We start from the raw sequence: 55,927 nt of genomic DNA on the forward strand, positions 1-55,927 counted from the left end.
AAAACTGGAGCGGGCGAAGGGATTCGAACCCTCGACCCCAACCTTGGCAAGGTTGTGCTCTACCCCTGAGCTACGCCCGCTCTGGCGCCGGGCCCGGGACGTACCGGGCGGGTGAGCGAGCGCAGTTAGCACCCGTCCCCACCCTTGCCAAGCCCCCACCCAAGGCCCTTGGCTTACCGGCCCGCCCGGCCCACATGACCCCCCACGCAAGCACACGGAGAAGACAGCCTTGGCCACCACCCTGGGGATGAGCGCCGCCGACAAGACCGCCGTCGAGGATTTCCGCCGCGACGTCGTCGAGCCGTCGATGACCAAGCTCGTCATCATCGATTTCTGGGCGGAATGGTGCGGCCCCTGCAAGGCGCTGACCCCGCTCCTCGAAAAGGTCGCGGCCGCCTATGCCGACAAGGGCGTCGTGCTCGCGAAGGTCGACACCGACAAGAACAAGTTCATCGCGTCGCAATTCCAGATCCGCACCATCCCGACGGTGTACGCGATGCATGGCGGCCAGCTCGTCGCCGACATGACCAGCGCGCGCACCGAATCGCAGCTGCGCACCGTCCTCGACCAGCTCCTGAAGCAACTGCCGATCGACTCGGAGGCGGCGGACGCCGAAGCCGAGCTCGAACCGCTGATCGCGATGGCCGAGGACGTGCTGGCCGAGGGCGACGCCCCCCGCGCGCTGTCGATCTTCGACCAGCTCGCCGAGATGGCCCCCGACCACCCCGCCGTCCTGTCCGGGCGCCTACGCGCGCTCGTCGCGGCGGGCGAGCATGACGAGGCGGAGGCGCTGATCGCCGCGCTCCCGCCCGAGCTCGCCAAGGATCCCGGCGTCGCGCGCGCCCAGGCCGCGCTCGCGCTCGCCCGCACCGCGCCGCCGGTCGACGATCTCGGCCCGCTCGTCGCGGCGGTGAACGCGGACCCGAACGATCTCGAAGCCCGGTACACGCTCGCCAACGCCCAGATGGCGGCGGGCGACCGCGACGCCGCCGCCGACGGCCTGCTCCACATCGTCGCGACCGACCGCGACTGGAACGAGGGTGCGGCGCGCACGCAGCTTCTCCAGATTTTCGAGGTGGTCGGGCTCGTCGATCCTTGGGTGTCGGCCCAACGTCGCCGCCTGTCCGCGGTCCTGTTCGGATGACCCGCGACCTCGCCACCACGCGCCTGTCGATCTTCCCGTTGCCCGGCGCGATCCTGTTTCCCGGCATGCACCTGCCGCTCCATTTGTTCGAGCCGCGCTACCGAGCGCTCGTCTCCGACGCGATGGCGCGCGACCGCCGCATCGGCATGATTCAGCCGAAAGGCTCGGGCGACCGCCCCGAACTGTTCGATCTGGGCTGCGTCGGCCGCATCGCCGAGGTCGAGGCGCTCGATGACGGCCGCTACAATTTGATCCTGGAGGGCGTGGCGTTGTTCCGCGTCGTGCGCGAGCTCGACGTGTCGACGCTCTTCCGCCAGGTCGAGGCCGAACTGCTCGAGACCGCCCCCGACGAGACGCTCTCGCTCGGCCGTCGCGCCTCGCTGGAAGCCGAGTCGCGCCGCTTCGCCGAGGCTGCGGGCTATGCGGTCGATTGGGATCAGGTCGGCAAGCTCGACGACCAGACGCTCACCAACGGCATCGCCCAGATCGCCCCCTTCGACGCCGCCGCCAAACAGGCGCTGCTGGAGGCGGGCGGCATCGAGGAGCGCGCCGAGCTGCTCATCCAGTTGATGCAGTTCTTCGGCCGCCACGACGGCGAGAACCGGGTCACGCTGCAATAGCGTGGACGTCCTACGAGGAAATCCCCTCCGTTCGCCCTGAGCTTGTCGAAGGGTCTTTGTTCTACACGACAGTGGCGAGAAGGACGACCCTTCGACAAGCTCAGGGCGAACGGTTACTTCCACGGCATGATCGACCCCTGGCTCCTCGAACGCCTCTGCTGCCCCGTCACCCGCACCCCGCTCCGCTACGACCAGGAAGCGGGCGAGCTGGTGTCGGAGGCGGCAGGGTTGGCCTACCCGGTCCGCGTCGGCGTCCCCGTGATGCTCGTCGAGGAAGCGCGGCGGCTCCCGTGAACCGGGCCGACGACCTGACCGGCGACTGGCGCGGCATCTTCAACTATCCCGCCGCCCAGCCCCCGACCGAGTTCACCGCGATGCTCCATGACGCGGGCGGCACCCTGTCGGGCCACACCGTCGAGCCCTCCTTGCGCGGCGACACCGTCACCGCGCGCATCGACGGGCGACGCGCGGGGGCGGCCGTCACCTTCGTGAAGCTCTATGACGACGAGGAAAACGAGGATTACGACATCGTCGCCTATGAAGGCGCGCTCGACGCCGAGGGCGCCGAGATCACCGGCCGCTGGACGATCCCGGGCGTCTGGGCGGGAACCTTCATCATGGTGCGGACACGCGGCGTCGAGGCGGAAGCCGTGCTGACCGCGACCGATGAGGTTCGCTAGACCAACGCGCCCCGCAGCAACGCGGGCAGCTCCCCCGCCTCGCCCCGCGCCTCGGCCATGAAGGCGCGCTTCAGCGGATCGACCGCGTTCACCGCCGCAAGCCCCAAGCGCCTGACCGCGCTCGCCGTCCGTCCCGGTATCCCGAACAGCCGCGCGAGGCCGTCGGTCGCCGCCGCGATCGCGCCCGTATCCAGCGCGCGCCACCGCTGGTACCGCGCCAGCAGCGCCGCGTCGCCCAGGTCTAGCCCGGTGCGCTTGCCCTCGACCAGCACCTCCGTCAGCGCGGCCACGTCGCGCAGGCCCAGGTTCAGCCCCTGCCCCGCGATCGGGTGGATGCCGTGCGCGGCGTCGCCCACCAGCGCCAGCCGCTCGGCCGTGATCCGCGATGCCAGGTGGAAGCCGAGCGGCCAGCTCACCCTTGGCGACGCCCCCGACAGCGCGCCGAGCAACCCGCCCATCCGCTTTTCCGCCTCATGCAGGAACGCCCGGTCCGACAGCTTGAGCATCCCCGCCGCGTCGCGCGCCGCGACCGTCCACACGATCGCCGATCGGTGCCCATCGGCGTCGCCGACCAGCGGCAGCAGCGCGAACGGCCCCGCCGGATAGAAGATCTCGTACGCGACGCCCTCATGCGGCCGCGCGTGATGGAACGCCCCCACGATCGCCGCGTCGTCATACTTCCACCGCGCGACGTTGATCCCCGCCGCCGCCCGCGTGGGCGAGTTCCGCCCCTCCGCCGCGACCAGCAACGGCGCGCGCACGACCGCCCCGTCATCGAGAGTCGCGGTCACGCCGTGCTCCCCGCGCTCGACCGCGACCGCCGCCGTCCGCATCCGGAGGTCGACCCCCGCCTCCCCCATCGCGGCGTGGATCGCCCGGCGGAGCGCCCGGTTCTCGTACATGACGCCGAGCGCCCCGTCGTCCGCATCCGGCGTGAAATCGAGCCGCCCCGGCGCCAGCCCGTCCGACACGCGGATCGACGCGATCGGCTGCCCCAGCCCCGCTAGCCGCGCGCCCAATCCGATCGCCTCCAGCATCCGGCCGCTCGCGCTCGCGATCGCCGACGCCCGCCCGTCGAAACCGGGGGCCAGCGTCACCGCCGGATCGGCCGGATCGACGACCACCCCCGTCAGGCCATGTTTCGCCAGCGCCAGCGCCAAGGTCGCGCCGACCAGCCCTCCGCCAAGGATCAGGACGTCGGCGTGGGTGGTGGTGCTCATAAGCCACGCCCTTACCCGCGCCGGCCGCGCGCGCCAACGGCCGCCTTGACGCCGCCCGCCGCCCCCGCGATGCTTTCCGCCGATTTAAGGGGGATACGGGGATGGCGAGCCGCGCGCAGCTCGGACGGTCGGGGCAGGGTCTCTGGCGCGAGACGGTCAGGGCGGGCGCGGTCCGCTCGGGGGCGCTCGTCGCCGGCGTCGCGCTGTTCCTCCTAGCGGTCCTCGCCGCGCTGGCGCTGGCGAGCTATCATCCCGGCGATCCCGCGATCAACACCGCAGGCGGCGGCCCCGCGCGTAACCTGGTCGGGCTCCCCGGCGCGTGGTTCGCCGACCTCGCGCTCACCGTCTTTGGCCCCGCCGTCGCGCTTCTCCTTCCCATGGTCCCGATCGTGGCGCTCCGCCTGTGGAAAGGGCTGCCCCCCGGCGAATGGCTTCGCATGCTGCGCGGCTCCGCGCTTGGCGTCGCGCTGATGGCGACCGCGTTGGCGACCGTGTCCGATGCATCGGTCCTGGCGCTCCCCGCCGGCTGGGGCGGCGTGGTCGGGCTCGGCGTGACGGGCGCGGCGCAGTGGGCGACGGGCTTCATCGGCGAGCCCCAGGCCGAATGGTGGGCCCTGCTCGCGTTCGGTGTCCTCGCCGGGGTCGCCGGCGCGCTCGTCTGGGGTCGCGCGGTCGAGATCGACTGGGCCGAACTCGCCCGCCGCTCACGCCCCAGGCAACGCTCCAAGATCGCCGGGGCCTATGACGATGCCCTGGGCGACGAGCCCCTCGAACTGACCCGCCGCCCACTCGCCGACCGCGCGCCCAAGCCCGACCGCCCCGCGCCCAATAACGCCATCAGCATCGCCGAGCGCGGCTCCTCCCCCGCCGCGATGCCCGCCGCCCCCAAGCGCGCGCCCGTCGACACCAACGCCACCTTCAAGCTTCCGAGCCTGGACCTGCTCACCCCCGCGCCCCCCGCCCCCAAGGGCGCGATCGACCGCCCCGCGCTCGAGCGCAACGCCCGCCTGCTCGAGTCCGTCCTCGACGACTTCCATGTCCGCGGCCAGATCACCGAGGTCTGCCCCGGCCCCGTCGTCACCATGTACGAGCTCGAACCCGCCCCCGGCATCAAGGCCAGCCGCGTGATCCAGCTCGCCGACGACATCGCGCGCAACATGTCCGCCATCTCCGCGCGCGTCGCCACCATCCCCGGCCGCACCGTGATCGGCATCGAGCTTCCCAACCCGACCCGCGAGATGGTGTCCTTGCACGAACTCGTCGGCTCCCAGGCCTTCGAGGACCAGGCCGCGCAGCTCCCCATCATCCTTGGCAAGAACATCGCCGGCGATCCCGTCGTCGCCGACCTCGCCCCCATGCCCCATCTGCTCGTCGCGGGCACCACCGGCTCGGGCAAGTCGGTCGGCCTGAACGCCATGATCCTGTCGCTCCTCTACCGGCTCACCCCCGACCAGTGCCGCATGATCATGATCGACCCCAAGATGCTCGAACTGTCGGCGTACGACGACATCCCGCACCTCTTGTCGCCCGTCGTCACCGACCCCGCCAAGGCCGTCCGCGCGCTGAAATGGGCGGTCGAGCAGATGGAGGACCGCTACCGCCAGATGTCGTCGGTCGGCGTCCGGTCGCTCGCCAGCTTCAACGACAAGGTCCGCGCCGCCGCCGTGAAGGGCCAGCCGCTCGGCCGCCGTGTCCAGACCGGCTACGACCCCGACACCGGCCGGCCGATCTACGAGGAGGAGAAGCTCGAATACGACGTTCTCCCCCAGATCGTCGTGATCGTCGACGAGCTCGCCGACCTGATGATGACGGCGGGCAAGGAGGTCGAGTTCCTGATCCAGCGCCTCGCGCAAAAGGCGCGCGCGGCGGGCATCCACCTCATCATGGCGACGCAGCGGCCGTCGGTCGACGTCATCACCGGCGTCATCAAGGCGAACCTGCCGACCCGCATCTCGTTCCACGTGACCTCGAAGATCGACAGCCGCACCATCCTGGGCGAACAGGGGGCCGAGCAGCTGCTGGGCAAGGGCGACATGCTCTACATGCCCGGCGGCCGCGGCGTGGTGCGCGTCCACGGCCCCTTCGTCTCGGACGAGGAGGTCCACGCGGTCGCCGACTTCTGGCGCGCGCAAGGGAGCCCCGACTACATCTCGTCGGTCACCGAGGAGCCCGAGGAGAGCTACCAGCTCGAAGGCGCCCCCACCGGCGAGGACTCCGCCGAGGACCAGCAATACCGCGCCGCGATCCAGCTGGTCTGCGAAAGCCGCAAGGCGTCCACCTCCTGGCTCCAACGCCAGCTCCGCATCGGCTACAACTCGGCGGCCCGCCTGATCGAGCGCATGGAGAAGGACGGCGTGGTCGGCCGGCCGGACCATGTGGGCCGGCGAGAGGTGTTGCGCGACGCCGAGGGACACGCCGTCTAGCGGACCAGGTCCGCTCGACCGCCGGCGTATGGGAACGGCGCGGAGACGCGCCATGCGTCGCGCTCAGCCCGCGCCCGATCGCTGAACAGCCGCGCGAAGTTCGACGGCCCCGCTATCCGGGCACCCGGCACGCGCATGATTGTTACGGTTTTCTTGCGGGCGAAACCGCGCGATGTCGGCTTTCGACATGAAATTTCAAGTAAATATCAAGACTTAACTTAGGTGTACGATTACCCGGCGCAAGAAACGTATAAGGTTGTCAACGTCGGAGGTCGTGGCCGACGTCGTTGTTCGATGGGAATGAAGCCGTTGTAGTTGAACACAGAGGGAGAAAAATCATGAAGAAGCTTTTGGCTCTATTGACGACCGCTGCGGCGGTGACGATGGCAGTCGCCCCGGCGCAAGCAACCGTGATCGTTCCCGGCAGCATGGGGTTGATATTCGACCCGTTCATTCCGGCCACGCAAGGTTCGCAGATCGCTTTCACGTCGGTACCGGGAACCGCGCGGACCTTCGCGGCGACGTTGCGGTCGGCGGTCTACCGCAATACCCTGGGCACCCTGGACTTCTATTATCAGGTGGCCCGCACGGGACCCGGTTCGCTGGCCGATCAACAGATCGACATCCTTACCGCCTCCAATTTCGCCGGCTTCAGCGTGGACGGCTTCGTCAGCGCGGCCGATCCCGACGGCGGGGGCGCGTTCACGGCGGTGAACAACCCGGGCACGTCCACGACCACGGTCGGCCGCAGTCCCGATGGTCAGGTCCTCCAGACGTTCTTCTCGCCCAACGGGCTGATCGGTACCGAGAACAGCGCGACATACATATTCCGCACCAACGCGACCCTGTTCACGACCGGGACCTTCGGCCTCATCAACGGCTCCACCTTCGACGGACTGGCGTTCGCGCCCACGGTGCCCGAGCCCGCGACCTGGGGCATGATGATCCTGGGCTTCGGCCTGGTCGGCGGCGTCCTGCGCCGCCGCAAGGAAGTCGTCGCCTACGCCTGACCCCGGCGCGCCGGTCGCCTTCGCCGGCCTTCGTGGCCGCGCCTCGGGCGAACTGGCCGGCGTCCGCTTGTTAAGTCCCGTGGCCGCGCCCTCATCCCGGGATGAGGGCGCGGCCATGCTCCTCAAGCCGCGTCACGCAACGCGGCCGCCAGATCGCGCAGGCGTTCGGCGCGTATCGCCGCGCGCCAGGTGAGCAACCCATGCTCCAGCGCGCCGGCGTGGTCGCCGAGCCGCGCCTCGCCGAACATCCCGGCGGTCCCCGCGAGCTTGTGCAGGAGCTCCGCCACCTCGGCGACGGCCGCTCCCTCGAACGCGCCCGAGCGCACGAGCTCGTCGACCTTGCGCAGCGTTTCGTCCCGTCGCAGCCGATAGCGTTCATGGATAGCGCCGCCGGGACGCGGCTCGGGACGCCCGGGCTCCGGCGCGGACGGCGTCGCCGACGGTATCGCCCAACGCCTGAGCGCGGTCTCCAGGTCGCGCAGCGCGAGCGGCTTGGCGAGGTGCGATTGCATTCCCGACGCCAGGCACGCCGCCACGTCGTCGGCATAGGCGTTGGCGGTCAGCGCCACGATCGGCAACCGGTTCGCGTCGTGACCGGACGCGCGCAGGCGGTGGGTGGCCTCCAGGCCTCCGAGCCGCGGCATCTGCATATCCATGAGGACGATCGAATAGGGACGGCCTTCCCGGTCGGCCGATGCGATCATGGCCGGCGCCTCCTCGCCGTCGGCGGCGATCTCCGCCGCGCAGCCGAGCCGCTTCAGCATCTCCGCGATGAGAAGCTGGTTCACGTCGTGATCCTCCGCGACCAGCACGCGCATCGAACGGTCGAACGACGCGACCGGATCCTCCCCATCCCCGGTCGCGCGCCCGGTCGCGTCCCCGGTCGCCTCCCCGATCGGTCGCGTCGCCGCGGGGACCGCCGCGGCTCCGTCGACGGGTGTGAGCGGCAGCGTCACGATGAAACGCGATCCTCGGCCGAGCTCGCTTTCAAGCGCGATGTCGCCGCCCATCAGCCGCGCGAGTTCCACGCTGATCGGCAGGCCCAGCCCGGTGCCGCCATGACGCGGCGCGACGTCCGCGTCGGCCTGGACGAAGCGTTCGAAGATCGCCGCCTGGCGGTCGGGCGCGATGCCCGCGCCGCTATCCTCCACCTCGATGACGACGCGGCCGCCGTCCGCCTGGTGCGTCAGGCGCGCGCGCAGCAGCACCCGGCCCTCCGCAGTGAACTTGGCCGCGTTGCCCAGCAGGTTCAGGATGATCTGGCGCAGACGCAATCCATCGCCCAAGATCATCTGCGGCAACGCGGTCGATATGTCCGATTCCAGTCGCACGCCCTTCTGCTCGATCGCGGGTTTGACCAGCTTGACGCAGGCGCGCAGCGCGTGGACCAGGTCGAACGGCTCGGAAGCCACGCTCATCTGACCCGCCTCGATCTTCGACAGGTCGAGGATGTCGTTGAGCAGCCGGACCATGCTGCGCCCGGAATCCGCGATCAGCTCGGCGCGGCGGCGCTGTTCGACGGTGAGCTCGTTCGCCAGCAACAGTTCCGTGAAGCCGACCACCCCGTTCATGGGCGTCCGGATCTCATGGCTCATGTTGGCCAGGAAACTGGATTTGGCGCGCGCGGCCGCCTCGGCGGTCTCCCGCGCCGCGACCAGTTCCGCTTCCAGCGCCTTGCGCGCCTCGATGTCGCGGATCGCCGAGATCACGCCGGCGGGTATGTCGTCGGGCCCCAGCCAGCCCCTCATGTGCGACTCGAGCCAGCGCCAGCCGCCGCTCTTCTGCCGCAATCGATATCGGACGGTGACCGCGTCCCGGGCTCCGGTGATGATCGCCAGGTGGGCGGCGTGGACGGACTCCTGCGCGTCCTCGTGGATGAACTCCGCGCAGTGCCGCCCGATCAATTCGTCCGGGGTGAAGCCGGACAACTCGACGCAGGACGGCGACGCGTACAGGACCGACCCGTCGTCCGCGGTGCGCAGCACGACATCCGTGGCGTTGTCCGCCAACAGCCGGTATTGCCGCTCGCTGTCGCGCAGCGCCTCCTGCGCCGCCACCTGCGCGCTGATGTCCTGCACCACGCCGATGATGCCGACGACGGCGCCGTCCGGGGCTCGCTCCGCTTGGCCCTGCACCGCGGCGGACTTGGACGATCCGTCGTCGAGCAACAGCGTCGCCGAGAAGGCGAACGGCTCCCCGTGCGCCATGGCCCGTTCGACAAGGCCGCGCACCCGCTCCCGATCGTCCGGGTGGTAAGCTTCGATGGCGTTGTCGAGCGTGGGGACGTGATCGGGTCCGACCCCGTGTATCCGGTACACCTCGTCCGACCAGACGACCTCGCCGCGCACGAGGTCGACCCGCCAGTGACCGACCCGCGCCAGCGATGCGGCCATGCTGAACAGCCGGTGGCTTTCCTGCAGGTCGGCGGCGGCCTCGGCGGCGGCGATCTCGGCGGTCTGCCGACGCTTGATGTCGCGCACGCTGGCGACGAACTCCACCGGTTCGCCGTTCCGGTCATGGATCAACCGGTATGTCGCCTCCAGCCAGACATAGCGGCCGTCCCGGTGCTCCTGCCGATAGCTGCAGATGGGATGGTCCACGCCGGTCAGCAGCGACCGGCAGACGTCCATGACGCGCGCCCGGTCGTCCGGGTGGATCGCGGCGACGGGCGCGCCGCCCGTCATCTCCTCGGGGGAATAGCCGAGCAGCGCTTGGCAGGCGGGTGACACGTAACGCCGGATGCCGTCCAGGCCGATGCGGACGATCATGTCGTTCGAATGATCGGCCAGCAGACGATATTGCTCATACTGCTCCCGCCGCTGGGCCTCGGCGGCGACCTGCTGGCTCACATCCTGCACGATGCCGAACAATCCCGCGGGCGCGCCGGCGGCGTCCAGCTCGATCTCGGCGCGCGTCAGGATGTGGACGACCGCGCCGTCCGGCCGCACGACGCGCGCCTGGGACTCGTACCCCTCGCGATCCGCCAAAGCCTTTCGCAGCGTTTCGCGGACCCTGGCCACGTCGTCTGGATGATAGACGGCCAGCGCGTTCTCGACCGTCGCCGGCGTTCCCGGAGCGAACCCGAAGATGCGCAGGACCTCGTCCGACCAGATCATGGTGCCGTCGCCGGTGTTCAGGCACCAGTGCCCCAGCTTGCCCATGGACTGGGCCAGGTTCAGCAGCCGCTCGTTCTTGGCGATCGCCGCGGCCGTGCGGTCGGCCGCCGCCCGCGCGCGCAGCACCGCCGCGATCGCGCATCCGATCGCGAACAGCAGCGCGCCGTCGAGCACCGGGACGATCCGTCCCAATCGCTCGCTGCGGGCGGCGGCCTCGGCGCTGCGCGCCTCCCGCAACCCCAACAGACTCCGTTCCTCGGCCTTGATCTCGTCGAGGGTCGCCGTCGCGTTCTCCAGGCTCTCGCGCTCGCGGCCCGTGCGGACCACCGCCAGGGCCCGGTCGGCCTGGCCCGACTTCATGAGCTCCATGGCGGACAGCGACGTCGCCGCGAACGCCGCGACCCGCCGGTCGAGCTCGGCCAAGCGGCGCTGCTGCGAGGCGTTGTCGCGCGTCAATCGGCGCAGGCGGTCCGCGAGGCGACGATAGTCGGCGAGTCCCCGCTCGAAGGTCGCCAGCGCTCCGGGACGCGCGGTCAGGACGTAGCCTCGCTCGCCGCGCAAGGCCTTGTTGAGCGCGGTGTCGACCGCCTCCGCGTCGATCAGGACGTCCAGCGTGTGGGTTCGCCACCACTGCGCGTCGAGCTGCGTGTCGCGCGCCGCGTCCGCGCGCGCCGCGACCGCGAAGGTGAGCGTGGCCAGCGCGGCGAAGGCGCCGACGAGCACGACCCAGGTCCATGAAAGGACGGATCGCCGCGGCGCGGGCCGCTTGTCGCGGGCCGCCGACCGCTGCTCCACCGCCGCTCGTTCGCGCCACCACATCCTTCGTGCGGTTAGCGTGGAAAGGTAAACGACTTGGGTCCGCCGACGGCATGCGGCGCGATGCGGGCCGTGCATCGACCCCTTCCAATGTTGGAGTTCTTCTGCTCCAAGCTGGCGGGTGACGATCCGATCCGCCCCGACCATCCGGGCGTACCGCCCGGCAGGTCCGGGCCGCGCGCGGGAGCCGTTTCGCCGTGCGCCGACACCGCCCGCCATTCACTCCAAGGCGTTCTTGGCGTGAACTTTAGTGAACTTCCGCGCCTCCGCACCCCTGCCTTGCGTGAAGTCGAGACCGCGCCGGGGTTTCGACTTGTTCATCTTGGCCCACGCGTTTCCGCGGTTCACGGCCGGTTCAATCCCACGGGCCCACCCACGCCGCCGCCACCAAGGAGCTCGTCCGCTGATCCGTCCGCCCGTCCCAGCCGCCGTCCCAGCCGCCGTCCTCGCCGCCGCGCTCACCCTCGCCGCGCCTGCCGTGCCGGTCCTCGCGGCCGCGCCGGCGACCGACATCGCCGTCGTCCAGCGCCATATCCGGTCGCTCTCCACGCTCACCGCGAACTTCTCGCAGACCGATCGCGACGGGCGCGTGTTGACGGGGGTGCTGACCTTGAAGCAGCCCGGCCGCATCCGTTTCCAGTACGGGAAGGGCGTGCCGCTGCTCATCGTCGCGGAGGGCGGAGCGCTGACCTTCATCGACTATTCGGTGCGCCAGGTGCAGCGCTGGCCGATCCGCAACTCGCCGCTGGGCGTGCTGCTCGATCCTTCCCGCGACCTGTCCCGCTACGCCCGGATCGTCCCCGGCGCGGCGCGGGTGATCTCGGTCGAGGCGCGCGATCCCGAGCATCCGGAATACGGCCGCATCACCCTGATCTTCGCGCGCGACGCCGCCGCGCCCGCGGGGTTGACGCTCCAGGGCTGGGTCGCGCTCGACAGCCAGAACAACCGCACCACCGTGCGCCTGTCGAACCAGCGCCACGGCGTGCCCGTCGGCGACGGGACGTTCCGCTGGAACGACCCGCGGCGGGCGGGTCCCCGTTCCTGACGATCCATTCATCGCAGCGACAGGTTAACGCCGCTATGGGGCGTATCGCGGATTTGCGGTCGGGGTCCGGGATTTTCCCCCTGTTGCTCGGGCCTTGGCTTCTTATCCCGCCTGCGTGACTACGCCAGGTCGGCCCTTGTTCCATGCCCCCGGAGCAAGGGCCTTTGGCTTCAGGCGGCCAGCGGCGTGCCGCCGCCGGACTCGCCGGAAGCCCGGCCGGCGGGGCGAAGCCCCGACCGACGCCGCGGCTTTGCCGCGGCGCGCAAACCCCCTAGACCGCCCCCGTGAAGATCGCCTCCTGGAACATCAACTCGGTCCGTTTCCGGATCGACCTCGTCCTGCGCTTCCTCCGCGAGCGGGAACCCGACATCCTCTGCCTCCAGGAGACCAAGGTCGTCGACGCCGACTTCCCCGCCGACGCCTTCCGGGAACTGGGCTACAAGCACATCGTCCTCCACGGCCAGCCCTCCTATCACGGCGTCGCGGTCGTCTCCCGCGTTCCCGTCACGAAGGACGACCGCCTCGACTGGCAGGCCAACCGCGAGGCCCGCCATCTCGGCGTCCGCCTGCCGAACGGCGTCCGGCTCGAGAATGTCTACATCCCCGCCGGCGGCGATCTCCCCGACCGCGCGCTGAACCCGAAGTTCGGCCAGAAGCTCGACTTCCTCGATCGCATGACGCGCTGGTCCGACGCGCTCGACGTCCCGACCGTCCTGGTCGGCGACTTCAACATCGCCCCCTTGCCAAGCGACGTCTGGAGCCACCGCCAGCTGTTGGGCACCGTCAGCCACACCCCCATCGAGGTCGAGGCGCTGGACCGCCTCCAGGCCGCGAACGACTGGGTCGATCTCGGCCGCCGCTTCCAGCCCCCGCCCGAACCCGTCTTCACCTGGTGGAGTTACCGGAACAAGGATTGGGCCGCCTCCAATCGCGGCCGCCGCCTCGACCATCAATGGGCCACCCCCGACGTCGCCGCCATCGCCCGGGCGCACCACGTCGTCATCGAGCCCCGCGACTGGCCCAAGCCCTCCGACCATGTCCCCCTCGTCACCGAGTTCGATTGGTGAGCGACCCACGCGCGGCGGCCAAGGCGATCGACGCGCTCCGCCGAGGCTGGCCGATCGCCGTGAACGGCCTGGGCCTGCTCGCGGTCGAGACCGCCGATCCCGACCGTCTCCACGCCTTCGAGGACGCTGACCTCCTGATCTCCGCCGGCAGAGCCGCCACGCTCAAGCTCGCCAACCAACGCGAAGCCGCGACCCCCGACGCCCCCGTCCTCGTCGAGCGCGCCGCGTGGATCGACCTCGCCGCCGCCACCGCGCTCGCCGACCCGCAATTCGACCTCGCCACCCCCCTCAAGGGCCCATACCGAGCGCTGCCCCTGTCCGATCCCACCCCCGCCGCCGCCGCGCTCCGCCTGGCGCGCATCGCCGGCCTGCTCCCCGCCTTCTTCACCGGCGACCCAGCGCGCGCGGAGGTCACCCTGACCCCCGCCGACATCGACGCGCACGAGGACCCCGACCGCCTCCGGCTCGCCGTCCGCGCCCGCCTTCCCGTCACCTACGCGGAGGACGCCGAGATCGCCGCCTTCCGCTCGCCCGAGTCCGCCGACGAGCACATCGCCCTCCTCATCGGCCGCCCGACCGGCGAGCCTCCGCTGGTGCGCCTCCATAGCGAGTGCCTGACCGGCGACGTGCTCGGCAGCCTCAAATGCGACTGCGGCCCCCAACTCGCCCAGGCCATCCGCGCGATCGCCGCCGAAGGCTGGGGCGTCCTCCTCTATCTCCGCCAGGAGGGCCGCGGCATCGGCCTCGTCAACAAGCTGCGCGCCTACGCCCTCCAGGATCAAGGCTTCGATACCGTCGACGCCAACACCCGCCTCGGCTTCGCGGTCGACGCACGCGATTTCGGCGTGGCGGCGCGGATGCTTCGGCTGCTCGGGCAGGACCGGGTGCGGCTGCTGACGAACAACCCCGCCAAGGTGTCAGGGCTGCAGGCGAAGGGCGTGACAGTCATCGAGCGCGTGCCGCACTTCCTGCCGCCCAACCCGCACAACGAGCGGTACCTCGCCACCAAGCGCGACCGGACGGGACATCAGCTGTAGGCGGCCTGCGATGCCCCATCGCAGGACTCGCCGGAAGCCGGCCGGCGTTGCGAAGCTACGACCGACGACGCGGCTTTGCCGCGGCGCTCCAGGGACCTACTGCAGCAAAGCCTCGACCGCCCCGAAATCCCCCGCCACCGCGTCCACCCCGATCGCCCGCAGGCGCTCGCCGTGATCGGCCGCGCAGTGCGTCCCCGCGCACAGCCCGATCACGTAGCCCCCGCTCGCCACCGCCCCCGTCGCCCCGACGGGCGAGTCCTCGATGATCGCGCACCGCTCGATAGGCACGCGCAGTTCGGCGGCGGCGTGAAGATAAAGGTCGGGCGCGGGCTTGCCGCGGGTCACATGCTCGGCCCCGCTATATACATGCCGGCCGAACGCGCTCCCCAGGCCGATATGCTCCAGGTGGCGCCGGATCCACCGCGTCGAGCTCGACGACACCACCGCCCTGGGAAGTCCGTGGGGCAGCGCCTCGACGAACGCGACCGCGCCCGCGACCGCGTCGATCCCGTCGCGCATCACCCGCTCATCCTCCGCCCGGCGCGCGACGTCGAACTCGGGCGGCAGCGCCCGGCCCATGTGCCGCTCCAGCCGCGCCCGGAAATCCGCCCCCGAATAACCCATGAAGTTGGCCATCGAGTCCTCGGCCGTCGTCGGATGCCCGTTGGCCGTCAGCCACTCCGCGATCTGCCGGTTGCCCAGATACTCGCTCTCGATCAGCACCCCGTCGAAATCGAACAGCACGGCCCCGAATCTCAAGCGCGCTCTCCGAACAAGGCGGACCCGATCCGCGCATGCGTCGCGCCGATCATCACGGCCGTCTCGAAATCGTCCGACATCCCCATGCTCAACCCTGTCACTCCCTCCTCGCGCGCCAGCTTGGCGAGCAGCGCGAAATAGGGCGCGGGCTCCACCCCGGCGGGCGGCAGGCACATCAGCCCCGCGACCGGCAGATCGGCCCCGCGCGCCTGGGCCAGCAGCGCGGGCACGTCGGCGATCGCGCACCCGCCCTTCTGCGCCTCGCCCCCGATGTTGACCTGCACGAAACAGTCCGGCCGACGCCCTGCCCGGTCCATAGCCTTGGCCAGCGCGCTCACCAACGAAGGCCGGTCGACCGAATGAATCGCGTCGAACAGCGCCGTCGCCTCGTCGGCCTTGTTCGATTGCAGCTGCCCGACCAGATGCAGCCGCGTGTCTGGATATTCCTCGCGCAACGCGGGCCATTTCTCCGCCGTCTCTGCCACCCGGTTCTCGCCGAACGCGCGCTGCCCCGCCTCCAGCAGCGGCCTGATCGCGTCGGCCGCATGCGTCTTCGACACCGCGACCAATGTCACCCGGTCCCCCGGCCGCCCGACGGACGCCGCCGCCCTGGCGATCCGCTCGGTGATCGCGCGTAACCTGGTGTCGGCCGTCATCCCGCGCCCTATAGGAGCCCCGATGCGCCCCCGATACCCCGCCCGCTGGCTCATGACCGACGAGCGCATGGGCGACGCGCTCCTTCCGACGCTCCGACGCCTTCCGCCCGGGTCGGGCGTGGTGTTCCGGCACTATCTACTTGGCGACCGAGACCGCCGCGCGCTGTTCGGGCGGGTACGCCGGATCGCCCGCGCACGTCGGCTGGTGCTGGTGGTCGCGCGGCCGGACCGGGTCGGGCGTTCCGACGGGGTTCATGGGACGGCGAAAGGCACGGGCGTGCGGACATGGCCCGCGCATGATCGCCGGGAGGCGATCGCGGGGGCGCGCGCGGGCGCGGACCTGCTGTTCGTTTCGCCGATCTTCCCGACGCGCTCGCATCCGGAGGCGAGGGCGATCGGCCCGGCGCGCGCTGCTGTGATCGGGCGAGGATCGGGGATCGGGATGGTCGCGCTGGGCGGAATGACGGAGCGACGGTTCCGACAACTACGTGGGCTTGGCTTCGTGGGATGGGCGGCGATCGACGCGCTCACTAACCCTCTCCCGCCTTCGCGGGAGAGCGCGTCAGGTAGATAGTCCCCCGGACTATTTAGGTTATGCCGGGGGCATAGCCGACCTGACGCGGGCGCGAAGCGCCAGGGTGAGGGGCGGGCCCTCAGTGCGGAATAGGGCGACGGCCGGCACTCAAGCCGCGGCAAAGCCGCGTCTCCCGAAGACTTCGCCTGCATGGGCGGGCGGAACCAGCCCTCGCCATCCCCGCATCTTCTTGGCGCCTTCGCGCCTTCGCGTGAACAAATTCAGCCAGTCGAGTAAAACTGAACGATGAAAGGTAAAGAGCCGCGGCAAAGCCGCGCCGTCGGTCGCAGCTACGCTACGCCGGCCGAGCTTGCGCGAGTCTTGCGCCAGCGTGGCGCAAGACTCGCCGCGCTAAAAGCGAAAAGCCGTCCCCAGATACACCGCCTGGCTATCCCGCCGATCGTCCAGCCGCGCGATCCGCTCGCGGTCCGTCCGGTACCGGACCCCCGCCGTCACATCCAGGTTACGCGTCAGCGAGTACGAGCTGCCCACATCGAGCGAATAGCTCCGCTCGCCCGCCACCAGCTGCGGGCCCTCGCCGGTCGCGCGGTCCGCGCCCGCCTTCACCCGCGTGGTCAGGCGCGGCAGCGAATAACTCACGCCGACCTCCGCCGACTCGCGCCCGCCCGACTGCCCGGGCAAATCGACCTTGGCGACGTCGCCCGACAACGCGAACCGCCGCCAGCCGACCGCGAGCCCCAGATTATACGCGATCGGCGCCAGGCCCACCGCGGGCGACGCGGCGGCGATGCGATCGGCATCCGGACGGTTCGTCCGCGCGCGCACCGCGACGGTCACCGCGCGGCTGTTCTTCGCCTCGGCGGGGGTGAAGCGGAAGCCGCGCGTCTCCAGCCCGCCCCGCGCGAACAACGCCGCCAGTCGCGGGTCGGCCGAGGACGGCGTGAACGATCCTACCCCGCGCGCGGGCGCGCCGGTGCGCTTCGTCGTCGCCTTGCGGGTCTGCTCGGTCGCGGCGCTCGCGGGCGCGACGACGACCCCGGCGGCGACAAGCGCTCCGGCGACGATGCCCGCGACGATGCGGCCCTTGCTGCTCCCGATCTTCACGGGAAAATACCTGTTGCCCCGCTTCGCCGAATCCAAGCGGCAATCCGCCTACGCCGTCGCTTCGGACCGTTTTTTCACCGGAGTGTTGCCATCGGCACACAATATGCAGGGTCTCGGGCCTTGCCTTGCGGCACCGGAACCACGCTTGTAGAGCGGGACGCGACCGAGTTCCCGTTTTCAGGACGATCGCCCATGACCCCCCCATCCCGTTTCCTGCTCGCGCCGCTGCTGCTTGGGCTGGTGCTCCCGCTCGCGGCCTGCGGGGGCAAGCGCGGGGGCGTCACCGCCGATCTCGCCGCGTCCAGGGTCACGACGATCGGTGTCAATTCCTATCTGTGGCGCGCCAGCCTCGATACGCTGTCCTTCATGCCGCTCGTCCAGACCGACTCGAACGGCGGCGTCATCGTCACCGACTGGTACGCCAACCCGCAGACCCCGACCGAGCGGATGAAGGTCACCGTCACCATCCTCGACCAGGATCTGCGCGCCGATGCGCTTCGCGTCGCCGCGATCCGTCAGGTGGCCCAGGGCGGTCAATGGGTCGCCGCCCCCGTCCAGGCCGCGACCGTCCAGAAGCTGGAGGAGATCATCCTCACCCGCGCCCGCGACCTGCGCCGCGGCGCGATGGCGGGCTGAACCCGACCCGTGACGTCACGCTTCAACGCGCTCAAGGCGGACGCGGCTTGGCAGAGGACCTGGGAGGAGCGCGGCACCTTCCGCGCCGACGACGGTAGCTCCAAGCCGCACCGTTACGTCTTGGAGATGTTTCCCTATCCGTCGGGGCACATCCATGTCGGACACGGCCGCAACTACGTCATGGGCGATGTCCTTGCGCGCTTCTGGCGGATGACGGGGCATGAAGTTCTGCACCCCATGGGCTGGGACGCGTTCGGCATGCCCGCCGAGAACGCCGCCATGGAGCGGGGCGTCCACCCCGGCGATTGGACGCGCGCCAACATCTCCAAGATGAAGGCGCAGCTGAAGCGGTTCGGCCTGGCGCTCGACTGGAGCCGCGAGCTCGCCACCTGCGAGCCCGACTATTACGGCCACGAGCAGGCGCTGTTCCTCGATCTCTACGCGGCCGGCCTCGTCTACCGCAAGGAATCGGCGGTCAATTGGGACCCGGTCGACATGACCGTGCTCGCCAACGAGCAGGTGATCGACGGCCGCGGCTGGCGCTCGGGCGCGCTCGTCGAGCGGCGCAAGCTCTCGCAATGGTTTCTGCGTATCACCGACTTCGCCGACGAGCTGATCGAGGGCTTGCGCGACCTCAAGGACTGGCCCGACAAGGTCCGCCTGATGCAGGAAAACTGGATCGGCCGCAGCCAGGGCCTACGCTTCCGCTTCGCCCTTTCTTCTCCCCTCCCGCCAGCGGGAGGGGCTGGGGGAGGGCAGGACCCGGCCCCCGAAACAACCCCTCCCCCGACCCCTCCCGCAAGCGGGAGGGGAGAAGTGGAGGTCTTCACCACCCGCCCCGACACCATCTTCGGCGCGAGCTTCGTCGCGGTCGCCCCCGACCACCCGATCGCCCAAGCGGCCGCCGCGAATAATCCCGAAGCAGCCGCCTTCATCGAGCTGTGCAAGCGCGGCGGCACCACCGCCGCCGAACTCGACACGCAGGAGAAGCTGGGCTTCGACACCGGCCTGACCGCCGCGCACCCCTTCGACCCCGAATGGCGGTTGCCCGTCCACATCGCCAACTTCGTGTTGATGGAATACGGCACCGGCGCGGTCTTCGGCGTCCCCGCCCACGACCAGCGCGACCTCGACTTCGCGCGCAAATACGGCCTGCCCGTCCGCCGCGTCGTCGCGGAGGGCGACGACACCGCGCCCGATTTCACAGGGAACACCGCATACACCGGCCCCGGCCTCCTCGTGAACTCCGGCCCCCTCGACGGCATGGACGTCGAGACTGCCAAGCGTGCCGTGATCGCGCGGGCCGAGGCGGAGGGCTGGGGCGACGGCACCACCGTGTATCGCCTGCGCGACTGGGGCGTCTCGCGCCAGCGTTACTGGGGCACCCCCATCCCGATCATCCACTGCGACGCCTGCGGCCCCGTCGGCGTCCCGCACGACCAACTCCCTGTCATCCTTCCCGAGGATGTGACGTTCGACGTCCCCGGCAACCCGCTCGACCGCCACCCGACCTGGAAGCATGTCGCCTGCCCGACCTGCGGCGGCCCCGCCCGGCGTGAGACCGACACGCTCGACACCTTCGTCAACTCCTCCTGGTACTTCATCCGCTTCGCCAGCCAACCGACGACCGAGCCCTTCGACAAGGCGGCGGCCGAACGCTGGCTCCCCGTCGGCCAGTATATCGGCGGGGTCGAGCACGCGATCCTCCATCTCCTTTACGCCCGCTTCTGGACCCGCGCCCTTCGCCGCATCGGCCGCCTCGACGTCGCCGAACCCTTCGCCGGCCTGTTCACCCAAGGCATGGTGACGCACGAGACCTACCGATCCGCCGACGGCCGCTGGCTCTCGCCCGAGGAGGTGGACAATGGCGTCGAACGCGCGACCGGCTTGACCGTCGAGATCGGTCGCATCGAGAAGATGTCCAAATCCAAGAAGAACACCGTCGACCCCGAACCCATCGTCGACCAGTACGGCGCGGACGCGGTGCGCTGGTTCATGCTCTCCGACAGCCCGCCCGAGCGCGACCTCCCCTGGTCCGAGGCCGGGATCGAAGGCGCCTGGCGCTTCGTCCAACGCCTCTGGCGCCTGTTCGCCGATACCAAGGACGGGGAGGGCCAGGACAAGGACCTGGCCCGCAAGCTCCACCAGACGATCGCGGGCGTCGCCGCCGACATCGAGGCGCTCGCCTTCAACAAGGCCGTCGCCAAGCTGTACGAACTCGTGAACGCGATCGAGAAGTCCCCGCCCTCCGCCACCCGCGCCGAGGCGGTCCGCACCGCGATGCTCCTCGTCGCCCCCATGACGCCGCACCTCGCCGAGGAGGCCTGGGCCGCCGCGGGCAACGACGGCCTGGTCGCCGACGCCGCGTGGCCGCCCGTCGACCCCGCGCTCCTCGTCGCCGACGAGGTGACGATCGCCGTCCAGGTCAACGGCAAGCTCCGCGACACGCTCGTCCTGCCCAAGGGCCTGCCCCGCGAGGAGGTCGAGACCGCCGCGCTCGCCTCCGACAAGGTGGTCCAGTTCCTTGGCGGCCAGACCCCGCGCAAGGTCATCGTCGTTCCCGACCGCCTAGTGAACCTCGTCGCATGAAGCGGGTCCCGAAAATCTTGGTTGCCCTCCTCGCGCTCGCGCTCCCCGCCTGCGGGCTCAAGCCGCTCTACGCCGGCGGCGCGAACGGCCCCGTCGCTTCCTCGCTTGGTCAGGTGGAGATCGCCGCGATCGAGGGCCGCGCGGGCTGGCTGATGGCCAACGCCCTCCGTGACCGCCTCGGCGAGGGCGGGACCGGCCCCCGCTACCGCCTCGATGTCCGCCTCGACGACAGCATCACCGGGCTGGGCATCCGCCGCGACGACGCCGTCACGCGCGAACGCCGCTCGGTCCGTGCTCGCTACCAGCTCGTCGATCTCGCCGACGGATCGGTCGTGCTCGACGCGACCGCGGGCTCCGACGCCGGGATCGACGTGGTGCAATCCGAATACGCCACCATCGCCGCCGAGAACACCGCGCTCGAACGGCTGTCGCTGATCGTCGCCGACGAGATCGTCGCCCGCCTGGCGCTCTACGCCCGCGCCAACCCCCGGTGAAGGCCAACGCGGGCCAGGTCAGGGCCGCGCTCGACCATCCCCGCCACCGCCTGATCCTCCTTCACGGCCCCGACGCCGGCCTCGCCGCCGAACTAGCCGCCCGCCTCGGCAAGGCGATGGGCGACGGGGCCGAGCGCGTCGACCTCGACGGCCCCGCGCTGAAGGTCGACCCCGCCCGCCTCGCCGACGAGGCCGCGTCCCTGTCGCTGTTCGGCGACAAGCGCTGGATCCGCGTCGCCGGGGTCGGCGAGGAGTCCGTCCCCGCCATCGCCGCGCTGCTCGAGGCCGAACGGGCGGGCAACCCCGTCCTCGCCGTCGCGCCCACCGCCAAGGCGACCTCCAAGCTCGTCAAGCTCGCGCTCGACGCCAAGGACGCCCTCGCTTTCGCCTGCTATCCGCCCAGCCCCGCCGACCTCGAACGCCAGCTGGCGGGCACCGCGCGCGAGCTCGGCCTTCGCGTCGATCCGCTCCTGCTCCGCCGCCTCGTCGCGGCCAGCGGCGGCGAGTCCGCCATCGCCGTGCGCGAGCTGGAAAAGTTCGCGCTTTATCTCGACGCCGACCCCGACCGCCCCGCCGACCTCACGCCGCAAGCCTTCGACGACCTCGCCGCCGACCTCGGCGAGGCGGAGGCCGGCCGCCTCGTCGAATCGGTCCTGGCCGGCGACCCCGCCTTGCTCGGGAACGAGCTCACCCGCCTGCGCGAGTCGGGCGTCTCCCCCATCCCCTGGCTCCGCCAGCTCCAGCGCCGCCTGCTGAGCCTCGCCGCGATGCGCGCCGACCTGGACGGGGGCGAGCCCGTCGATGCCGTCATGAAGCGCCACCGCGTCTTCTTCCGCGAGGAACAGGCCACCGCCCGCGCCCTCCGCGCTTGGGGTCCCGACCAGCTCGCCCGCGCGCTCACCCGCATCCGCGCCGCCGAACGCGCGATCATGGCCCCGGGCAATGCGGGGCCCGTCCTCGCCGAACAGGCGGTCGAGACGATCGCCCGCGCCCAGGCCCGGCGGCGCTGACATGTGCAACCGCTACCGCATGACCGCCGATCCGTCCGAGCTCGCGGCCCGCTACGGGTTCGACCTGCCGCCCAAGGTGCTCGACATCCCGCCCCCCGAACTCTTCCCCGACCGGCCCGCCTCGGTCATCCGCGAAGAGGACGGCGCGCGCCTGCTCGACGTCATGAGTTGGGGCTTCCCCTTCCGGACCGCCGGCAAGACCAAGATGCTGGAAAAGCGCGTCACCAACGTCCGCAACCTGGAGAGCGGTTTCTGGCGCAGCGCCCTCGCCGACCCCGCCCGCCGCTGCCTCGTCCCCTTCACCGCCTTCAGCGAGTACGGACCGAACCGCGGCCCGGACGGCAAGCTCCCGCTCCATTGGTTCGCGGTCCCCTCGCGCCCGATCACCAGCTTCGCCGGCATCTGGCGCCCGCTCAACGAGGGCAAGCGCGCCTTCGCCTTCCTCACCTGCGAACCCAACGGGCTCGTCGCCCCGATCCACCCCAAGGCGATGCCCGTCCTCCTCCACCAGGAAGACGAGGAACGCTGGCTGGCGGGCGAACTGGGCGAGTTGGTCGCGCCGTTCCCGTCACAGCTCATGACGGTCGACGCCCCCTAGCTCCTCCCCCGCTTCAGCGGGGGAGGGAGGAACCCGCGCACCGGCTTCGGCGATGACATACCGAACCACCGCATCCAGATCTCGCAATACGGCCGAGGCAGGCACCCGCAACACATCCACTCCCCTCGCCCGCAACCAGGCATCGCGAACCGCATCCCGCTCCGGCCGATCGCCGCGCCCATGCGCCTCGCCATCCACCTCGATCACCAGCCGGGCCGGCGCGCAGAAGAAGTCTAGCGTGTACGGCCCCGCCGGATGCTGTTTGCGAAACCGAAGCTCATGTCTGCGAAGCTCCCGCCACAACAGGATCTCCGGCAAGCTCATTTCCCGCCGCAACCGCCGCGCCCGACGCTTGCCGGCCTCATCGCTACTCAGCCGCATCCGCTGTCCCCTCTTAATTCCTCCCCCGCTTCAGCGGGGGAGGAACTAGAATTCAGATCCCCTCGCCCGTCAGCCGCTGGCACACCATGTCAAGCTGATCGAGCGTCGCGTAGCCCAGCGTCAGCGTACCCCCGCTCTCCCCATGCGCGATGCGGACGGTCAGCCCGAGCAAGTCGGCCAGCTGATTCTCCAACGCCGCGACGTCACCGTCCGCTCCGTCGGACGCCCGACCCTTCGGCCCGCCGCCGGCCGGGGGCGAAGGCCGCGCGGACGCGCCTTTCGCGCCGCGCGCCATCTTCTCCGTCTCGCGCACCGACAAGCCGCGCGCCTGGACCTCACGCGCGAGGTCCTCGACATCGCGCGATCCCAGCAACGCCCGCGCATGCCCCATCGACAGGGCGCCCTCGCTCACCATCGCCTGCACGCCCTCGGGCAGCTCCAGCAGCCGAAGCAGGTTCGCGACATGGCTGCGCGACTTGTGGACGATCCTGGCCAGCGCCTCCTGCGTGTGCCCATATTCGCCTGACAGCCGCCGATAGGCCAGCGCCTCCTCGATCGCGTTCAGGTCCTGCCGCTGGATGTTTTCGACAAGCGCGATCTCCAGCGTTTCCGCGTCGTCGAACGCGCGCACCACGACGGGCACCTCGGTCAGCCCGGCGCGCCGCGCGGCGCGCCACCGGCGCTCGCCCGCGACGATCTGATATTCGCGGCCATGCGGCCGGACGACGATCGGCTGGATCACCCCGCGCGCCGCGATCGAGGCGGCGAGCTCGTCCAGCGCCGTGTCGTCGAAACGCCGGCGCGGCTGGTCCGGATGCGGCGCCATCGCGCTCACCGGCAACATGCGGACGCCCGGCGACGTGTCGCGGTCGCCCGTGATCGGCTCCTCGCGCGCGATGTCCCCAAGCAGCGCGTTCAGCCCCCGGCCCAGCCCGCCGCGCCGCTTGCCCGCCCCCTCTTTCACGACCTCGCTCACTCCGCCGCCTCCGCTTGGGTCGGCGCGTGAGCGGGCAGCCGCGCGATCAGCTCGCGGGCGAGCGCGATATAGGCCTGGCTCCCCGTGCAGCGGTGATCGTAGATCAGCCCCGGCAGGCCATGGCTCGGCGCCTCGGACAGCTTGACGTTGCGCGGGATCACCGTGTCGAACACCACCCGCCCCAACACCGACCGGACATCGGTCGACACCTGCTCGGTCAACCGATTGCGCCGGTCGAACATCGTCAGCGCGACGCCGACGATCGACAGTCCCGGATTGAATCGGGTGCGGATGCGCTCGACGGTGGTCAGCAGCTGGCTCAGCCCCTCCAACGCGAAGAACTCGCATTGCAGCGGCACGAACAGCGAATCGGCCGCGACCAACGCGTTGATCGTCAGCAGCCCCAGCGACGGCGGACAGTCGATCAGCACGATCTCCCACCCGCCGCGCGATCGTTGCAGCGCCCGATCGAGCCGGTGGGTCCGCTCCGCCATGCCGACCAGCTCGATCTCGGCGCCGGACAGGTCCTGCACCGCCGGGATCAGGTCCAGCCAAGGCACCGGCGACGGTATCGCCGCCTCGTCCACCGTCGCCGTGCCCAGCAATACGTCATAGCTCGACCGGGCGCGCTGCGACTGCCCGATCCCCAGGCCCGTCGATGCGTTGCCCTGGGGGTCCAGATCGATCAGCAGGGTCTTCTTCCCCGTCGCCGCCAGCGCGGTGGCGATGTTGATCGCGCTCGTCGTCTTGCCGACGCCGCCCTTTTGATTGGCGATCGCGATGACCGTCATCGACCGGACACGCCGCGCAGCACGACGATCTGGGAATCGGAATCGGTCAAGCTTTGTTCCACGTGAAACACCCGAGCATATTGGGGAAGCGCGGCCAGCTCCTCCGAACCAATGCGCCCACGCGGAAGCAGCCAGACCGTGTCGCGTGATGCCACGTGTCGAGCGGCTTTCACAAGCGCCGCGATCGGACCGACGGCGCGCGCGCTGATCGTTCCGGCACGCGCCGCGACCTGCTCGACCCTGGATGCATGGACGACGACATGCGGCAAGCCCATCACCGCCGCGGCCGCTTCCAGGAACGCCGCGCGTCGTCGCCTGGGCTCGACCAGATGGACCGCCGTGTCGCGCACCACCGCCACCGCCAGCCCGGGAAAACCCCCGCCCGTCCCGATATCGAGCCACGCGCCGTCGGTCGGCGCGAAATCCACCAGCTGCAGCGAGTCGACGACATGCCGCGACCAGATGCTCGCCACGGTCGACGGCGCGATCAGGTTCTGACCCGCCGCCTCCTCGATCACGATCGCGGTCAATCTCTCCAGCTTCCCGGATGCGTCCGGGCCGAACCGCTCGACGACCCAGGCGCGCGCCTCGTCCTCGCTCACGCCGCCACTCGTCCTGCCGCCAGTCGTCCTGCCCCCAGTCGTTCTGCCGCCCGTCGTCCCGTCGTCCGCTTCGCATGCAGCAGGATCGCCGTCAGCGCCGCCGGCGTGACTCCGCGTACCCGCCCCGCCGCCGCCAGGCTGTCGGGGGACGCGGCGCTCAGCCGCTCGACCATCTCCGTCGAAAGCCCGGTCACCGCGCGATAATCGAACCCGGTCGGGAGCGGATGGTCGCCCCGCGCGCGTTCCGCCACCTCCGCCATCTGCCGCTCGACATAGGGCGCGTACCGGGCGTCCTCGACGATCTCGGCGACGATCCCGGCACCCAGGCCGATCTCGCTGCCCGGCGCGACGTCGCCCAGCGCCACGGTCGGAATGCCCAGCCAATCCCACGCCGTTCGCCGCGCCCCGTCGCGCGCCACGCGGACATCGCTCGCCGCCAGCCCGGACGCCGTGCTCGTGACCTCCAGCCGTTCGCGAAACGTCGCCCGCTCGCGCTCGCGTTGATCCTGATGACGAAGCCGAGCGTCCGACAGGCACCCCAGCCGCCGTCCGACCGGTCCCAGCCTCGTTTCCGCATTGTCCGCCCGCAACGATAACCGGTGTTCGGCCCGCGCGGTCAGCATGCGGTAGGGCTCGGTGACGCCATGAAGCGTCAGGTCATCGATCATCACGCCCAGATAGCTGGTCGCGCGATCGGGGAGGAACGGCTCGACCCCGATCGCCGCGGCGGCCGCGTTCAGTCCGGCGACGATCCCCTGTCCCGCCGCCTCTTCATACCCCGTCGTCCCGTTCACCTGACCCGCCAGGAACAGGCCGGGCACGGCCCGCGCCTGCAGGTCGCGCCCGAGCGCACGGGGATCGAGATGGTCGTACTCGACCGCATAGCCCGGCATGGTGATCACCGCGCGCTCGAGACCCCGGATCGACCGCACCAACGCCCGCTGCACCTCGACCGGCAGCGATGTCGATATGCCGTTCGGGTACACCACGGGATCGTCCAGACCCTCGGGTTCCAGGTTGATCCGGTGGCCCTCGCGGTCGCCAAAGCGATGGATCTTGTCCTCGATGGACGGGCAGTAACGCGGTCCCGACGCTTCGATCGCACCGTCGAACAGCGGCGATTGGTCGAGCGCCGCGCGGATGACGTCATGGGTGCGAAGGTTCGTCCGGGTCACGCCGCACGCGACCTGCGGTGGTCGCGCGCCGCCGCCGCTCATCGGCGACATGGTCCATCGCTCGGCGTCGGTCGGCTGCTCGCCCACCCGCGCCCAGTCGATCGTGCGCCCGTCCAGCCGTGGCGGGGTCCCCGTCTTCAGCCGGGCCATCGGCATGCCCGACGCGCGGAGCTGTTCGGCCAGCGCGCCCGCGGGCCGTTCGCCGATACGCCCGCCAGCCATCCGTTCGGCGCCCCGGAACATCCGGGCCGCCAGGAACGTCCCCGCCGCGATCACCACCGCGCGCCCGCGCACCGCCGATCCGTCAGCCAGCACCACGCCCGCCGCTCGCCCGGCTTCGACCAGCAGCGAAGCGACTTCGCCCTCGGTCACCCGCAAGTCGCGCTGGACATCGACGACCGCCCGTATCGCCGCCGCGAACAGCTTGCGGTCGGCCTGCACGCGTGGTCCCCGCACCGCCATGCCCTTGGAACGGTTCAGCATCCGATGATGGATCGCCGCCATGTCCGCCGCCCGCGCGATCGCGCCGTCCAACGCGTCGACCTCGCGAACGAGGTGCCCTTTGCCCAGGCCGCCGATCGCGGGATTGCACGACAGCGCGCCGATCGTGCCTCGGCTCATCGTGACGAGCACCGTGTTCGCGCCACGCCGCGCGCTGGCCAGCGCCGCCTCGACGCCCGCGTGCCCCCCACCGATGACGATGACGTCGTTCATGGATCGCCCGTAAGCGCCCGGCGCATGACGGTCAAAGTTGTTCCACGTGGAACAACCCTATTTTCCGATGCAGAACCGCCCGAACAGCGTGTCGAGCATCGCTTCCGTCGCGTCCGCTCCCGTGATCCGCGCCAGCGCCGTCCGAACCCGCCGCAGTCGCTCCGCCAGGATCAAGGGGTCGTCGTCCGCCACCAGCTCCGCCGCCGCCTCCTCGACCAGGTCGCGCTGCCGCCGGTTCAGGGCGGGCAGGTCCGCCCTCGGCGGCGCTTGGGCCGTTCGCGTCCCGACCAGCCGCCACAATGCCGCGATCGTCTCCGGACGCCCGCTCGCGGTGGCAACATCCACGCCGCTCGGCGGTGCCCCCCGCCCCTCCTCATCCGCCCGCGCCCATACCCACACCGCGCCCGCAGGGGGAGCATCGTCGCCCAACCACACAACGATATCAGCGACTTGCGCCGCCGCTCGCGCTCGCTCCACCCCGATCGCCTCGACCGGGTCGGCGGTTCCGTCGACCAGCCCGGCCGTATCCGACACCAGATACGCCACACCTTCGACAACAACGGGAACCTCGATCACGTCACGCGTCGTCCCCGCGATCGGCGACACGATCGCCGCCTCGCGCTGGACCAGCAGGTTCAGGAGCGTCGACTTCCCCGCGTTGCGCGGCCCCGTCAGCACCACGCGTATCCCGTCGCGCAACCGTTCCACGGGCGGCCGCGCGACCAAGTTCGCCATCTCCGCCCGCAGCGTCGCGATCGCCGCCCCGACCTCGCGCAGGTCGACCACGACGTCATCCTCGTCCGCGAAGTCCAGCGCCGCCTCGATTTCCGCCGACAGCGCAAGCACGCGCTCGCCGAACCTCCGCGCCAATGCGCTCACCGCGCCCTCGACCGCGCCGATCGCCTGGACGCGCTGCGCCTCGGTCTCCGCCTGGAGCAGATCGGCCAGACCTTCCGCCTGCGCCAGGTCGACCCGGCCATTCGCCAGCGCCCGCCGCGTGAACTCCCCCGCCTCCGCGCGGCGCAGGCCCTGCGCCGCGAGCGCCCGCTCGACCGCGGCCACCACCGCCCGCCCGCCATGCAGCTGCAGCTCGACCAGATCCTCGCCCGTCGCGCTGTCCGGTTTCGGAAACACCAGCACCAGCGCCCGGTCGATCAATCGCCCATCCTCGTCCTTGAGCGCCCGCAACCCGGCCCGACGCGGCGGCGGCGGTCGTCCCGCGATCGTCCAGGCCGCCTCCAGCGCCCCGGGTCCGCTCACCCGCACCACCGCGATCGCCGCGGGCGGCGGCCCGCTCGACAGGGCGAAGATCGTATCGCGCCCGAGCTCGATCACTGCGGCGGTTTGGGCCCCGCCCCGTTCCCGGTCTCGAACAATCGCCGCCAGAACATCATCCCCGCCTCGCCCATCGGTGCCCAGGACTTCAGCATGCCCTCCAGCATCTCCGGCTTGATCCCGCCCTCGACCATGTCCCCCAGCCGCGCGACGTACCGGTCGTGGAGCGGTGTCAGGTCGGGCAACCCCGCCGCGCGCCGCGCCTCCTCGGGGGTTAGGTCGATATCGATCGTGACCTTCATGTACGCCACCCCTTGAGCATCGCCGGTCGCCCCGGCATGGACATCCACCATGCGCGCGAACGCGTGTCCCCCGCAACGGTACTGGAGCGTTCCCATGACAATGATCGACATCGACACCCTGGACGGTGCCGCCGGCTTCGATGCGTACCTCGCGCAGCCGGGGGAGGTCCCCCGCGCGGCCGTGATCGTCATCCAGGAGATCTTCGGCGTAAACGAGGGTATCCGCCGCAAGTGCGACGCGCTCGCGCGGGCGGGTTATCTCGCGCTCGCCCCCGACCTGTTCTGGCGCATCGAACCGGCCGTCCAGCTCGATCCCGACATCGAACCCGATCTCCAGCGCGCCTTCGGGCTGATGAACCGCTTCGACCAGGACCGGGGCGTCGCCGACATCGAGGCGACGATCCGTGCCGCGCGCGCCCGCGTCGACGGTGGCAAGGTCGGCGTGGTCGGCTACTGCCTGGGCGGTCGCCTGGCCTACATGACCGCGGCGCGCACCGACGTGGACGCGACCGTCGGCTATTATGGCGTCGGCCTGGACGGCCTGCTCGACGAGAAGCACGCGATCGCCAACCCGTTCCTGCTTCATATGGCCGGTGAGGACCACCTCGTCGCCAAGGACGCGCAGGCCGCGATCCACGCCGGCCTCGACGACCACCCCCGCGTCACGATCCACGACTATCCCGGCGAGGACCACGGCTTCGCCGCCGAGATGGGCAAGCGCCGCTCCGAGACCGCGGCCCGCCTAGCCGATCAAAGGACCATCGACTTCTTCGCCCGGCATCTAGGCTGAACCGACATCGTCACGAAGTAACGCTTCGTGAGGTTCAAGCGAACAACGTGGTGATGCCGATCTTGGGGTCGATCGCCCCGTCATAGATCATCTTGCCCGCGACATAAAGGATGACCACCAACCCGACATAGGCGATCCAGCGATACCGCTCAATGTACCGGGCGATCAGGTTGGCGGCGAGACCCATCAGCGCCACCGACAACAGTAGGCCGATGATCAGGATGCCCGGATGCTCGCGCGCCGCGCCCGCCACCGCCAGTACGTTGTCGAGGCTCATCGACACGTCCGCCAAGGCGACCGCCCAGACGGCGCTCGCGAAGCTACGCGCCGGGCGGACCTTCTCCGCATCCTCCTCGGACGGACGGCTGTGATGCAGCTCGCGGTACATCTTCCACGCGACCCACAGCAGCAATAGCCCGCCCGCGAAAATCAGCCCGACGATCCCCAACAGCCACGTCGCGACCAGCGCGAAGCCTATGCGGAGCACCAGCGCGGCGATGATGCCGATCAGGATCACCTTCTTGCGCTGCTCGTCGGGCAGCCCCGCCGCCAACGCGCCGACCACGATCGCATTGTCGCCGGCTAGGACGATGTCGATTAGCAGGACCTGCCCGAACGCGGCCAGCCGCGACGCTTCGGTGATATTGGCGAAATCGGCGAGCGCGAGCTGCCACATCTCGGACAGGGTGGGCGCTGCGGCGGTGGCGGTGGCCGCTCCGGCGGCGAGGAGGTTCAGGATCATACGTTTCGCCTAGAGCCTGTGCGGGAATCGTCAAACCCCCGTCACCCCGGACTCGATCCAGGGTCCAGCTTCTCGGTCGAAAGCTCGCCACGGCGAAGCCGCGTCGTCGGTCGTAGCTTCGCCACGCCGGCCGAGCTTGGGCGTGTCTTGCGCCAGGGTGGCGCAAGCCGCCCTGCGCTACTGATTCATACTGTCGAAGAACACCTCGTTCGACTTCGAGTCCTTCATCTTGTCGAGCAGGAACTCCATCGCGTCGATCGTCCCCATCTGCATGAGGATACGACGCAGGACCCACATCTTGGACAGCTTGGCCTTGTCGACCAGCAGCTCCTCCTTGCGCGTTCCCGACTTGCCGACATCGAGCGCCGGGAAGATACGCTTGTCCGCCACCTTGCGGTCGAGCACGATCTCCGAGTTGCCCGTGCCCTTGAACTCCTCGAAGATCACCTCATCCATCCGGCTGCCCGTGTCGATGAGCGCGGTGGCGATGATCGACAGCGACCCGCCCTCCTCGATGTTGCGCGCCGCGCCGAAGAACCGCTTGGGCCGCTGAAGCGCGTTCGCGTCGACGCCGCCCGTTAGGACCTTGCCCGAGCTCGGCACGACCGTGTTGTAGGCGCGCCCCAGCCTGGTGATCGAGTCGAGCAGGATCACCACGTCGCGCTTGTGCTCGACCAGCCGCTTGGCCTTTTCGATCACCATTTCGGCCACCTGGACGTGGCGCGTGGCGGGCTCGTCGAAGGTCGACGACACGACCTCGCCCTTCACCGACCGTTGCATGTCGGTCACCTCCTCTGGCCGCTCGTCGATGAGCAGCACGAGGAGGAACACCTCCGGGTGGTTGTCGGTGATCGCCTTGGCGATGTTCTGGAGCAGCATCGTCTTGCCGACGCGCGGCGGTGCCACGATCAGCGCGCGTTGGCCCTTGCCCTGGGGGACCACGATGTCGATCACCCGCGCCGACTTGTCCTTGACCGTCGGATCGATCTGATCGAGCGTCAGCTTCTCTTCCGGGTAGAGCGGGGTCAGATTATCGAAGTTGACCCGGTGCTTGACCGCCGAGGGATCGTCGAAATTGACCGACACCAACCGCACCAGCGCGAAATATCGCTCGCCGTCCTTGGGGCCCCGGATCTCCGCCTCGACCGTGTCGCCGGTCCGCAGCCCGAACTTGCGCACCTGGTTGGGTGAGACGTAGATGTCGTCCGGCCCCGCGAGGTAGTTCGATTCCGGCGAGCGCAGGAAGCCGAACCCGTCGGGCAGCACCTCGATCGTGCCCAAGCCCATGATCTCGTCGCCGTTATCGGCCTGCACTTTCAGGATCGCGAACAGCAGGTCCTGCTTCCGCAGCGTCGACGCCCCCTCGACGCCCAGCTCCTCGGCCATCCCCACCAGCTCGGCGGGCTTCTTCGATTTCAGGTCTTTGAGATGCATGCGGGGTCTGCCGACAGGGGATCGGGGAAAGCTCGGGATCGCGGAGATCGCGTGTTCGAAGCTGGCGCGCTGCGACGGAGGACCCGCCTGCGGCTGCGGCAAGGCCTAAGAGGAACCGCAGCCTCCGTCAAGGCGAACACCGGCCGGGCTCAATCCCGCGCGAAGATCTCCGCATGAGGAACGACCAGCCCGAGCGCGGGCAGCTCCAACTCCGCTGGCTCCTGATATGTCCGGTCAGACCAGGAATCCGGCCCGGTTCGCTGCAACACGCGCATCCGCTCGGCGAGCGGGTCGAGGAAGACGATCGTGTCGATCGTCAGCACGAGCCGATATTCGCTGAGCTTGACGCCCTCGTCCTCGCGACGCGTGCTCGGCGAAAGGATCTCGATCACGACCCTTGGATCGCCGAGCGCCTTGGCTTCGTCGGACGTGCCCCGGTCGCCGCCGCAATCGACGGAAACGTCCGGGTAGCGCACCGAACCGGCATGGGTCCGAATGGCCATGTCCGACCCGAACGGACGGCAGCCCGAACCGCGAAGCGCCGAACCCAAAAAACGGTACAGGTTCATCTGCACGCGTGCGTGAGCTACCGTGCCGCCCGACATCACGCGGATGACGCCGTTGTCGAGTTCGGCCTTGATGTCCGAACCCCATTCGATGGCCAGGAACTGCTCGGCGGTGAGTAGGACGAGTTCGGGTTGCGCGGCCATGCCGCCAGTCTACCCCAAACGACCCCGCGCGTGAAGACGCGCCCTCAAGGCTTCACGACCACCAGCACCACGATCAGCGCGATGAGCAGCGCGGGCACCTCGTTCAGCATCCGGAGCGTCTTGTTCGACAGCGTCGGTCGCCCGGCCGCCAGCTTCCGGGCGTACCCAACGGCCCAGCCGTGATACCCCGTCAGTCCCAATACGAACAACAGCTTGGCGTGCAACCAACCCTGGCTCCAAGCCCCCGACATCGTCGCCAGCACGACGCCGAGCGCCAGCACCACGATCATCGCCGGCGTCAGGATTATTTTCCTCAGCTTGCCCTCGCGTTCGACCCACCGCGCGGCGTCGGCCGCGTCGGCCAGGTTCTCCTGATGGTAGATCAGGTAGCGTGGCAACGCGAACAGCCCGGCCATCCAGAAGATCACGAAGATCAGATGCGCCGCCTTGATCCAGTCATACGCCACCAACAACCGCTCCCACATCCCGCTCTAGCCCCGTACCCGCGCGATCAACCGCTCCACATGGGCGATCGGCGTATGCTGACCGATGCCGTGCCCCAGGTTAAAGACATGGGGACGCTCGGGAAACGCCGCCAGCACCCCGTCCACTCCCCGGTCGAGCGCTTCGCCGCCGGCCAGCAGCGCCAGCGGATCGAGATTGCCCTGCACCGGCATCCCCGCCGGCAGCGCCGCGTCCGCCCATGCCGGGTCCACCGTCTCGTCCAACCCGATCGCGTCGGGCGCGACCCGCGCCGCATAGGCCACCAGCTTGGCTCCCGCGCCCTTGGGAAAGCCGATGATCGGCACCCCCGGACACCGCTCGCGCAGGCGCGTCACGATCTCGGCGTTGGGCGCGATCACCCACCGCTCGAATTGTTCGGGGCTGAGCGACCCCGCCCAGCTGTCGAACAGCTGCACCGCCTCCACCCCCGTCGCGATCTGCCGCGCGAGATACTCGACCGTGACGTCCACAATCGCATCCACGATCTCCCCGAAAGCGCGCTCGTCGCCGTAAGCGAACGACCGCGTCTCGCCCTGGTCCTTCGACCCCGACCCGTTCACCATATAGGTCGCCACGGTCCAGGGAGATCCCGCGAAGCCCAGGAACGTCATCTCGGGCGGCAAGGCCACCGCGACCCGCGCCACGGTGGCGTAAACAGGCTCCAGCCGCTCCGGCGCCCGCTCCAACGCCCCCAGCGCGTGATCGACCAGCGGCGGCGTCAGTCGCGGCCCTTCTCCTACTCCGAAGCTCAAATCCTGCCCCAACGCCCAGGGCACCATCAGGATGTCGGAGAACAGGATCGCCCCGTCGAACCCGAACCGCCGGATCGGCTGCAAAGTCACCTCCGCCGCTGCCTCCGGATCGGTCGCGAGCGCGAGGAACCCGCCCTTCTCCGCCCTGAGCGCGCGATATTCGGGCAGGTACCGCCCCGCCTGCCGCATCAGCCAGACGGGAGGCACGTCGAGCCGCCGACCTCTCAGCACGCCGAGCAACGGTTTCACGGAAGTCGACAAGGCGAAGGCCTCTCTCTTCTACTTGAAGAAGAATCTCGAAAAGATGGTGGAGGTAGTGGGCGCGTTGGCGGCGGGGATTAAGCGCGCATGCCCGTTTTGCCAACAGCCGCGAGCGGTCATCCACACGGCGGCCCGGGCGAGTCCGCCGACCGTCCCTGTTATCCACAGGCGGTGGACGATCGCTCCACCTGTGAACGGGCGTGTGGATCGAACCGTGGTTATCCACCGCCGATCGCCCGCTTGGCGGAAACCGCCGCTTCCGCTACCCCTCATGCCTGGCTTATCCACAGATCGGTCCCGACCTTCCAAATGACGCGCCTCCACCTCCACCTCCTGTCGGACTCGACCGGCGAGACGTTGGAGAACATCGCCAAGGCCGCGCTCGCCCAGTATGACGCGGTCGACACGATCCGCCATTTCTGGCCCATGGTCCGAACCGAAGCGCATCTGGAACGCATCCTCCAGGAGATCGCGCAGAATCCCGGCCTCGTCATCTTCACGCTCGTCAACCAAGCGACGCGCCGCACCCTCGAACAACGCTGCCGCACGCTCGGGCTTCCCGCGGTCGCACCGCTCGATCCCGTCAACGACGCGCTCTCCGCGCTGCTCGGCCAGCAGGCCAAGGCGCGTCCCGGCCGTCAGCACGTCCTCGACGCGGCCTATTTCGCGCGCGTCGACGCCATCCAATTCACGATCGCGCATGACGACGGGATCGGTCAGGACGAGTGGGAGGAGGCCGACATCATGCTCGCAGGGGTCAGCCGCTCGTCCAAGACCCCCACCTCGATCTACCTCGCCAACCGCGGCTACAAGGTCGCCAACATCCCCGTCGTGGTCGAAAGCCCGCCGCCCCGCTCGCTCTACGCGCTCCGCCGTCCGCTCATCGTCGGCCTGACCACCAGCGCCGACCGCTTGATCGCCATCCGCCGCAACCGCCTCCTGTCGCTCAACCAGGCCACGGAGACGAGCTATGTCGAACAGGAGTCCGTCGCCCGCGAGATCGCCTTCGCGCGCCGTATGTTCGCCGATAACGGCTGGCCCGTGATCGACGTCACCCGCCGCTCGATCGAGGAAACCGCCGCGGCGATCATCGCGCTCCTGAACGACCGCGGCGGGACCACCGACAGCATCGAGGGCGTCGCGTGAGGCTGATCCTCGCCTCGCAGTCTCTTTCCCGCCGCGCCATGCTCGCCGCCGCCGCGGTGTCGTTCGAGGCGATGAGCCCGCAGGTCGACGAGGACGCCGCCAAGGCGGCGCTCGGCCGGGAACGCCCCCGCGACCTCGCCGACGCGCTAGCCGAATTGAAAGCGGTCAAATTGTCCGCGCGGTTCCCGGACGCGCTCGTGCTGGGCGGCGACTCGCTCGTCGCGCTCGACGACGGAGCGGTACTCGACAAGCCTTACAGCCGCGAGCAGGCGGCCAACCACCTCGCCCGTATGTCCGGCCGCGTCCACCGGCTCTGGAGCGCCGCCGTGATCGCGGAAGGCGGCCGCCCCGTCTGGCGTCACGTCGAGTCGGCGGAAATGTCGGTCCGCCCGCTGTCCTACAGCTTCATCGACGCGTATCTCGAGTCGGAATGGCCGGCGATCGCGGGATGCGTGGGGTGCTACAGGGTGGAGGGACCGGGCGTGCAGCTGTTCGACCGCATCGACGGATCGCACTTCACCGTGCTCGGCCTGCCGCTGCTCGCGGTATTGGATTATCTGCGTACCCGGTCGGTGATGCCCGCGTGACCACCGTTTCTTGGCGTGAACTTTAGTGAACTTCCGGACCCCCGGCCGCCTCTACGCCGAGGTGATCGGCGACCCGATTGCCCATTCCAAGTCGCCGCTCATCCACGGCTTTTGGCTGGCGGCGCTCGGCCTCGACGCCGACTACCGCGCCGCCCGCGTCGCGCCCGCCGACCTCTCCGCCTATTTCGCCGACCGCCGCGCCGATCCGGACTGGCGCGGCTGCAACGTCACGATCCCGCACAAGCTCGCGGCGCTCGACCATGTCGAGGACCGGGGCGACGTCCGCGCGACCATTGGCGCGATAAACCTCGCCATGCGCGCCGAGGACGGCGCGCTGATCGGGGCCAACACCGACGCGGGCGGCTTCTATGCCCCGATCGCCGGCTTCGACTTTTCAGGCAAGCCGGTCGTCGTGATCGGCGCGGGCGGCGCGGCCCGCGCGGTGCTGTTCGCGCTGGCGAAAATGGACGTCGGCCCGGTCACTGTCCTGAACCGCACGCCGCTGAAGGGCGCGGCGCTCCTGTCGACCTTCGGGCTGAAGGGCCGCGCGCTCCCCCTCACCGCCGCCCTTCCGCCCGCCGCCCTCCTAGTCAACGCCGGCGCGCTCGGCATGACGGGCCAGCCCTCGCTTGATCTCGACCTGTCCCCACTTCCCGACGATGCCGTGGTGTACGATCTCGTCTATGCCCCGCTCGAGACCGACCTCCTGGCCCAGGCGAACGACCGCGGGCTGGAAACGGTCGACGGCCTCGAGATGCTCGTCGCCCAAGCCGCCCTCGCCTTCGAGCTCCTCTTCGGCGTCGAACCCCCGCGCGAACGCGACGACGAACTGCGCGAGCTGCTGACGGCATGATCACGATCGGCCTCACCGGCTCGATCGGCATGGGCAAGTCCACCGTCGCCGCCATGTTCGCCGCCGAGGGCGTCCCCGTGTTCGACGCCGACGCCACCGTCCACCGCCTGCAAGGTCCCGCCGGCCGCGTCGTCGCCGCGATCGGGGCCGCCTTTCCCTCGACCACCGGCCCGGACGGCGTGAACCGCACCGCGCTCGCCGAAGCGGTTCTCGGCGACGAGGCGGCGATGAGGCGGCTGGAGGCGATCGTCCACCCCGCCGTCGGCCAGGAACGCACCGCGTTCCTGGCCACCCATGCCGACGCCCCGCTCGTCCTATTCGACGTGCCACTCCTGTTCGAGACCGGCGGTGATACCCGCGTCGACAAGGTCGTCGTCGTCTCCGCCGCGGTCGAGGTCCAGCGCGCCCGCGTCCTTGCTCGTCCCGGGATGACCGCGGCGAAGCTCGACGCCATCCTGGCGCGCCAGCTACCCGACGCTGACAAGCGCGCCCGCGCCGACTTCGTCATCCCGACGGACGTATCGCCGGACCAGACCCGCGCCGCCGTCGCCCGCCTCGTCGCTTGCCTCCTGGCTCCCGAAGGCTGATATCGTCCCGATGCGCGAGATCGTCTTCGATACCGAGACCACCGGCTTCGACTTCTCCCGGGGCGACCGCCTGGTCGAGATCGGCTGCATCGAGATCGTCAACCGCGTCGAGACCGGGCGCAGCTTCCACGCCTACCACCATCCTGAACGTCCGATGCCGCCCGAGGCCGCGGCGGTGCACGGCCTGACCGACGCCTTCCTGTCGGACAAGCCGCTCTTTCACACCCGCGCCGACGAACTGCTCGCCTTCCTGGGCGACTCGCCGCTCGTCGCGCACAACGCCACCTTCGATTTCGGCTTCTTGAACGGCGAGCTCCAGAAATGCGGCCGGGCGCCCATTCCGTTGACGCGCATGGTCGACACGCTGCCGATGGCCCGCACCCGCCATCCCGGCGCCAAGCATACGCTCGACGCGCTCTGCTCGCGCTTCGGCATCGACCGCTCGCACCGCGTCGTCCACGGCGCGCTGCTCGACGCGCAACTGCTGGCGCAGGTTTATGTCGAGCTGACCGGGGGCCGCCAGATCGGCCTGGGACTTCTCGCCGACAAGCCGGACGCCGTCGCGCCCGTTACAGCCGCCTCCCCGCGCATCGACCGGCCGCCCAGGATTTTCGACGTGCCGGCGGGAGAACTTGCCGCCCACCGAGCGTTCATCGCCACCCTCGCCGATCCCCTCTGGGACCCGGCGACGCAGTAACAACGAAAACGGAGTGAGTTCATGGAGATTCGGGTATCCGGCCATCAGGTCGACGTGGGCGACGCGCTCAAGACCCATGTCGAGGACCGTCTCCAGGCGATCGCGACCAAGTATTTCGCCCGCGCCGTCTCGTCCAACGTCACCTTCGGCAAGGGGCCGCATGACAATGGCTTCACCTGCGACATCGTGACGCACGTCACGCGCGGGCTGGTGCTCAAGGGTCGCCACGACGCGCAGGACGCGCATCTCGCCTTCAACGGCGCGGCCGATCACGTTGACAAGCAGCTCCGCCGCTACATGCGCCGCCTGAAGGATCATCACGCCGTCGACACCGCCGGGATCGCCGAGGCGGGTGCCTACGACAACGCCCGCTACACGCTGTTCCAGGACGCCCAGGCCGACGAGGTGGAGGCGCCCGACGCACCCCTGATCATCGCCGAGACGCGCGTCGACGTGCCGGAGGCGAGCGTGGGCGACGCCGTGATGATGCTCGATCTCCGCAACACGAGCGCGCTGCTGTTCAAGAATTCGGGAACCGGCGATCACAACATGGTCTATCGGCGCGGCGACGGGACGATAGGGTGGGTGGAGCCCGGTGCCGAGCGGCAGCCGGCCACGCCCGGCTGACCCGCCCAAGCCCGGAGTCCGCCTAAGCATGTCCGATCTCAGCGACCTGTTACGGCCCGAAGCGGTCGTCTTCGACCTCCCGGTCGGCAATAAGAAGGCGCTGCTCCAGGCCATGGCCGGTCTCGTCGCGCCGCAGATCGGTCTCGATACACGCCATGTCGCCGACCGCCTGAGCGAGCGCGAGCGGCTCGGCTCGACCGGCTTTGGCCACGGCGTGGCCATCCCGCACGGACGCGTCGACGGATCGACGCAGATCGTCGGAGCGTTCGCTCGCCTCGCCCACCCGATAGAGTACCAGGCCGTCGACGACCTGCCCGTCGATCTCGCCTTCCTGCTGCTCTCGCCCGTCGATGCGGGCGCCGCCCACCTGAAAGCGCTCGCCCGGGTCTCGCGCACGTTGCGCGACCCCCGCTTCCTTGCCAAATTACGCGGAGCCGGATCGCGTGACGCGCTCTACGCGCTGTTCGCGACGGACGAGGCGCGTGACGCGGCCTGAAGGCGAAGCGGCGCATCACCGTGCACTCGAGTCGCTCTACGCCGCCGCCCCGATCAACCAGCTGTTCGACTCGACGCTCGAAATCGAGTCGGCCGGCCTCGCGCGCATCCGCTTCACGCTTGATGAACGCCACTTCCACGCCGCCGGCGCGGTTCACGGCACCGGCTATTTCAAGATGCTCGACGACGCCGCCTTTTACGCGGCCAACAGCCTCGTCACCGACCGCTTCCTGCTCACGACGGCCTTCACGCTCCTGTTCACCCAGCCGCTCGGCGTCGGTCCGGTGATCGCGGAAGGGCGCTGGACCAACGGCCGCCGCCGCGTCTTCAACGCCGATGCGCGGCTCCTCGACCTGCATGGCGAGGAGGTCGCGCGCGGGACCGGCACCTTCATGCGCTCGCGCATCCCGCTCTCCACGCTGCCCGGATATCGCCTGGCGTGAACGATCGCCTGCCCACTTCGGTGATCGCTTCCGCACTGATCCGGCGGGTCAACGACGCGGGCGGCTTCGCCACGCTGCGCGCCAGGGGCGACGCGCAAGGGGGCGCGCTCCTGCTGATCGCGACGGCGCAAGGAGCCTCGCCTAAGTTGTTCGAGCGCGGGATCGGTGCATCCGGCACGGTGCAACCGATCAATTCGACTCCCACGGACGACTCCATGGAGAATATCGAGGAATATTGGCGCAAACGTCGCGTGAGCGATCCCGATCTATGGATAATCGAACTGGACGGCCCGGACGCGGAACGGTTCGCCGTGGAAACGCTGAGTTGCCGTTGACGCTATCGCTAGCGTGAACAAAGGGCGACCGATCGAAATCAGCGTTGTGCCGAGCCCGTGTGCGATACGGTGGCGGTTACGCAGTCGGGGGGCATCCAGGACCGGCGCGCAGGCTTGTATGACTCAAGCCGCGTCGCTCGTTCGCGAACCAACCGCATATTTGTGACGACCAGTGACGGCCATACAACGAACCACCGCGATCGCGGCGATGACTTTCGCCCTTGGCGGCCTGATTTCCACCAGTACCATCACCAACGCCGCCGAAATCGATCGGCCCGCGCTGGCCCCCATGACCATCAATGCCGCCGACAACGCATCGGCGCGGACGCTGGTTCCCTCCGTTTTCCCGACGCTTGTTCCCGAAATCCTTACCGCGCCGAAGCCGGTGCCCGCGACCTTCAGCTCGCTCGATGCCGCCGTCGCCGCCCACGCGGTGGGCGAGGCGGGCAATGAGGAGGCGCTTCGCTGCCTCGCCACCACCGTCTATTTCGAGTCCAAGGGCGAACCGCTCGCCGGACAGCTGGCGGTTGCCCATGTCGTGCTCAACCGCGCGAGGTCGGGGCGTTTCGCCTCCGACGTTTGCGGCGTCGTCAAGCAGCGCGGCCAATTCTCCTTCGTACGCCGGGGCGTGTTGCCCGCGGTCGACGCGGTGAACCGCATGTACCGCACCGCCGAAGCGGTCGCAAAGGTCGCGCTGGCTTCGTCCTGGAAGAGTCCCGCACCCAATGCGCTGTTCTTCAATGGGCGCAAGGTCGGGCTGCCCGGGCGATTGACCAAAGTCGCGCTGATCGGGAATCACATCTTCTACAGATAAGCGCGGCCAGCGGCATGCCGCCGCCGGACTCGCGCTTACCCGGCCGGCGTGGCACCGCTACGACCGACGACGCGGCTCTGCCACGGCGCTTCACCGCCAGACTCTTGCCTTGTTCTATGCCTGTTCTTATCCGATGCGGGTGCTAACCAACCCGCCACCTTCCTGTATCGATCAAGCCGACGGCGCGCTTTGCGCGGCCGACGTGGCGCGCGGTGTCACGCGCATGCTCCACCGCCACGACCTGACCGCGATGGCGGAGGTGCCGCTCGACAATGGCCGCCGCGCCGACCTGATGGCGATCGACGCCAATGGCCGTATCGTCATTGTCGAGATCAAGGTCTCGCGCGCCGACCTGCTCGGCGACGGCAAATGGCCCGACTATCTGGGCTGCTGTGACCGTTTCTACTGGGCGCTTCCCGCCGGGTTCGACCTGTCCCCGCTCGACGCGGCGATTTTCCTGCCCGGTCGCACCGGCGTGATCGTCGCCGACCGATATGAAGCGGCGATCGTCCGCGAAGCGGCGAGCGAGGCGCTTCCCGCGCACGTCCGCAAACGCTGCACCCTCGCCTTCGCCCGGCGCGCGGCGCGGCGGATGCTCGCATTGACCGATCCGGAAGCCTACGCGGTCTAGAGCTTGGGACCCGACACCGCGCGGGCCGCGCGCTTGGGAGCGTCCTCCAGCAATTTGGCGAGCGCCGGATTGCGCGCGTCCCGCTTGACGTAATCGCGCGCCGACATGCCAGCGACGTTGTCGGTCTGGTCGGGATCGGCTCCCGCCGTCAGTAGCAGTCTCGTCATTGCGACATCGCGTCGCTGGACGGCGCGGATCAACGGCGTCTCGCCGCCGCCGTTGCCGAGGTCGACGCGCGCGCGTCCCGCGATCAGGACGGGGATCAGCCCGGCATGGCCGCCGTCGACCGCGAGCAGCAGGGGGGTGTTGCCGCGCCCGTCGCGCATGTTCGCGTCCGCGCCCTTCTGGAGCAGATAGCGCGTGTAGGGCTCGTCCCCGCGCTTCGCCACGATGTGTAGCGCGCCCTCGCCGCTGCCGCTGTCGCGGGTGTTGACGATGTTCGCACCCGGCCGGTCGAGGATCGCGAGCACGTCGTTGCCCTTGGCGTCCTTGACCGCTTGCAGGAACTTGTAACTCTCCGACTGCTGCTGCGCGCCGACCGGAGCGGCGAGCGCGAGCAGGAGGGCGGCTGGTACGAAAGCTCTTGGCGACATCGCGCGGCACCCCAGATGAGTTCGGCCGAACAGGCCGCTTGCTACCCGGTCGCTAACAGAACAAGGCTGGCCCCGTCATGAACATTCGTTTCGTCCCCGCGGCCGCCGGCCTCGCGCTGCTGCTCGCCGGGTGCGGTGCCGCGAGCCCGCCCGCCCAGCCGCCGCTGGCCGGGGCCAGGATCGGCGGACCTTTCGCGCTGATCGACGAGGCCGGCCGCGCGCGCACCGATCAGGACTTTGCGGGCCAGTGGCGCGTCATGTATTTCGGCTATACCTTCTGTCCCGACGTCTGCCCGACCGGCGCGCAGAATATCGCCGCCGGGCTGAAGCGGTTCGAGGGCGACGATCCCGGGCGCGGCGGGCGCGTGACGCCCGTCTTCGTCACGATCGATCCCGCCCGCGACACCCCCGCCGCCTTGAAGAGCTTCACCGCCGCTTTCCACCCGCGGATGGTCGGCCTGACCGGCACGGAGGAGGCGATCGCCGCTGTCGCCAAGTCGTACGGCGCGTACCGCGCCAAGGGCGACGTGTCGCCGGGCGGCGGCTACCTGATGGATCACAGCGACCAGGCCTATCTTATGGATCCCCAGGGCAAGCCGATCGCGCTCATCCCGCACGAGCAGGGCTCGGCCGCGGTCGCGGCCGAGCTGGCGCGATGGGTGAAATGACGCGTTTCTGGGAGGACGCGCCGCTCGACCGCCTCGACCGCGCGCAGTGGGAACAGCTGTGCGACGGCTGCGGCAAATGCTGCATCCATAAGCTTGAGGACGAGGACACGGGCGAACTCGTGGCGACCAACGTCGCCTGCCGGCTGCTCGACCGGCGCAGCGGGCAATGCTCCAACTATCGGCACCGCCGCGCCTTCGTATCCGAATGCGTGCGGCTGACGCCCGGCAACGTGCACGGGATAGACTGGCTGCCCTCGACTTGCGCCTACCGCCTGCGTGCGGCCGGCGAGCCCCTGCCCGACTGGCACCACCTCAATTCGGGCGACCGCGAGGCGGTTCACCGCGCCGGCGTATCGGTGCGCGGCTGGACGATCAGCGAGGACGAAGCGGGCGATTTGGAGAACCACGTCGTCGACCGGATCCTGTGACGCCTTCCGATCCCGTGACGGACGACGCGTTCGATGTCGTCCGCCACCCCCGCGCCAGACGAGCGCGGCTGACCTTCGATCCCGCGAGCGGCCGCGCGCGGCTCGTACTCCCGGTGCGCGCGGCGCTCAAGCCCGCGCTCGCCTGGGCGCGCGGCAGGACCGACTGGATCGACGAGCAGCGCGCGGCGCTTCCACCGGCGCTGCCGTTCGCGCCGGGCACGATCATCGAGGTCGCCGATGAGCGGCTGGAGCTGTGTTGGCGACCGGGTGGCCGCCGAACGCTGGTGCGCGAGGACGGTCGACTGGTGGCCGAGGGTCCGGTCGAAACGATCCCGCGCCGCGTCGACGCATGGTTGAAGCGCGCGAGCCTCGACCTGCTCGCCTGCGAGACCGACGAGTTCGCGGTCAAGGCCGGGGTGACCGTCACCAGGGTCATGGTCGGCGATGCGCGCGGTCGCTGGGGCAGTTGCTCGGGGAGCGGTGCGATCCGTTATAGCTGGCGTCTGCTGCTCGCGCCCGGCTGGGTGCGCCGCGCCACCGTCGCGCACGAGGTCGCGCACCGCGTCCATATGAACCACGGCCCTGCCTTTCACGCGCTGGTGCGCGATCTGCTCGGCGCGGATCCGACGCCGGCGCGCGCGTGGCTACGGACGCACGGCGCGCGGCTTCATTGGATCGGGCGCTCTTCCCCCTCATAGCCGCGCGGCGGCTCGCGTCGGGACTCGTCGCGCGGCGAAAGTTCGCGGCGTGGCCGGTCGTCACGTCCGGTCGCGCGGTCGATCCAGTCCTGATCCATCCGCTCGGGCGAACCCTCTTGCGGCGTCGGGGGCGCCGGGCGCGGATCGAACTCGGGCGGGGCGGGGGCGGTGGCCGGAGCCTCCTCGCCGACCGCGAACGGATTGCCATTCTCGTCGACGAAGGTCGTATTGTCAGGGGCGCCGAAATAGCTCTCCTCGTCGGGCTCTAGCTGCCATTCGGGAAGCGTCACCTCCGTCTCGAATTGCTCGATGGGGCGTTTGGCCACCGCCGCGCGCATGAATTGCGCAAAGGCCCGGGCGGGCGCGCGGCCGCCCGACAGCCCCGCCACGGGCCGGGCGTTGTCGCGCCCCATCCAGACGCCTGTCGTCAGGCCGCTGGAGAAGCCCAGGAACCAGCCGTCCTTGGCGGAGGTGGTCGTGCCCGTCTTGCCCGCGACCGGCCGCCCGATCTGCGCCTCGCGCCCCGTGCCCGCGTTCACCGCGGTCTGAAGCAGGTCGGTCATCTGCGCGGCCACGTACGGCGCGACGAGGACGCGCGAGCGGTCGACCTCGTGCCGGTAAATCTCCTCCCCGTTCGCGCTCACCCGCGTGATGCCGAACGGCACCACCGCGACGCCCTTGGACGCGACGGAGGCGAAGGCGCGCGTCATGTCGATCAGGCGTACGTTGGACGTGCCGAGCACCATCGATGGCCGCGTGTTGACGGGCGTGGTGATCCCGAACCGCCGCGCCATGTCGGCCACCGTCGAGAAGCCGACCTCCTGCCCCAGCTTGGCCGCGATCGTGTTCAGCGAATAGGCGAAGGCGGTCCGCAGGGTGACCGCGCCGGAGTTCCGCCTTGAGTCGTTCCGTGGGCTCCAGCCCTCGATCGTCACAGGCTCGTCGACCAGCGAGTCCTCGGGCTTATGCCCGTTCTCCAGCGCGGCGAGATAGACGAACAGCTTGAAGGCGGAGCCCGGCTGGCGCTGCGCCTGGGTCGCGCGATTGTAGATGGACGACACGTAATCGCGCCCGCCCACCATCGCGCGCACCGCGCCGTCCCGGTCGAGCGACACCAGCGCGCCCTGCGTTCCCGCCGGGGTCTGCGCGCGGATCGCGGCGTCGGCCGCGCGCTGCATCGCGGGGTCGAGCGTGGTCCACACTTCCAGCGGCGCGTCCTGCTCGTCGATCAGCAGGTCGAGCTGCGGGAGCGCCCAGTCGGTGAAATAGCGCACGCTGTTCTGCCTGGGCGCGGGCTCCAGTCGCAGGTCCTCGGGGTCGGCGTCGGCGGCTTCGGCGGGCGTGATCGCGCCCGTCTCGATCATCGTGTTCAGCACCACTCCCGCACGGCCCTGAGCCGCCTCCGCGTCGGCGGTGGGGGAGTAGTTGGACGGCGCCTTGACCAGCCCGGCGATGACCGCGGCCTCCGACAGGCTCAGCCGGCCCGCCCCGTGGCCAAAGAAACGCCTGCTGGCGGCATCGATGCCGTACGCGCCGCCGCCGTAATAGACCTTGTTCAGATACAGCTCGAGGATCTGGTCCTTCGAGAATTTGCGCTCCATCGCCAGCGCCAGGATCCACTCGCGGAACTTGCGCCCGAACTTTTTCTGGCTGGACAGGAAGACGTTGCGCGCGAGCTGCTGGGTGATCGTCGACCCGCCTTGCGTCCACCGCCCGCGCTCGATGCGCACCTTGGCCGCGCGCGCCAGGCCGATCGGGTCGACGCCGGGGTGGCGGCGGAAGCGTCGATCCTCGACCGACACCGTCGCGTCGCGCATGACCTGCGGGATCTGGCCATATGGAAGCCACTGGCCGTAACTGGGCCCCAAGGACACCAGGATCGACCCATCGACGGCATGGACGCGGATCATCTGGCCATTGGGCGACGATCGCAGCTGGTCGAAGCTGGGCAGCTGCGACCGGGTCACGTAGACCGCGATCACCAGCGCGCCCAGCCCGAGCGCCCCGATCGCCAGGAGGACCTGCGCCGTGCGGACGATGCGCCGACGCCATCGGGAGCGCCGGGGCGGAGGGGAACGCCGGGCTGTGGGGATGCGCGCTGACATGGAAGGCACGCAGGGTTAGCCGTTCGGCATGAACGCGGCAAGAACGCCGCGCCGCTCAGCTCCGCGGGCGGAATTCCAGCGACACCGAATTCATGCAGTAACGCTGGCCGGTCGGCGGCGGGCCGTCGGGAAAAACGTGGCCTAGGTGGCTGTCGCACCGGGCGCACCGCGTCTCCGTGCGCGCCATCCCATGGCTGGTGTCGGTGTGGTCGCTGACCCGGTCGGGTTCGATCGCCTGCGTGAAGCTGGGCCAGCCCGATCCCGAGTCGTATTTGTCCGCGCTGTCGAACAGCTCGAGCTGACACGCGGCGCAGCGGTAGATCCCGTCGGCCTTGTTGTCGTTGTGGCGGCCCGAAAAGGCGCGCTCGGTGCCCGCCTCGCGCAGCACGTTGAATTGCTCGGGGGAAAGGCGCTTGCGCCACTCGTTCTCGGACAGGTCCAGGCGTTCCATTCCGTTCATTTCGGCCCCCTCATGCTCGTGTTCAAGCCTCACGTCATCCTGGTCGCGCGCGCAATCACCTGGATCATGAACGGCGCGCGGCCGAGCCAGGGCAAGGCGCGCGGGGCGATCGGCCCCTCGGCCAGGTCGCGCATCAATCCCGCGATGCGGACCGGGCGCGCGGTCCGGGCGGCGAAGCGGCGCTGCCATCCCGCGCTCCCCGACGCGCCGTCGGCCAAGTAGGCGGCCGCCGCCGAACAGCCGCTGGCGATCGCGATGCCCATCCCTTCGCCCGCCAGCGAGGGGATCACCGCCGCCTGGTCGCCCAGCCGGAACAGGCCCGACACGCCCTCGCGCATCCGCCAGCCATAGGGGACGTTCGCGACGGCATCGACGCCGCATCCCGACTCGCGCATCGCCAGCCGGTCGCCGAATGCCGGCGTCTCGCGCGCGATCGCCCGGAGCAGCCGGTCGGGCGATCCGGCTTCGCGCAGCCGCGATCGGCGGACGGCGAGGCACAGGTTGGCCGACCCGTCCTCCTGCACCGCCAACCCGGCATAGCCGCGATCGAACAGGTGCAACTCGATCGCGTCCTCGATCCGGCGACGCATTGCGTCCGACGGCGCGAGCCGGACGCGGAGCCCAAGCGCGGGGTCGTCATCCGGCCCCGGCGTCGGTCGCGCCAGGCCGCGCAGGTCATGCTTGCCCGTGGCCAGGAAAAGCGTCTCGGGCGACAGCGTCGTCCCGTCCGCGAGCACCACCGATCCCGCATCGACGCTCCTGACCGCCGCCCCGCGTTCCACGCCTGCGCCCGCCCGCTCGGCCTCCGCGAGCATGACGGTATCGAACGTGCGCCTGGACACCGCCAGCGCGGGATGGGGCAGGGGGGCTTCGACCGCGCGCCCGCCCGCGAAGACATGGACGCGTCCGATCCGCCGCCTGCTCAACCGGTCCGGATCGATCCCGAGCGCGCGCAACCGGTCGAGCGTCCGCCAGCTCAGGAACCCGCCGCAGAGCGCGTCGCCCGTCTCGCGGGAACGCTCGAGCATCGTCGGTCGCGCCCCGCCGCGCGCCAGCCCGATCGCCGCCGCGCTGCCGGCGGGTCCGGCACCGACGATCAGCGCAGTCGTTCGACGCATAACCGGAACGGAAAGGCGCGGAACACGCGCGCATCGTCGATGCCCGCTTCCGCCAGGATGGCGCGCCATTCGGGCGGGCGGAACGACCGGGCGATCGACACGCGCCCGTCATGGCGCACGATCGGATGCCATCGGGCAAGGGCGGCGAGCAGCGGGAAGCCCGCATGAGCGACCGGGTGGCGATGGAGGTCGTTGACGAACCAGCTCCGCGCGTTCGTCTCCATGAATCCGAGGAAGGTGATCAACTGCACGGGCGTCATATGGTGCGCGACCATGCTCGATACGACCGCGTCCCACCCGCCGGCCTGATCGGTATAATCGCCCGTGATGAAACGGATGGGCATGTCGCCCGGCGTGTGGGCGGCGGCGGCGGGCGCGCTACGCGGATTGAGATCGACGCCGACCAGCTCGGCCGCGATATCATGCCGCACCGCCCAGCGCGCGATGCTGCGCAGCATATCGCCATCTCCGAAGCCGACATCGAGCAGCCGCAACCGCCCGCTCCGGACCACGCGCTTCAAAAAGGCGAGCGTGGGCCGCCGGGCGAGGGTCGCCGTGTTCACTCGCGCCAAATCGCCGACCAACGCGGCGTAGGTCGCGGGATCGAGATCGTCGGCATCCATCAGCTCGTCGGCGGTGGATCGGACGACCAGGCTCAAGCGGCGCTCCGGAACCCGAAGCCCTCGGCCGCGAGCCCGGGACCGAAAGCGAGTGCCAGGCCCTCCCGGATCGCCGGTGCCTCTAACAGCCGGGCGAGCACGAACATCAACGTCGCCGAAGACATGTTGCCGTGCTCGGCGAGCACCGCGCGCGAGGCCTCCAACGCGTGCGCGGGCAGGCGGAGCGCGGTCTGCACCGCATCCAGGATCGACCGCCCGCCCGCATGCACGGCCCAGCCGTCGATCGCGTCGGCGGCGCGTCCGCCGGTCGCGTCGCGGGCGAAATCGGTGTGCGCCAGCGCATGCGCGATCCGTCCCGGCACCTCGCCCGACAGGTGCATGGCGAAACCGTGGTCGGTGATGTTCCACCGGATCAGCGCCTCCGAGTCGGGGAGCGTCGTCGCGAAGGGCCGGTCGATCGCGAAGCCTAGCGGCTCCGCCGTCACCAGCGCCGCGGCGGCGCCGTCGCCGAACTGGAGCATGGCGAGCAGCGGTTCGAGTTCACGGGCTTCCTGCAGGTGCAAGGTGGAGAGTTCGACCGTGACGACCAGGACGCGCGCGGCCTCGTCGGAACGGACGATGTGGCGCGCGGTGCGGAGCGCCGCGACCGCCGCGTAGCAACCCATGAAGCCGACAAGGAGACGTTCGACCGAGGGCGACAGCGCCAGCCGGCGCGCGACGATCTGATCGATGCCGGGCGCGACGAAGCCGGTGCAGCTGGCCACCACCAGATGCGTGATCCCGTCCAGCGACGCGCGTTCGGATAGCGCCGCGACGGCCCGGAGCGCGAGATCGGGCGCCGCTTCCGCGTAGATGGCCATCCGGCGCGCGGTGCCGGGACGTTCGCCGTCATAGAATCCCTCCGACTCGACCGGCGAGCCGCCGCCCGGCGTCACGGGAAGCACCGACCAGCGGTGGCGGATGCCGGCGCGCGTCGCCATGCGGTCGAACAGCTTGCCTTCGTGCGTCGGCACGCGCGCGCGCGCCCAGGCGATGAAGGCGTCGTGGATGTCATGGGTGGGCACCGCGGTGCCGATGGCGTTGATGTGGGGCGTCAAGCTTGCAACTCGGAGGAATAACGTCCCTAAACGCGCCAGCCGGGATAAGTGCCCTGCGCACCCGTCCGGAGGGTTTGGGAGGATATCCATTCACCATTCGGGGTGCACCGAGATCCGCCAAGCCAGGAAGGCGTCCATGCCCAAGAACTCCCATTCGCGCTCGACTTGGCCTCCGACCACACCGCCGTCGGGCGAGGAACGCCTGGTGCTCGATGCGGATTGCGGGGGCGCCGACGATCCGGCGCTGGATCTGTCGGCCGCCGCGCGGCATGGAACCACCTTATTCCTCGGCGGCGACGAGGGCGTGTGCATCGAGCGGTTAAGCCGCGGCGACTCGGCATGGCTCGATCACAAGCGCCTTCCGCTCGATGCCGTCCTGGACCTCGATTCCGCCGACGAGGCCGACATCGAGGGGCTCGCCGAGGATGATGGATGGCTTTGGGTGTTGGGATCGCACGCGCGAACCCGGCCGAAGATCGGGAAGGGCGACGACGACCGGATCGACCTGGATGCGTTTGCGACACTGAACGACACACTCCCCCGCTGCCTCCTTGCCCGCTTACCGTTGGTTCCCGATCCCGACGCGCCTGGGACGATGCTTCCGGTATCGACCGACGGGGTTCGCCGTGCGGGCATGTTGCGGCAAACGAAACGCGGCAACCGGCTCGCGCGGATGATGGCGGAAAGTCCGCTCCTGAAGCCGTTTACGCTCATCGCCGCCAAAGAGGGCGGGATCGACCTTGAGGGTGTCGCGGTCGCGGGCACCAGGGTCGCGATCGGTATGCGCGGGCCCGTGATCCAGACCTATGCGGTATTGCTCGAGCTCGAGATCGTCGCCAAGCCGTCGGGTCGCCTGACGATCGCCGGGCCTCTCCACAAGCGGCTCCTCGAGCTGGATGGGCTGGGCATCCGCGACCTGAAGCGTGATGGCTCGGACCTTCTGATCCTCGGTGGACCGACCACGGGGCTCGACGGGCCGTGCGCGATCTATCGCTGGACCGATTGGCTCGGTGATCCGGCGCGGGACGACAAAGTCGTGCGGCGGCACAGACCGGAACGGATCATCGACCTGCCTTTCGGACGCGGCAATGATCATCCGGAAGGGCTGGTTCTCCTGGACGTGGACGGTGGCGGGCGCGAGCTCATGGTGATCTGCGACGGCCCGGCCACCCACCGGATCGATTTGACGACGCGGAGCCTGAGGTGCGACCGGTTCCATCTGCCGAACGGGACCTTGGCTCGGGAAGAGCCGGCATGACCAGGATCGCGAAAAGCGCCCGCGCGAGATCCGTCCCATGAGCTCGTGTTCATGACCGGTCGTGCTGGACCGGGGAGCGGTGAAGCGGTTCGCCCCCGACCACGGGGCTTACCCAAGGCCTGGGGACAATGAACGTAACAAGACAACAATCGGCGTCCTCCCGGGCATTCATAGTTACGTGTGAAACGAACATGCGGAAACTCTATTGCTCGCTCTGGCGATATGTGTATCCTGATGGACATGCTTCTGTTTCTTGTCCGCTCGCTTCGACTTATCCGCCCCTGAGCGGCGGCGCGGCCTGACATCCCAAGCCCGCGGCGCTCAGGGGATTTTTCCCGGCCCATCCAGCGCGAGCGATATCATGACCGTCCATCATCCCAACTTCGGCGCGTGTCCGCCCGATCGCGTGATCGTCTTCGACACCACTCTGCGCGACGGCGAGCAGTCGCCGGGCTTTTCGATGACCGCGCCCGAGAAACTCAGGATGGCGCACGCGCTGGCGGCGCTGGGCGTGGACGTGATCGAGGCGGGTTTTCCCGTGGCCTCGCCCGACGACTTCGCGGCCGTGCGCGGCATCGCCGGCGAAGTGCGGGGGCCCGTGATCTGTGCGTTGGCCCGCGCCGCTCGGGACGACATCACCCGCGCGGGCCAGGCGGTGCGCCCCGCCGAGCGCCGCCGCATCCACACCTTCATCTCGACCAGTCCGCTCCATATGGAACATAAGCTCCGGATGCACCCGGACGCGGTGCTGGATGCGATCACCGACTCGGTCACGCTCGCCCGCGACCTGGTCGATGACGTGGAATGGTCGGCCGAGGACGCCACCCGCACCGAACCCGAGTTCCTCCGCCGCGCCGTCGAGCGGGCGATCCGCGCGGGCGCGACCACGATCAATCTGCCCGACACGGTCGGCTACGCCTTGCCGGACGACATGGCGCGCATGTTCGCCGACATATTGGCGAACGTACCGGGTGCGGACGGGGTCATCCTGTCCACGCACAATCACGACGATCTGGGGCTCGCGGTCGCCAATACGCTGGCGTCGCTGGCGGCGGGCGCGCGCCAGGTGGAATGCACGGTCAACGGCATCGGCGAGCGCGCGGGCAATGCGGCGTTGGAGGAGGTGGTCATGGCGATCCGCACCCGCCCCGACGCCCTGCCTCTCCGAAACGGCGTACACGCCGAGAACATCGTGAAGACCTCGCGCCTGCTCGCCACCGTCACCGGCTTCGACGTCCAGCCGAACAAGGCGATCGTCGGACGCAACGCCTTCGCGCATGAAAGCGGGATCCATCAGGACGGTATGCTCAAGCACGCGGGCAGCTACGAGATAATGACGCCCGAAAGCGTCGGCTGGACGCGCTCCAACCTGGTGCTGGGCAAGCATTCGGGGCGCGCGGCTTTCCGCGCCAAGCTGGCCGAACTCGGTTACGGCGACATCGGCGACAACCGCCTGGCCGACGCGTTTCGTCGTTTCAAGGACCTGGCCGACCGCAAGAAGGTCGTGTTCGAGGAGGACCTGATCGCGCTGATCGACGACGAGCTGGTGCGCGACCATGAGCGGATCCGCTTCGTGGCGCTGTCCGTCTCGTCGAGCAGCCGCGGCGACGCGCGCGCGGAGGTGGAATTGCTGGTCGACGGCGTCTGCCGCATCGGGGCCGCCACCGGCGACGGCGCGGTCGACGCCGCCTTCAACGCCCTGCGCATCGTCTGCCCGCACGCGGCCGAACTGACGCTCTACAATGTCGGCGCGATCACCGGAGGGTCGGACGCGCAGGCGCGCACCACCGTCCGGCTGGAGGAGGACGGCCGGTCGGTGGATGGGCAGGGGGCCGATACCGACACGGTCGTCTCGGCGGTGCGCGCCTATGTCCACGCGCTGGGCAAGCTGCTCCACAAGCGAGAGCGCCGCGCCCCCCCTGAAGCGGCGGTCGGCTGATGGCGCGCACGCTCTATGACAAGCTGTTCGACGCGCATGTGGTCGCCATGCTGCCGGACGGCACCGCGATCCTCTATATCGACCGGCATCTCGTCCATGAAGTGACGAGCCCGCAGGCGTTCGAGGGCCTGCGCGCGGCGGGCAGGCCGGTGCGCCGGCCCGATCTGACGATCGCGGTGCCCGACCACAACGTTCCCACGACCGACCGGGACACCCCGATCGCCGAGCCCGAGAGCGCGCTCCAGCTCAGGACGCTGGAGCGGAATGTCCAGGAGTTCGGCGTGCCCTATATCCCGCTCACCGACGAGCGGCAGGGCATCGTCCATGTCGTCGGGCCGGAACAGGGGTTCAGCCTGCCGGGCCTGACGATCGTCTGCGGGGATAGCCACACCTCGACCCATGGCGCGTTCGGCGCGCTCGCCTTCGGCATCGGGACGTCGGAGGTCGAGCATGTGCTCGCCACCCAGACGCTGCTCCAGCGTCGCGCCCGGACGATGCGCGTCACCGCCCTCGGCCGCTTGCGCCCGGGCGTGTCGGCCAAGGACCTGGCGCTCGCGATCGTCGCCGCCATCGGCACGGCGGGCGCGACCGGCCATGCGCTGGAGTATGCGGGCGACGCGGTGCGCGCGCTCGACATGGCCGGACGGATGACCTTGTGCAACATGGCGATCGAGGCGGGCGCGCGGGCTGGGCTCGTCGCTCCCGACGAGAAGACCTTCAGCTACGTGCGAGGCCGTCCCTTCGCGCCGGGGGCGGAGGCATGGGACGCGGCGGTCGCCTGGTGGCGCACCCTGCCCGGCGATCCGGGCGCGACGTTCGACCGCGAGGTGACGATCGACGCCGCCGCCGTCCGGCCCATGGTCACCTGGGGCACGAGCCCGGAGACCGGGATCGCGATCGACGGCGCCGCGCCCGATCCGGCGACCGCGCCGGACGAGGCCGCGGCGGCGCAGATGCGCCGACAGCTCGATTACATGGGCCTGGAGCCCGGCCGGCGATTGGTGGACACGCCCGTCGACACCGTGTTCATCGGCAGCTGCACCAACGCGCGCATCGAGGATATCCGCGAGGCCGCCCGGGTCGCGGACGGCCGCCGCGTCGCTTCCCACGTCCGCGCGCTGGTCGTGCCCGGCTCCGGCCTGATCAAACGGCAGGCGGAGGAGGAGGGCCTCGCCCGCATCCTGATGGACGCGGGGTTCGAGTGGCGCGAGGCGGGCTGCTCGATGTGCCTGGGCATGAACCCCGACAGGCTTGGGGCCGGCGAGCGTTGCGCCTCCACCTCCAATCGCAATTTCGAGGGAAGGCAGGGGCCGGGCGGGCGCACCCACCTTGTTTCCCCCGCTCTCGCCGCCGCCGCCGCGGTCGCCGGGCGCTTCGTCGATCCCGCCGATCTCGAGGACGCCGCGTGAGGTCCTTCACCACCCTCACCGGCGTCGCCGCCCCCCTCCATGTCGCCAATATCGACACCGACCAGATTATCCCCGCCCGCTTCCTAAAAACCATAACCCGGACGGGGCTGGGCGCGCATCTTTTCGCGGATCTCCGCGGCGATCCGGATTTTGTCCTGAATCGACCCGCGTACGCCGACGCCGCCATCTTGGTCGCGGGCGCTAATTTCGGCTGCGGCTCCTCCCGCGAGCACGCCTCTTGGGCGCTGCTCGATCACGGCATCGCCTGCGTGATCGCGCCGAGCTTCGGCGACATCTTCGCCGGCAACGCGCTCAAGAACGGACTGCTGCCCGTGGTCCTGCCGCAGGCCGCATGCGACCTGCTGATGGGGGATGCCGAGCTCGGCGCGAACGCACGGCTCCATATCGACCTGGAGCGCCAGCTGGTGGTGCGCCCAAGTGGCGAGACCTTCGCGTTCGAGACCGATCCGCTCCGCCGCGCGATGCTGCTCGAGGGGCTCGACGATATCGGCGTAACCCTCCGTCATGCGCCCGCGATCGCGTCGTTCGAGGCCGGCCGCCAAGCTTGGTTCGCATGACGCATGTCCTCGTCCTGCCCGGCGACGGCATCCAGAGACTTTCACGGAGCCGCTTGCGCTTCCTCGCCGCAGCGCACAAACTTGCTTGAGTGACGCGGGGGTCGGGCTTGGACGTCAATGCCTTCAACGAGATGAGCGGGCATCCGGGAGGTGCCGATGGTCCCCGCGACTGCTATGCCGCCGTTGCGCGCTGGCTGGAGGAGTCGCCGGGCGACCTCCTCCAAACCCGCCGCGCACAGGCCGAGTTGTTTTTTCGACGCATCGGCATAACCTTCGCCGTCTACGGCGATGCGGATGCCGGCGAGCGGCTGATCCCCTTCGACATTGTTCCTCGCCTACTGTCCCGCCGGGAATGGGTTCGGTTGGAGGCGGGGTTGATCCAGCGTGTGACCGCGCTCAACGCGTTCCTGGCGGACATATACGGGTCGCGCGAGATCGTCCGCGCGGGCGTCGTTCCAGAGGACCTGATCCTTCGCAACCCGCAATTCCTTCTCCCCGCGATCGGTCTGAAACCCGCGCACGGCATCTACGTCCACATTGCCGGTATCGACTTGGTCCGCACCGGCCCCGATGAGTTCCACGTGCTGGAGGATAATGCCCGCACCCCGTCGGGCGTCTCGTACATGCTCGAGAACCGCGAGGTCATGCACCGGCTCCTCCCCGAACTGGTCGAACGCCACCGGGTCGCTCCGATCGAGGACTATCCCGAAAGTCTGCTGGCCACCCTCCGTTCGGTCGCGCCCCCGCGCTGCGGCGGTGATCCGATGGTGGCCGTCCTCACCCCCGGCTTTCACAACTCGGCCTATTACGAGCACAGCTTCCTGGCCGACAAGCTTGGCGTCGAGCTTGTCGAAGGCAATGACCTGTTCGTCTCCGACGACATCCTGTTCATGCGCACCACCCAAGGGCCGAAGCGCGTCGATGTCCTTTATCGCCGGGTCGACGACGCCTACCTCGATCCGCTCGTCTTCCGCCCCGACTCGGTGCTCGGCGTCCCCGGCCTCATGGCGGCGCACGCGGCAGGCAACCTCAGCGTCGCCAACGCGGTCGGCACCGGCATAGCCGACGACAAGGCGATCTACAGCTACATGCCCGAGATCGTCCGCTTCTACACCGGCCGCGACGCCATGCTGCCCAACGTTCCCACTTGGCGATGCCGTGAACCCGACGCGCTCGCTCATGTCCTCGACCGGCTTCCCGAGCTCGTCGTCAAGGAAGTGGACGGGTCCGGCGGTTACGGCATGCTCATCGGGCCTCACGCCACGTCGGGGGAGATCGCCGAGTTCCGCGCCAAGCTCGCCGCCGCGCCCGACAGGTTCATCGCCCAACCCACCCTGGCGCTCTCGACCTGTCCCACGCTCGTCGATGAGGGCCTGGCGTCCCGCCACGTCGACCTGCGCCCTTTCGTTCTCACCGGCGCGCACGGGACCAGGATCGTCCCCGGCGGGCTGACGCGCGTCGCGCTCCGTCCCGGCTCGCTGGTCGTCAATTCCAGCCAGGGCGGCGGCACCAAGGACACCTGGGTGCTCGATGACTGAAGGTCGCGCCTGATGCTGTCCCGCACCGCCGCCGCGCTGTTCTGGACGGGTCGCTATGTCGAACGCGCCGATTTCGTATCGCGCCTGGTCGAGGCGACGCTGCGCCTTGCCGCCATGCCGTCCGGCTATGGCGGCGACGTCGCCGCGTGGCGCGGGGCGCTGGCGGCCGCCGGCGTGGACGCGCCCTACGCGGCCGCGCATCCCGAGCTCGCGGAGGTAACCGCCCTGCAATACC

The 55,927-nt window shown here is 69.8% G+C and carries 59 protein-coding genes and 1 tRNA gene (1 of these 60 cut by a window edge); 36 read left to right on the forward strand and 24 right to left on the reverse strand.

The window, feature by feature from the left end; all coding sequences use genetic code 11:
- Positions 1-5: 5 nt before the first annotated feature.
- A tRNA-Gly gene (locus ACFE71_RS04340) sits at positions 6-80 on the reverse strand.
- A gap of 167 nt (positions 81-247) precedes the next feature.
- Between ACFE71_RS04340 and ACFE71_RS04345 the strand changes: the two genes are divergently transcribed.
- From ACFE71_RS04345 to ACFE71_RS04360, 4 genes are all read left to right on the forward strand, one after another.
- Positions 248-1,144 (forward strand): tetratricopeptide repeat protein, encoded by an 897-nt coding sequence (locus ACFE71_RS04345; protein ID WP_375427642.1) that lies wholly within the window; start codon positions 248-250, stop codon positions 1,142-1,144.
- On the forward strand, positions 1,141-1,764 hold the full coding sequence (locus ACFE71_RS04350) for an LON peptidase substrate-binding domain-containing protein (protein WP_375427589.1): 624 nt from the start codon (positions 1,141-1,143) through the stop codon (positions 1,762-1,764). The genes ACFE71_RS04345 and ACFE71_RS04350 overlap by 4 nt, the downstream gene beginning before the upstream one ends.
- 126 nt (positions 1,765-1,890) lie before the next feature.
- Complete coding sequence (locus ACFE71_RS04355; RefSeq protein WP_375427590.1) at positions 1,891-2,058, forward strand: Trm112 family protein; 168 nt, start codon at positions 1,891-1,893, stop codon at positions 2,056-2,058.
- On the forward strand, positions 2,055-2,444 hold the full coding sequence (locus ACFE71_RS04360; RefSeq protein WP_375427591.1) for a hypothetical protein: 390 nt from the start codon (positions 2,055-2,057) through the stop codon (positions 2,442-2,444). The genes ACFE71_RS04355 and ACFE71_RS04360 overlap by 4 nt, the downstream gene beginning before the upstream one ends.
- Here ACFE71_RS04360 and ACFE71_RS04365 read toward each other — a convergent pair.
- Positions 2,441-3,664 carry an FAD-dependent monooxygenase gene (locus ACFE71_RS04365; protein ID WP_375427592.1) on the reverse strand — a complete coding sequence of 408 codons (1,224 nt, stop codon included), beginning with the start codon at positions 3,662-3,664 and terminating at the stop codon, positions 2,441-2,443. The genes ACFE71_RS04360 and ACFE71_RS04365 overlap by 4 nt on opposite strands.
- A gap of 101 nt (positions 3,665-3,765) precedes the next feature.
- Between ACFE71_RS04365 and ACFE71_RS04370 the strand changes: the two genes are divergently transcribed.
- Positions 3,766-6,087 (forward strand): DNA translocase FtsK 4TM domain-containing protein, encoded by a 2,322-nt coding sequence (locus ACFE71_RS04370; protein ID WP_375427593.1) that lies wholly within the window; start codon positions 3,766-3,768, stop codon positions 6,085-6,087.
- Positions 6,088-6,425: 338 nt separating this feature from the next.
- Entirely contained in the window at positions 6,426-7,097 is a 672-nt protein-coding gene (locus ACFE71_RS04375) for a PEPxxWA-CTERM sorting domain-containing protein (RefSeq protein ID WP_375427594.1), read from the forward strand.
- 122 nt (positions 7,098-7,219) lie between these two features.
- Here ACFE71_RS04375 and ACFE71_RS04380 read toward each other — a convergent pair whose 3' ends face one another.
- Positions 7,220-11,032, reverse strand: a complete 3,813-nt coding sequence (locus ACFE71_RS04380) for a PAS domain-containing protein (RefSeq protein ID WP_375427595.1) — start codon at positions 11,030-11,032, stop codon at positions 7,220-7,222.
- Between the two features lie 475 nt (positions 11,033-11,507).
- On the opposite strand from ACFE71_RS04380, the gene ACFE71_RS04385 reads away from it, so the two are divergent.
- The 3 genes from ACFE71_RS04385 to ribA all read left to right on the forward strand — a co-directional run bounded on the left by ACFE71_RS04385 (position 11,508) and on the right by ribA (position 14,178).
- Positions 11,508-12,074, forward strand: a complete 567-nt coding sequence (locus tag ACFE71_RS04385; RefSeq protein ID WP_375427596.1) for an outer membrane lipoprotein carrier protein LolA — start codon at positions 11,508-11,510, stop codon at positions 12,072-12,074.
- Positions 12,075-12,358: 284 nt separating this feature from the next.
- Positions 12,359-13,141, forward strand: a complete 783-nt coding sequence (locus tag ACFE71_RS04390; protein ID WP_375427597.1) for an exodeoxyribonuclease III — start codon at positions 12,359-12,361, stop codon at positions 13,139-13,141.
- The gene (ribA, locus tag ACFE71_RS04395; RefSeq protein WP_375427598.1) at positions 13,138-14,178 is read left to right on the forward strand and encodes a GTP cyclohydrolase II; all 1,041 of its coding nucleotides are present in this window, start codon (positions 13,138-13,140) and stop codon (positions 14,176-14,178) included. Before ACFE71_RS04390 ends, ribA begins: the two co-directional genes overlap by 4 nt.
- A gap of 96 nt (positions 14,179-14,274) precedes the next feature.
- Here ribA and ACFE71_RS04400 read toward each other — a convergent pair whose 3' ends face one another.
- A complete protein-coding gene (locus ACFE71_RS04400) occupies positions 14,275-14,937 on the reverse strand; it encodes an HAD family hydrolase (protein WP_375427599.1) in 663 nt (220 codons plus the stop codon).
- Positions 14,934-15,593 (reverse strand): YggS family pyridoxal phosphate-dependent enzyme, encoded by a 660-nt coding sequence (locus ACFE71_RS04405; RefSeq protein WP_375427600.1) that lies wholly within the window; start codon positions 15,591-15,593, stop codon positions 14,934-14,936. The genes ACFE71_RS04400 and ACFE71_RS04405 overlap by 4 nt, the downstream gene beginning before the upstream one ends.
- 22 nt (positions 15,594-15,615) lie before the next feature.
- Here ACFE71_RS04405 and ACFE71_RS04410 point away from each other — a divergent pair, with 22 nt between their 5' ends.
- Positions 15,616-16,167 (forward strand): thiamine phosphate synthase, encoded by a 552-nt coding sequence (locus ACFE71_RS04410; RefSeq protein ID WP_375427601.1) that lies wholly within the window; start codon positions 15,616-15,618, stop codon positions 16,165-16,167.
- 351 nt (positions 16,168-16,518) lie between these two features.
- On the opposite strand, the gene ACFE71_RS04415 is transcribed toward ACFE71_RS04410, so the two are convergent.
- Positions 16,519-17,232, reverse strand: coding sequence for a hypothetical protein (locus ACFE71_RS04415; protein ID WP_375427602.1), 714 nt, complete (start codon positions 17,230-17,232; stop codon positions 16,519-16,521).
- Between the two features lie 192 nt (positions 17,233-17,424).
- On the opposite strand from ACFE71_RS04415, the gene ACFE71_RS04420 reads away from it, so the two are divergent.
- The 5 genes from ACFE71_RS04420 to ACFE71_RS04440 are packed head-to-tail and all read left to right on the forward strand — an operon-like array spanning position 17,425 to position 22,559.
- Complete coding sequence (locus tag ACFE71_RS04420; protein ID WP_375427603.1) at positions 17,425-17,868, forward strand: DUF3576 domain-containing protein; 444 nt, start codon at positions 17,425-17,427, stop codon at positions 17,866-17,868.
- A 9-nt stretch (positions 17,869-17,877) separates the two neighbouring features.
- Entirely contained in the window at positions 17,878-20,457 is a 2,580-nt protein-coding gene (gene leuS, locus ACFE71_RS04425) for a leucine--tRNA ligase (protein WP_375427604.1), read from the forward strand.
- On the forward strand, positions 20,454-20,951 hold the full coding sequence (gene lptE / locus ACFE71_RS04430; RefSeq protein ID WP_375427605.1) for an LPS assembly lipoprotein LptE: 498 nt from the start codon (positions 20,454-20,456) through the stop codon (positions 20,949-20,951). The genes leuS and lptE overlap by 4 nt, the downstream gene beginning before the upstream one ends.
- Complete coding sequence (gene holA / locus ACFE71_RS04435; protein ID WP_375427606.1) at positions 20,948-21,961, forward strand: DNA polymerase III subunit delta; 1,014 nt, start codon at positions 20,948-20,950, stop codon at positions 21,959-21,961. The genes lptE and holA overlap by 4 nt, the downstream gene beginning before the upstream one ends.
- Position 21,962: 1 nt before the next feature.
- Positions 21,963-22,559, forward strand: a complete 597-nt coding sequence (locus ACFE71_RS04440; protein WP_375427607.1) for an SOS response-associated peptidase — start codon at positions 21,963-21,965, stop codon at positions 22,557-22,559.
- Here the strand turns inward: ACFE71_RS04440 and ACFE71_RS04445 are convergent.
- Genes ACFE71_RS04445 through ACFE71_RS04475 form a run of 7 tightly spaced genes read right to left on the reverse strand, consistent with a single transcriptional unit; the run spans position 22,530 to position 28,886 of the window.
- Positions 22,530-22,940, reverse strand: a complete 411-nt coding sequence (locus ACFE71_RS04445) for an endonuclease domain-containing protein (RefSeq protein ID WP_375427608.1) — start codon at positions 22,938-22,940, stop codon at positions 22,530-22,532. The two genes, ACFE71_RS04440 and ACFE71_RS04445, sit on opposite strands and share 30 nt — an antisense overlap.
- Positions 22,941-22,992: 52 nt before the next feature.
- Positions 22,993-23,904: a ParB/RepB/Spo0J family partition protein gene (locus ACFE71_RS04450; protein WP_375427643.1), complete on the reverse strand. Its 912-nt coding sequence runs from the start codon at positions 23,902-23,904 to the stop codon at positions 22,993-22,995.
- Between the two features lie 8 nt (positions 23,905-23,912).
- A complete protein-coding gene (locus tag ACFE71_RS04455; RefSeq protein ID WP_375427609.1) occupies positions 23,913-24,707 on the reverse strand; it encodes a ParA family protein in 795 nt (264 codons plus the stop codon).
- The gene (locus tag ACFE71_RS04460) at positions 24,704-25,309 is read right to left on the reverse strand and encodes a 16S rRNA (guanine(527)-N(7))-methyltransferase RsmG (RefSeq protein WP_375427610.1); all 606 of its coding nucleotides are present in this window, start codon (positions 25,307-25,309) and stop codon (positions 24,704-24,706) included. Before ACFE71_RS04460 ends, ACFE71_RS04455 begins: the two co-directional genes overlap by 4 nt.
- Positions 25,306-27,198: a tRNA uridine-5-carboxymethylaminomethyl(34) synthesis enzyme MnmG gene (gene mnmG, locus ACFE71_RS04465; RefSeq protein ID WP_375427611.1), complete on the reverse strand. Its 1,893-nt coding sequence runs from the start codon at positions 27,196-27,198 to the stop codon at positions 25,306-25,308. The genes ACFE71_RS04460 and mnmG overlap by 4 nt, the downstream gene beginning before the upstream one ends.
- 57 nt (positions 27,199-27,255) lie before the next feature.
- Complete coding sequence (gene mnmE / locus ACFE71_RS04470) at positions 27,256-28,533, reverse strand: tRNA uridine-5-carboxymethylaminomethyl(34) synthesis GTPase MnmE (RefSeq protein ID WP_375427612.1); 1,278 nt, start codon at positions 28,531-28,533, stop codon at positions 27,256-27,258.
- A complete protein-coding gene (locus ACFE71_RS04475; protein WP_375427613.1) occupies positions 28,530-28,886 on the reverse strand; it encodes a DUF6489 family protein in 357 nt (118 codons plus the stop codon). Before ACFE71_RS04475 ends, mnmE begins: the two co-directional genes overlap by 4 nt.
- Between ACFE71_RS04475 and ACFE71_RS04480 the strand changes: the two genes are divergently transcribed.
- Positions 28,870-29,565: a dienelactone hydrolase family protein gene (locus ACFE71_RS04480; RefSeq protein WP_375427614.1), complete on the forward strand. Its 696-nt coding sequence runs from the start codon at positions 28,870-28,872 to the stop codon at positions 29,563-29,565. The genes ACFE71_RS04475 and ACFE71_RS04480 overlap by 17 nt on opposite strands.
- Before the next feature lie 34 nt (positions 29,566-29,599).
- Here the strand turns inward: ACFE71_RS04480 and ACFE71_RS04485 are convergent, their stop codons facing one another.
- From ACFE71_RS04485 to hemE, 5 genes are all read right to left on the reverse strand, one after another.
- The gene (locus ACFE71_RS04485; protein ID WP_375427615.1) at positions 29,600-30,307 is read right to left on the reverse strand and encodes a TerC family protein; all 708 of its coding nucleotides are present in this window, start codon (positions 30,305-30,307) and stop codon (positions 29,600-29,602) included.
- 177 nt (positions 30,308-30,484) lie between these two features.
- Positions 30,485-31,741, reverse strand: a complete 1,257-nt coding sequence (rho, locus tag ACFE71_RS04490; protein ID WP_375427616.1) for a transcription termination factor Rho — start codon at positions 31,739-31,741, stop codon at positions 30,485-30,487.
- Positions 31,742-31,890: 149 nt separating this feature from the next.
- Positions 31,891-32,451, reverse strand: a complete 561-nt coding sequence (locus ACFE71_RS04495) for a Uma2 family endonuclease (protein WP_375427617.1) — start codon at positions 32,449-32,451, stop codon at positions 31,891-31,893.
- 44 nt (positions 32,452-32,495) lie between these two features.
- Positions 32,496-32,936, reverse strand: a complete 441-nt coding sequence (locus tag ACFE71_RS04500; RefSeq protein WP_375427618.1) for a CopD family protein — start codon at positions 32,934-32,936, stop codon at positions 32,496-32,498.
- A gap of 6 nt (positions 32,937-32,942) precedes the next feature.
- Positions 32,943-33,968, reverse strand: a complete 1,026-nt coding sequence (gene hemE, locus ACFE71_RS04505; protein ID WP_375427619.1) for a uroporphyrinogen decarboxylase — start codon at positions 33,966-33,968, stop codon at positions 32,943-32,945.
- Positions 33,969-34,277: 309 nt separating this feature from the next.
- Here hemE and ACFE71_RS04510 point away from each other — a divergent pair, with 309 nt between their 5' ends.
- The 11 genes from ACFE71_RS04510 (at position 34,278) to ACFE71_RS04560 (ending at position 41,183) form a co-directional block, all read left to right on the forward strand.
- A complete protein-coding gene (locus tag ACFE71_RS04510) occupies positions 34,278-35,114 on the forward strand; it encodes a pyruvate, water dikinase regulatory protein (RefSeq protein WP_375403401.1) in 837 nt (278 codons plus the stop codon).
- The gene (locus ACFE71_RS04515; protein ID WP_375427620.1) at positions 35,111-35,701 is read left to right on the forward strand and encodes a Maf family protein; all 591 of its coding nucleotides are present in this window, start codon (positions 35,111-35,113) and stop codon (positions 35,699-35,701) included. The genes ACFE71_RS04510 and ACFE71_RS04515 overlap by 4 nt, the downstream gene beginning before the upstream one ends.
- A gap of 25 nt (positions 35,702-35,726) precedes the next feature.
- Positions 35,727-36,554, forward strand: a complete 828-nt coding sequence (locus ACFE71_RS04520) for a shikimate dehydrogenase family protein (RefSeq protein WP_375427621.1) — start codon at positions 35,727-35,729, stop codon at positions 36,552-36,554.
- Entirely contained in the window at positions 36,551-37,141 is a 591-nt protein-coding gene (coaE, locus tag ACFE71_RS04525; protein WP_375427622.1) for a dephospho-CoA kinase, read from the forward strand. The genes ACFE71_RS04520 and coaE overlap by 4 nt, the downstream gene beginning before the upstream one ends.
- A gap of 10 nt (positions 37,142-37,151) precedes the next feature.
- Positions 37,152-37,838, forward strand: coding sequence for a DNA polymerase III subunit epsilon (dnaQ, locus tag ACFE71_RS04530; protein ID WP_375427623.1), 687 nt, complete (start codon positions 37,152-37,154; stop codon positions 37,836-37,838).
- Positions 37,839-37,859: 21 nt separating this feature from the next.
- On the forward strand, positions 37,860-38,465 hold the full coding sequence (gene hpf / locus ACFE71_RS04535; RefSeq protein ID WP_375427624.1) for a ribosome hibernation-promoting factor, HPF/YfiA family: 606 nt from the start codon (positions 37,860-37,862) through the stop codon (positions 38,463-38,465).
- Between the two features lie 28 nt (positions 38,466-38,493).
- Positions 38,494-38,961, forward strand: a complete 468-nt coding sequence (locus tag ACFE71_RS04540; protein WP_375427625.1) for a PTS sugar transporter subunit IIA — start codon at positions 38,494-38,496, stop codon at positions 38,959-38,961.
- A complete protein-coding gene (locus ACFE71_RS04545) occupies positions 38,948-39,403 on the forward strand; it encodes a PaaI family thioesterase (protein ID WP_375427626.1) in 456 nt (151 codons plus the stop codon). The genes ACFE71_RS04540 and ACFE71_RS04545 overlap by 14 nt, the downstream gene beginning before the upstream one ends.
- Entirely contained in the window at positions 39,400-39,738 is a 339-nt protein-coding gene (locus ACFE71_RS04550) for a DUF1491 family protein (RefSeq protein ID WP_375427627.1), read from the forward strand. Before ACFE71_RS04545 ends, ACFE71_RS04550 begins: the two co-directional genes overlap by 4 nt.
- 208 nt (positions 39,739-39,946) lie before the next feature.
- Complete coding sequence (locus ACFE71_RS04555; RefSeq protein WP_375427628.1) at positions 39,947-40,552, forward strand: cell wall hydrolase; 606 nt, start codon at positions 39,947-39,949, stop codon at positions 40,550-40,552.
- Between the two features lie 133 nt (positions 40,553-40,685).
- Entirely contained in the window at positions 40,686-41,183 is a 498-nt protein-coding gene (locus ACFE71_RS04560) for an MmcB family DNA repair protein (protein WP_375427629.1), read from the forward strand.
- Here ACFE71_RS04560 and ACFE71_RS04565 read toward each other — a convergent pair.
- Complete coding sequence (locus ACFE71_RS04565) at positions 41,180-41,776, reverse strand: ankyrin repeat domain-containing protein (protein WP_375427630.1); 597 nt, start codon at positions 41,774-41,776, stop codon at positions 41,180-41,182. The two genes, ACFE71_RS04560 and ACFE71_RS04565, sit on opposite strands and share 4 nt — an antisense overlap.
- A 77-nt stretch (positions 41,777-41,853) precedes the next feature.
- On the opposite strand from ACFE71_RS04565, the gene ACFE71_RS04570 reads away from it, so the two are divergent.
- From ACFE71_RS04570 to ACFE71_RS04580, 3 genes are read left to right on the forward strand one after another with little or no spacing between them, the layout of a single operon-like run.
- On the forward strand, positions 41,854-42,444 hold the full coding sequence (locus ACFE71_RS04570) for an SCO family protein (RefSeq protein ID WP_375427631.1): 591 nt from the start codon (positions 41,854-41,856) through the stop codon (positions 42,442-42,444).
- Entirely contained in the window at positions 42,432-42,872 is a 441-nt protein-coding gene (locus ACFE71_RS04575; protein WP_375427632.1) for a YcgN family cysteine cluster protein, read from the forward strand. Before ACFE71_RS04570 ends, ACFE71_RS04575 begins: the two co-directional genes overlap by 13 nt.
- A complete protein-coding gene (locus tag ACFE71_RS04580) occupies positions 42,869-43,570 on the forward strand; it encodes a M48 family metallopeptidase (protein ID WP_375427633.1) in 702 nt (233 codons plus the stop codon). The genes ACFE71_RS04575 and ACFE71_RS04580 overlap by 4 nt, the downstream gene beginning before the upstream one ends.
- On the opposite strand, the gene ACFE71_RS04585 is transcribed toward ACFE71_RS04580, so the two are convergent.
- Genes ACFE71_RS04585 through ACFE71_RS04605 form a run of 5 tightly spaced genes read right to left on the reverse strand, consistent with a single transcriptional unit; the run spans position 43,540 to position 48,970 of the window.
- The gene (locus tag ACFE71_RS04585; RefSeq protein WP_375427634.1) at positions 43,540-45,675 is read right to left on the reverse strand and encodes a transglycosylase domain-containing protein; all 2,136 of its coding nucleotides are present in this window, start codon (positions 45,673-45,675) and stop codon (positions 43,540-43,542) included. The two genes, ACFE71_RS04580 and ACFE71_RS04585, sit on opposite strands and share 31 nt — an antisense overlap.
- A 55-nt stretch (positions 45,676-45,730) precedes the next feature.
- Positions 45,731-46,126: a peptide-methionine (R)-S-oxide reductase MsrB gene (msrB, locus tag ACFE71_RS04590; RefSeq protein ID WP_375427644.1), complete on the reverse strand. Its 396-nt coding sequence runs from the start codon at positions 46,124-46,126 to the stop codon at positions 45,731-45,733.
- 38 nt (positions 46,127-46,164) lie between these two features.
- Positions 46,165-47,253 (reverse strand): NAD(P)/FAD-dependent oxidoreductase, encoded by a 1,089-nt coding sequence (locus ACFE71_RS04595; RefSeq protein WP_375427635.1) that lies wholly within the window; start codon positions 47,251-47,253, stop codon positions 46,165-46,167.
- The gene (locus ACFE71_RS04600; RefSeq protein WP_375427645.1) at positions 47,232-47,876 is read right to left on the reverse strand and encodes a methyltransferase domain-containing protein; all 645 of its coding nucleotides are present in this window, start codon (positions 47,874-47,876) and stop codon (positions 47,232-47,234) included. The genes ACFE71_RS04595 and ACFE71_RS04600 overlap by 22 nt, the downstream gene beginning before the upstream one ends.
- 32 nt (positions 47,877-47,908) lie before the next feature.
- Positions 47,909-48,970, reverse strand: a complete 1,062-nt coding sequence (locus ACFE71_RS04605) for a type III polyketide synthase (protein ID WP_375427636.1) — start codon at positions 48,968-48,970, stop codon at positions 47,909-47,911.
- 136 nt (positions 48,971-49,106) lie between these two features.
- On the opposite strand from ACFE71_RS04605, the gene ACFE71_RS04610 reads away from it, so the two are divergent.
- From ACFE71_RS04610 to ACFE71_RS04635, 6 genes are all read left to right on the forward strand, one after another.
- Positions 49,107-50,228: a DUF3616 domain-containing protein gene (locus tag ACFE71_RS04610; protein WP_375427637.1), complete on the forward strand. Its 1,122-nt coding sequence runs from the start codon at positions 49,107-49,109 to the stop codon at positions 50,226-50,228.
- A 361-nt stretch (positions 50,229-50,589) separates the two neighbouring features.
- Positions 50,590-52,167: a 2-isopropylmalate synthase gene (locus ACFE71_RS04615; protein ID WP_375427638.1), complete on the forward strand. Its 1,578-nt coding sequence runs from the start codon at positions 50,590-50,592 to the stop codon at positions 52,165-52,167.
- On the forward strand, positions 52,167-53,576 hold the full coding sequence (gene leuC, locus ACFE71_RS04620) for a 3-isopropylmalate dehydratase large subunit (RefSeq protein WP_375427639.1): 1,410 nt from the start codon (positions 52,167-52,169) through the stop codon (positions 53,574-53,576). Before ACFE71_RS04615 ends, leuC begins: the two co-directional genes overlap by 1 nt.
- A complete protein-coding gene (gene leuD / locus ACFE71_RS04625; protein ID WP_375427640.1) occupies positions 53,573-54,154 on the forward strand; it encodes a 3-isopropylmalate dehydratase small subunit in 582 nt (193 codons plus the stop codon). Before leuC ends, leuD begins: the two co-directional genes overlap by 4 nt.
- Before the next feature lie 131 nt (positions 54,155-54,285).
- On the forward strand, positions 54,286-55,692 hold the full coding sequence (locus ACFE71_RS04630) for a circularly permuted type 2 ATP-grasp protein (RefSeq protein ID WP_375427646.1): 1,407 nt from the start codon (positions 54,286-54,288) through the stop codon (positions 55,690-55,692).
- A 12-nt stretch (positions 55,693-55,704) separates the two neighbouring features.
- Positions 55,705-55,927, forward strand: part of the annotated coding region (locus ACFE71_RS04635; protein WP_375427641.1) for an alpha-E domain-containing protein (this coding region is incomplete at its 3' end). 429 nt of the annotated region lie beyond the right edge of the window; 223 of its 652 annotated nt are in view.

This window comes from uncultured Sphingomonas sp. (genome assembly GCF_964237155.1).
Taxonomy (GTDB): domain Bacteria; phylum Pseudomonadota; class Alphaproteobacteria; order Sphingomonadales; family Sphingomonadaceae; genus Sphingomonas.

Bases quoted from the DNA above. Each gene is read 5' to 3' on its own strand.
- msrB (WP_375427644.1), bottom strand. From the start codon at position 46,126: ATGGAACGCCTGGACCTGTCCGAGAACGAGTGGCGCAAGCGCCTTTCC.
- ACFE71_RS04575 (WP_375427632.1), top strand. From the start codon at position 42,432: ATGGGTGAAATGACGCGTTTCTGGGAGGACGCGCCGCTCGACCGCCTC.
- ACFE71_RS04445 (WP_375427608.1), bottom strand. From the start codon at position 22,940: ATGCGGCTGAGTAGCGATGAGGCCGGCAAGCGTCGGGCGCGGCGGTTG.
- ACFE71_RS04410 (WP_375427601.1), top strand. From the start codon at position 15,616: ATGCGCCCCCGATACCCCGCCCGCTGGCTCATGACCGACGAGCGCATG.
- rho (WP_375427616.1), bottom strand. From the start codon at position 31,741: ATGCATCTCAAAGACCTGAAATCGAAGAAGCCCGCCGAGCTGGTGGGG.
- ACFE71_RS04610 (WP_375427637.1), top strand. From the start codon at position 49,107: ATGCCCAAGAACTCCCATTCGCGCTCGACTTGGCCTCCGACCACACCG.
- ACFE71_RS04595 (WP_375427635.1), bottom strand. From the start codon at position 47,253: ATGCGTCGAACGACTGCGCTGATCGTCGGTGCCGGACCCGCCGGCAGC.
- ACFE71_RS04495 (WP_375427617.1), bottom strand. From the start codon at position 32,451: ATGGCCGCGCAACCCGAACTCGTCCTACTCACCGCCGAGCAGTTCCTG.
- ACFE71_RS04405 (WP_375427600.1), bottom strand. From the start codon at position 15,593: ATGACGGCCGACACCAGGTTACGCGCGATCACCGAGCGGATCGCCAGG.
- ACFE71_RS04615 (WP_375427638.1), top strand. From the start codon at position 50,590: ATGACCGTCCATCATCCCAACTTCGGCGCGTGTCCGCCCGATCGCGTG.
- ACFE71_RS04630 (WP_375427646.1), top strand. From the start codon at position 54,286: ATGAGCGGGCATCCGGGAGGTGCCGATGGTCCCCGCGACTGCTATGCC.
- ACFE71_RS04455 (WP_375427609.1), bottom strand. From the start codon at position 24,707: ATGACGGTCATCGCGATCGCCAATCAAAAGGGCGGCGTCGGCAAGACG.
- ACFE71_RS04475 (WP_375427613.1), bottom strand. From the start codon at position 28,886: ATGTCGATCATTGTCATGGGAACGCTCCAGTACCGTTGCGGGGGACAC.
- lptE (WP_375427605.1), top strand. From the start codon at position 20,454: ATGAAGCGGGTCCCGAAAATCTTGGTTGCCCTCCTCGCGCTCGCGCTC.
- ACFE71_RS04585 (WP_375427634.1), bottom strand. From the start codon at position 45,675: ATGTCAGCGCGCATCCCCACAGCCCGGCGTTCCCCTCCGCCCCGGCGC.
- ACFE71_RS04555 (WP_375427628.1), top strand. From the start codon at position 39,947: ATGACTTTCGCCCTTGGCGGCCTGATTTCCACCAGTACCATCACCAAC.
- coaE (WP_375427622.1), top strand. From the start codon at position 36,551: ATGATCACGATCGGCCTCACCGGCTCGATCGGCATGGGCAAGTCCACC.
- ACFE71_RS04345 (WP_375427642.1), top strand. From the start codon at position 248: ATGAGCGCCGCCGACAAGACCGCCGTCGAGGATTTCCGCCGCGACGTC.
- ACFE71_RS04375 (WP_375427594.1), top strand. From the start codon at position 6,426: ATGAAGAAGCTTTTGGCTCTATTGACGACCGCTGCGGCGGTGACGATG.
- ACFE71_RS04480 (WP_375427614.1), top strand. From the start codon at position 28,870: ATGACAATGATCGACATCGACACCCTGGACGGTGCCGCCGGCTTCGAT.
- ACFE71_RS04370 (WP_375427593.1), top strand. From the start codon at position 3,766: ATGGCGAGCCGCGCGCAGCTCGGACGGTCGGGGCAGGGTCTCTGGCGC.
- ACFE71_RS04380 (WP_375427595.1), bottom strand. From the start codon at position 11,032: ATGTGGTGGCGCGAACGAGCGGCGGTGGAGCAGCGGTCGGCGGCCCGC.
- leuC (WP_375427639.1), top strand. From the start codon at position 52,167: ATGGCGCGCACGCTCTATGACAAGCTGTTCGACGCGCATGTGGTCGCC.
- ACFE71_RS04365 (WP_375427592.1), bottom strand. From the start codon at position 3,664: ATGAGCACCACCACCCACGCCGACGTCCTGATCCTTGGCGGAGGGCTG.
- ACFE71_RS04485 (WP_375427615.1), bottom strand. From the start codon at position 30,307: ATGATCCTGAACCTCCTCGCCGCCGGAGCGGCCACCGCCACCGCCGCA.
- ACFE71_RS04420 (WP_375427603.1), top strand. From the start codon at position 17,425: ATGACCCCCCCATCCCGTTTCCTGCTCGCGCCGCTGCTGCTTGGGCTG.
- ACFE71_RS04600 (WP_375427645.1), bottom strand. From the start codon at position 47,876: ATGGATGCCGACGATCTCGATCCCGCGACCTACGCCGCGTTGGTCGGC.
- ACFE71_RS04500 (WP_375427618.1), bottom strand. From the start codon at position 32,936: ATGTGGGAGCGGTTGTTGGTGGCGTATGACTGGATCAAGGCGGCGCAT.
- dnaQ (WP_375427623.1), top strand. From the start codon at position 37,152: ATGCGCGAGATCGTCTTCGATACCGAGACCACCGGCTTCGACTTCTCC.
- ACFE71_RS04355 (WP_375427590.1), top strand. From the start codon at position 1,891: ATGATCGACCCCTGGCTCCTCGAACGCCTCTGCTGCCCCGTCACCCGC.
- ACFE71_RS04440 (WP_375427607.1), top strand. From the start codon at position 21,963: ATGTGCAACCGCTACCGCATGACCGCCGATCCGTCCGAGCTCGCGGCC.
- hpf (WP_375427624.1), top strand. From the start codon at position 37,860: ATGGAGATTCGGGTATCCGGCCATCAGGTCGACGTGGGCGACGCGCTC.
- ACFE71_RS04350 (WP_375427589.1), top strand. From the start codon at position 1,141: ATGACCCGCGACCTCGCCACCACGCGCCTGTCGATCTTCCCGTTGCCC.
- mnmG (WP_375427611.1), bottom strand. From the start codon at position 27,198: ATGAACGACGTCATCGTCATCGGTGGGGGGCACGCGGGCGTCGAGGCG.
- ACFE71_RS04540 (WP_375427625.1), top strand. From the start codon at position 38,494: ATGTCCGATCTCAGCGACCTGTTACGGCCCGAAGCGGTCGTCTTCGAC.
- ACFE71_RS04510 (WP_375403401.1), top strand. From the start codon at position 34,278: ATGACGCGCCTCCACCTCCACCTCCTGTCGGACTCGACCGGCGAGACG.
- ACFE71_RS04565 (WP_375427630.1), bottom strand. From the start codon at position 41,776: ATGTCGCCAAGAGCTTTCGTACCAGCCGCCCTCCTGCTCGCGCTCGCC.
- ACFE71_RS04560 (WP_375427629.1), top strand. From the start codon at position 40,686: ATGCGGGTGCTAACCAACCCGCCACCTTCCTGTATCGATCAAGCCGAC.
- ACFE71_RS04570 (WP_375427631.1), top strand. From the start codon at position 41,854: ATGAACATTCGTTTCGTCCCCGCGGCCGCCGGCCTCGCGCTGCTGCTC.